Source organism: Vibrio barjaei (genome assembly GCF_001639065.2).
Classification (GTDB): domain Bacteria; phylum Pseudomonadota; class Gammaproteobacteria; order Enterobacterales; family Vibrionaceae; genus Vibrio; species Vibrio barjaei.
On record NZ_LQXO02000029.1, the window covers coordinates 57,672 to 104,257 of the forward strand.

General features: G+C 43.6%; 38 protein-coding genes, 1 pseudogene and 1 riboswitch (1 of these 40 only partly in view). Of the genes and pseudogenes, 19 read left to right on the forward strand and 20 right to left on the reverse strand.

Translation table 11 applies throughout. From position 1 onward, the window contains the following. Window positions 1-713, forward strand: partial view of a pyridoxal-phosphate dependent enzyme gene (locus AWH66_RS14190; protein WP_063604464.1) — the 3' portion only. It extends 211 nt beyond the left edge of the window; 713 of the gene's 924 nt are visible here — the last part of the coding sequence; the start codon falls outside the window, past its left edge; it ends in the stop codon at window positions 711-713. 83 nt (window positions 714-796) lie between these two features. On the opposite strand, the gene AWH66_RS14195 is transcribed toward AWH66_RS14190, so the two are convergent. Beyond that, complete coding sequence (locus AWH66_RS14195; protein WP_063604402.1) at window positions 797-1,576, reverse strand: tetratricopeptide repeat protein; 780 nt, start codon at window positions 1,574-1,576, stop codon at window positions 797-799. Window positions 1,577-1,878: 302 nt separating this feature from the next. Here AWH66_RS14195 and AWH66_RS14200 point away from each other — a divergent pair, with 302 nt between their 5' ends. The 3 genes from AWH66_RS14200 (at window position 1,879) to AWH66_RS14210 (ending at window position 4,835) form a co-directional block, all read left to right on the forward strand. Next, entirely contained in the window at window positions 1,879-2,322 is a 444-nt protein-coding gene (locus AWH66_RS14200; RefSeq protein WP_031495097.1) for a dCMP deaminase family protein, read from the forward strand. A 148-nt stretch (window positions 2,323-2,470) separates the two neighbouring features. Continuing rightward, window positions 2,471-3,805, forward strand: coding sequence for a DUF4397 domain-containing protein (locus AWH66_RS14205; protein WP_063604400.1), 1,335 nt, complete (start codon window positions 2,471-2,473; stop codon window positions 3,803-3,805). Window positions 3,806-3,947: 142 nt separating this feature from the next. Beyond that, entirely contained in the window at window positions 3,948-4,835 is an 888-nt protein-coding gene (locus AWH66_RS14210; protein WP_143081515.1) for a TonB-dependent receptor, read from the forward strand. Between the two features lie 180 nt (window positions 4,836-5,015). On the opposite strand, the gene AWH66_RS14215 is transcribed toward AWH66_RS14210, so the two are convergent. The 3 genes from AWH66_RS14215 to AWH66_RS14225 form a co-directional block, all read right to left on the reverse strand. Then, window positions 5,016-7,325, reverse strand: a complete 2,310-nt coding sequence (locus tag AWH66_RS14215; RefSeq protein ID WP_240495622.1) for an efflux RND transporter permease subunit — start codon at window positions 7,323-7,325, stop codon at window positions 5,016-5,018. Window positions 7,326-7,578: 253 nt separating this feature from the next. Continuing rightward, window positions 7,579-8,274 (reverse strand): YccT family protein, encoded by a 696-nt coding sequence (locus tag AWH66_RS14220; RefSeq protein WP_240495623.1) that lies wholly within the window; start codon window positions 8,272-8,274, stop codon window positions 7,579-7,581. 172 nt (window positions 8,275-8,446) lie between these two features. Continuing rightward, a complete protein-coding gene (locus AWH66_RS14225) occupies window positions 8,447-9,502 on the reverse strand; it encodes a porin (RefSeq protein WP_063604397.1) in 1,056 nt (351 codons plus the stop codon). Window positions 9,503-10,036: 534 nt separating this feature from the next. Here AWH66_RS14225 and dinG point away from each other — a divergent pair. Genes dinG through rsmS form a run of 4 tightly spaced genes read left to right on the forward strand, consistent with a single transcriptional unit; the run spans window position 10,037 to window position 13,601 of the window. Next, the gene (gene dinG / locus AWH66_RS14230; RefSeq protein ID WP_063604395.1) at window positions 10,037-12,112 is read left to right on the forward strand and encodes an ATP-dependent DNA helicase DinG; all 2,076 of its coding nucleotides are present in this window, start codon (window positions 10,037-10,039) and stop codon (window positions 12,110-12,112) included. A 14-nt stretch (window positions 12,113-12,126) separates the two neighbouring features. Next, entirely contained in the window at window positions 12,127-12,900 is a 774-nt protein-coding gene (locus AWH66_RS14235; RefSeq protein WP_006074961.1) for a sulfite exporter TauE/SafE family protein, read from the forward strand. 27 nt (window positions 12,901-12,927) lie between these two features. Continuing rightward, entirely contained in the window at window positions 12,928-13,443 is a 516-nt protein-coding gene (gene priC / locus AWH66_RS25440) for a primosomal replication protein PriC (protein ID WP_083400039.1), read from the forward strand. Then, window positions 13,443-13,601, forward strand: a complete 159-nt coding sequence (rsmS, locus tag AWH66_RS14240; RefSeq protein WP_083400040.1) for a pleiotropic regulatory protein RsmS — start codon at window positions 13,443-13,445, stop codon at window positions 13,599-13,601. The genes priC and rsmS overlap by 1 nt, the downstream gene beginning before the upstream one ends. A 71-nt stretch (window positions 13,602-13,672) precedes the next feature. On the opposite strand, the gene mukB is transcribed toward rsmS, so the two are convergent. Genes mukB through cmoM form a run of 4 tightly spaced genes read right to left on the reverse strand, consistent with a single transcriptional unit; the run spans window position 13,673 to window position 20,973 of the window. After that, a complete protein-coding gene (gene mukB / locus AWH66_RS14245) occupies window positions 13,673-18,121 on the reverse strand; it encodes a chromosome partition protein MukB (RefSeq protein ID WP_063604393.1) in 4,449 nt (1,482 codons plus the stop codon). Continuing rightward, on the reverse strand, window positions 18,118-18,861 hold the full coding sequence (gene mukE / locus AWH66_RS14250; protein WP_063604392.1) for a chromosome partition protein MukE: 744 nt from the start codon (window positions 18,859-18,861) through the stop codon (window positions 18,118-18,120). Before mukE ends, mukB begins: the two co-directional genes overlap by 4 nt. Next, window positions 18,842-20,179, reverse strand: a complete 1,338-nt coding sequence (mukF, locus tag AWH66_RS14255; protein WP_063604391.1) for a chromosome partition protein MukF — start codon at window positions 20,177-20,179, stop codon at window positions 18,842-18,844. The genes mukE and mukF overlap by 20 nt, the downstream gene beginning before the upstream one ends. An 11-nt stretch (window positions 20,180-20,190) precedes the next feature. Beyond that, window positions 20,191-20,973 carry a tRNA uridine 5-oxyacetic acid(34) methyltransferase CmoM gene (gene cmoM / locus AWH66_RS14260; protein WP_063604460.1) on the reverse strand — a complete coding sequence of 261 codons (783 nt, stop codon included), beginning with the start codon at window positions 20,971-20,973 and terminating at the stop codon, window positions 20,191-20,193. Between the two features lie 114 nt (window positions 20,974-21,087). Here cmoM and elyC point away from each other — a divergent pair, with 114 nt between their 5' ends. Then, window positions 21,088-21,981 carry an envelope biogenesis factor ElyC gene (elyC, locus tag AWH66_RS14265; protein ID WP_063604389.1) on the forward strand — a complete coding sequence of 298 codons (894 nt, stop codon included), beginning with the start codon at window positions 21,088-21,090 and terminating at the stop codon, window positions 21,979-21,981. A 50-nt stretch (window positions 21,982-22,031) separates the two neighbouring features. Here elyC and AWH66_RS14270 read toward each other — a convergent pair whose 3' ends face one another. Continuing rightward, window positions 22,032-24,605: an Ig-like domain-containing protein gene (locus AWH66_RS14270; protein ID WP_083400041.1), complete on the reverse strand. Its 2,574-nt coding sequence runs from the start codon at window positions 24,603-24,605 to the stop codon at window positions 22,032-22,034. Between the two features lie 256 nt (window positions 24,606-24,861). Then, the gene (torR, locus tag AWH66_RS14275; RefSeq protein ID WP_063604388.1) at window positions 24,862-25,572 is read right to left on the reverse strand and encodes a two-component system response regulator TorR; all 711 of its coding nucleotides are present in this window, start codon (window positions 25,570-25,572) and stop codon (window positions 24,862-24,864) included. Between the two features lie 281 nt (window positions 25,573-25,853). Between torR and torD the strand changes: the two genes are divergently transcribed. The 5 genes from torD (at window position 25,854) to AWH66_RS14300 (ending at window position 29,925) form a co-directional block, all read left to right on the forward strand. Beyond that, complete coding sequence (gene torD, locus AWH66_RS14280) at window positions 25,854-26,507, forward strand: molecular chaperone TorD (RefSeq protein WP_006074952.1); 654 nt, start codon at window positions 25,854-25,856, stop codon at window positions 26,505-26,507. Between the two features lie 302 nt (window positions 26,508-26,809). Beyond that, window positions 26,810-27,814 (forward strand): HTH-type transcriptional repressor PurR, encoded by a 1,005-nt coding sequence (purR, locus tag AWH66_RS14285; protein ID WP_063604387.1) that lies wholly within the window; start codon window positions 26,810-26,812, stop codon window positions 27,812-27,814. A gap of 179 nt (window positions 27,815-27,993) precedes the next feature. Further along, a riboswitch (cyclic di-GMP riboswitch) is annotated at window positions 27,994-28,081 on the forward strand. Window positions 28,082-28,196: 115 nt separating this feature from the next. Continuing rightward, a complete protein-coding gene (locus AWH66_RS14290; protein ID WP_006074950.1) occupies window positions 28,197-28,787 on the forward strand; it encodes a TfoX/Sxy family DNA transformation protein in 591 nt (196 codons plus the stop codon). 119 nt (window positions 28,788-28,906) lie between these two features. Beyond that, on the forward strand, window positions 28,907-29,590 hold the full coding sequence (locus AWH66_RS14295) for a TVP38/TMEM64 family protein (RefSeq protein WP_063604385.1): 684 nt from the start codon (window positions 28,907-28,909) through the stop codon (window positions 29,588-29,590). Next, complete coding sequence (locus AWH66_RS14300) at window positions 29,590-29,925, forward strand: putative signal transducing protein (protein WP_062457068.1); 336 nt, start codon at window positions 29,590-29,592, stop codon at window positions 29,923-29,925. The genes AWH66_RS14295 and AWH66_RS14300 overlap by 1 nt, the downstream gene beginning before the upstream one ends. Here AWH66_RS14300 and AWH66_RS14305 read toward each other — a convergent pair. The 4 genes from AWH66_RS14305 to topA form a co-directional block, all read right to left on the reverse strand. Then, window positions 29,903-30,703 carry an alpha/beta fold hydrolase gene (locus AWH66_RS14305; RefSeq protein WP_063604384.1) on the reverse strand — a complete coding sequence of 267 codons (801 nt, stop codon included), beginning with the start codon at window positions 30,701-30,703 and terminating at the stop codon, window positions 29,903-29,905. The two genes, AWH66_RS14300 and AWH66_RS14305, sit on opposite strands and share 23 nt — an antisense overlap. Before the next feature lie 161 nt (window positions 30,704-30,864). After that, the gene (gene glgA, locus AWH66_RS14310; RefSeq protein WP_063604382.1) at window positions 30,865-32,328 is read right to left on the reverse strand and encodes a glycogen synthase GlgA; all 1,464 of its coding nucleotides are present in this window, start codon (window positions 32,326-32,328) and stop codon (window positions 30,865-30,867) included. Window position 32,329: 1 nt separating this feature from the next. Then, a complete protein-coding gene (gene glgC / locus AWH66_RS14315; protein WP_063604381.1) occupies window positions 32,330-33,547 on the reverse strand; it encodes a glucose-1-phosphate adenylyltransferase in 1,218 nt (405 codons plus the stop codon). Between the two features lie 538 nt (window positions 33,548-34,085). After that, window positions 34,086-36,713 (reverse strand): type I DNA topoisomerase, encoded by a 2,628-nt coding sequence (gene topA, locus AWH66_RS14320; RefSeq protein WP_063604380.1) that lies wholly within the window; start codon window positions 36,711-36,713, stop codon window positions 34,086-34,088. 332 nt (window positions 36,714-37,045) lie between these two features. Between topA and AWH66_RS14325 the strand changes: the two genes are divergently transcribed. After that, on the forward strand, window positions 37,046-37,294 hold the full coding sequence (locus AWH66_RS14325) for a YciN family protein (protein ID WP_063604379.1): 249 nt from the start codon (window positions 37,046-37,048) through the stop codon (window positions 37,292-37,294). Window positions 37,295-37,335: 41 nt separating this feature from the next. Here AWH66_RS14325 and aroA read toward each other — a convergent pair whose 3' ends face one another. Further along, the gene (aroA, locus tag AWH66_RS14330; protein ID WP_063604377.1) at window positions 37,336-38,616 is read right to left on the reverse strand and encodes a 3-phosphoshikimate 1-carboxyvinyltransferase; all 1,281 of its coding nucleotides are present in this window, start codon (window positions 38,614-38,616) and stop codon (window positions 37,336-37,338) included. A gap of 227 nt (window positions 38,617-38,843) precedes the next feature. On the opposite strand from aroA, the gene aat reads away from it, so the two are divergent. The 3 genes from aat (at window position 38,844) to infA (ending at window position 40,566) form a co-directional block, all read left to right on the forward strand. Then, complete coding sequence (gene aat / locus AWH66_RS14335; protein ID WP_063604376.1) at window positions 38,844-39,569, forward strand: leucyl/phenylalanyl-tRNA--protein transferase; 726 nt, start codon at window positions 38,844-38,846, stop codon at window positions 39,567-39,569. Continuing rightward, window positions 39,569-40,267: an arginyltransferase gene (locus tag AWH66_RS14340; protein WP_063604374.1), complete on the forward strand. Its 699-nt coding sequence runs from the start codon at window positions 39,569-39,571 to the stop codon at window positions 40,265-40,267. The genes aat and AWH66_RS14340 overlap by 1 nt, the downstream gene beginning before the upstream one ends. A gap of 80 nt (window positions 40,268-40,347) precedes the next feature. Continuing rightward, window positions 40,348-40,566 (forward strand): translation initiation factor IF-1, encoded by a 219-nt coding sequence (gene infA / locus AWH66_RS14345; RefSeq protein WP_006075347.1) that lies wholly within the window; start codon window positions 40,348-40,350, stop codon window positions 40,564-40,566. 85 nt (window positions 40,567-40,651) lie between these two features. Here infA and clpA read toward each other — a convergent pair whose 3' ends face one another. Beyond that, window positions 40,652-42,934 carry an ATP-dependent Clp protease ATP-binding subunit ClpA gene (gene clpA, locus AWH66_RS14350; RefSeq protein ID WP_006075346.1) on the reverse strand — a complete coding sequence of 761 codons (2,283 nt, stop codon included), beginning with the start codon at window positions 42,932-42,934 and terminating at the stop codon, window positions 40,652-40,654. A gap of 41 nt (window positions 42,935-42,975) precedes the next feature. Further along, entirely contained in the window at window positions 42,976-43,296 is a 321-nt protein-coding gene (gene clpS, locus AWH66_RS14355; protein WP_031494481.1) for an ATP-dependent Clp protease adapter ClpS, read from the reverse strand. A 562-nt stretch (window positions 43,297-43,858) separates the two neighbouring features. Here clpS and cspD point away from each other — a divergent pair. Beyond that, on the forward strand, window positions 43,859-44,080 hold the full coding sequence (gene cspD / locus AWH66_RS14360) for a cold shock domain-containing protein CspD (RefSeq protein ID WP_042476908.1): 222 nt from the start codon (window positions 43,859-43,861) through the stop codon (window positions 44,078-44,080). 168 nt (window positions 44,081-44,248) lie between these two features. Here cspD and AWH66_RS14365 read toward each other — a convergent pair whose 3' ends face one another. The 3 genes and pseudogenes from AWH66_RS14365 to AWH66_RS14375 form a co-directional block, all read right to left on the reverse strand. Then, complete coding sequence (locus AWH66_RS14365; RefSeq protein ID WP_063604372.1) at window positions 44,249-45,754, reverse strand: FKBP-type peptidyl-prolyl cis-trans isomerase; 1,506 nt, start codon at window positions 45,752-45,754, stop codon at window positions 44,249-44,251. Between the two features lie 262 nt (window positions 45,755-46,016). Further along, window positions 46,017-46,223 carry a hypothetical protein gene (locus AWH66_RS14370; RefSeq protein WP_063604371.1) on the reverse strand — a complete coding sequence of 69 codons (207 nt, stop codon included), beginning with the start codon at window positions 46,221-46,223 and terminating at the stop codon, window positions 46,017-46,019. A 97-nt stretch (window positions 46,224-46,320) separates the two neighbouring features. Further along, window positions 46,321-46,586: pseudogene (locus AWH66_RS14375) on the reverse strand (structural protein); the annotation flags it as partial.

A 46,586-nucleotide genomic window follows, 5' to 3' on the forward strand; every position in this document is an offset into this window, starting at 1 on the left:
AAATAAAAGGTATAAAGCTCAAGTATTTTGTTGACCACAAACCAGCTTGGTTAGACCAAAACCCTAATGGTAACTACAGGGCAGCTAAAGAGCTTGGTGCTGAGATTATCTCCCTCAAGGAGCAGTTAGGTCCAAACGCACCGCATCCTCATGCCTATATTCAAGCTAACTTCGCTAGTTCTACTGACAGCTATATCGTGCCCGAAGGGGGACGCTTTCAATCAGCCCGCCAAGGTATCGTGCAGTTAGCTGAGGAAATTCTGAGTTGGTCGAGGTTTGAAAAAAATAAAAAGATTAAAGTGGCACTACCTTCAGGAACAGGAACGACAGCGCTGTACTTAGCGCAAGTTCTAGCACCTCAGGGTATTGAAGTTCTTACTTGCCCTTGTGTGGGCGGAAAACATTACTTAATGCAACAGTTTGACGAGCTTGGTGACTTTTCTTATTACCCAACCATTCTTGAGCTCGAAAACAAACATCACTTTGGCAAGCTCTATCTGAAGGATTATGAGATCTGGCGGTTACTACAAGATGAAACCCACATAGAGTTTGACCTACTTTACGACCCAATGATGTGGCGTTGCCTACTACCTTGGTTAAGTGATAACCCAGATGCCTCTCTATTGTACATTCACCAAGGTGGTCTATTGGGTAATGAGACCATGCTACCCCGCTATCGCAGAAAATACGATGCACCAAAAGATGAGTGGTAGCTCAGCCACGATGCGGTGCAGCACGAAACAAAAAAAGAGGAACTATGGCTCCTCTTTTTTGTTTCTATGAAGGCTCCACTCTATCACTGATGAGAAGAGTACGACTCTAAATAAAGCTCTGCTTTTTGTTGAGCTTGCTGTAACTCGTCTGAGTTTAACTTGTGCGCTAAGTCATCACGGAGCTTCTCCGCCGTTGCATAACCATTCGTGGATGCAACAGATGCCCAAGCATAAGCTTCTACATTATTAAGCTCTACGCCCTCTCCCAATGAATACTTATAAGCTAAATTTCGCTGCCCATAAGCGTATCCATTTTCAGCCGCTTTTCGATACCACTTTACTGCTTCAAGATCATCACGCTCAACACCTAGTCCTTTGGCATACATTACGCCCAGACTGTTCTGCGCTACATCAAAGTTACGTTCAGCAGCCAGACGATAATACTCTACTGCCTTACTATTGCTCTTAGGAACACCGCGTCCCCACTTGTACATACCAGCGAGATAATATTGAGCTTGAACACTGCCTTTTTGAGACGCCTTTTCGAACCATGACGCCGCCTCTTTGGCATCATAATTTACACCATGACCGTTGTCATACATCATACCTAACTTGTACATAGCAGATTCACTGCCCTGTTCAGCCGCTTTGTGATACCACTCCACCGCTTTGGCATCATTTTCTTTGATACCATTGCCGTCAGCATAGCGATCACCCAACTCTATTTGAGCAAATAGATCACCTTGCTTGGCACCTTGCTCAACTTTTCTAACGCTTACTGTTGACCAATCTTTTACAAACGCAAGGCTTCCTGCACTAAAACACAGACCACATAGGGAAACCGCTAACAGTGTTTTTCGCATTGTTTATTCCTATCCTTAAAGACGTCGTCAAATTCTGCCATATGATTAATAATCTTCTGACTAATTAAAACAGAATTAGCGATACTCTGACAAAGAATTTCGTATTAGTCACAAAAATGTTGTGGGTTGAACGCAAACTAAGCATAAATATATCATTTGCCATTTAAAGTCCCGTCCTATTTGAAACCAACGAGGTTTCACCTTGCAATCGTTTACAAAAATCCCTCGTTTTACCCTAGTAAGTTTTGTACACTCAGATGAGATTTTGAAATTGGTCAAATTAGATAAAGAACGGAGTAGTTATGGTATCTAAATGGGCGAAACGATTCATTCAGATGGCGGAACTGGTTGGTTCCTGGAGTAAAGATCCATCAACGCAAGTTGGTGCCGTTATTACCAAAAATAATCGAATTGTTTCTGTGGGTTTTAATGGGTATCCCCATGGCATTTCAGATAGCGCTGAAGTCGATGAACGCGAAACAAAATATCTCAAAACTCTACATGCTGAAGAGAACGCTATTCTATTTGCAAAGCGAGATTTGGACGGTTGTGAGATCTGGGTTACCCATTTCCCTTGTCCTAATTGCGCTGCAAAGATAATTCAAACCGGTATTTCTGTTGTGCATTGTCCACAGCAAACGGAAGACTTCCTATCTCGTTGGGGTGAAAAGATCTCGCTGAGCCAAGATATGTTTGAGCAAGCAGGGGTTCATGTAGATTGGCTACCTTTAGAACAGCTAGACTAGAAATCATAGCAATCCGTGTGCTTATCCTTTAGTTTAGAGCCTGCCACCTTATTCTTAACTAAAGAGCTAATTACTCTACATGCAATGAACTAATAGTCTAAGAGAACCGTAAGCCAAATTGCGAATAATGAATGCAATGAGGCTTACCATGAACATCGTCAAACTTTCACTATTTGCTTCTGCAGCAACGTTCCTAGCTGGCTGTGGAAGCGACTCTCCCGACTCAACCCCTACTTCTCAACTTCGTGTGACTCATGCTAGTGCTGATGCGCCACAGGTTTCAATATTACTTGACGGAGCTATCGCCAGCGGACTTTCTGATGTAGATTATCAACAGGGCAGCGGTTTGATTACTGTGGATTCAGGGAATCACGACCTCATCGTTAGAGGTTTATTGGCAGGAGATGCCACCGCGGATGTGATTACTGCTAATGCTGTCAATTTTGCGCCAGACATGCAGTATGACGTTTTTGCAGTCAATAACGTCAGCTCAATCGAGCCTGTCATTTTATCACGTTCGGCCACTGGTCCAGACACTCAATCCATTCGATTGGATGTTTTACATGGTCATCCTGGAGTCGGTGGAGTCGATATTCACCTGACAACAGACCCAAGTATTAGTGCCAGCACCGTCGCCGTTTCTGACCTTGCTTTCAAAGAAGACGAATCTCAGCTACCAGTGACGTTACCTGCGGGTGATTATCGTATTAGAATTACGCTAGCCGGCCAGAGTACTGACGCAGATGTCGTGTACGACAGTGGAAACCTGACATTAGACGGTGGCAGCGATCTAATGGTCACCGCTGTTCCAAATGTCAGCGGAGGTATTGTATCACCTGTTAATTTGCTAGTCGCCGACGGTTCGGCTGTGAGCGTTTTGCGTAGTACAGGAGAAAAAGCAACTGTGCGAGTAGGTCATGCCGTTGCCGACCTTGGTGACGTGGACGTTCGAGCATCAGGTAACGTAGTAACTGGGCTAAATGTTATTGGTTTTGAGAAAATCAAGAGTCTCGATTTGGCCGCTTCATCATATGACTTAACCGTAACCCCTACAGGAGCTACTACACCCGAAGCAATTCAAGCTCCAGGAACATCATTTGCTGCAGGTTCGGAAACGACGATTTTTGCTGTGGGACGTTTTTCGGACCAATCAATTGAACCTGTTGTAATCGAAGATGATCTCCGAAGTGTGGCCTCTTACGCGAAACTGCGTGTATTACACGCCAATCCAGTTGCAGGCACTGTTGACATTCACGCCGCCGCCGCAGGCTCCGGGTTCTCTGCGAGCACTGTAGTTTTGGAAGGGGTTAATTTTAAAGATACCGCAGTATTAGAGGTCGAGGCTGGTACATATGACTTTGCAGTCGCTGCTGCTGGAACGACTAACATTCTCTTAACTGCTTCTGGAGTCTCACTAGCTAATGGTAACGTCGCGACAGCGTTCGCAACAGAAAACTCGATTGCACTCAATGTCGACAAATAACTAATAGTGCATTTCAGACCAAAGTCCGCTCTTATCATTTAGCGGACTTTTTGCTCAGCCTTACCATTAATTCTCTTCCCATATATGTTTTAGTCCTCTACAATCCGCGATCTTATAATTTGAGCCAATAGTAAGACCATCAATGACCAGTTTTCTTGTTTCCATTTTCCAACGCGCTGTAACTGCTTCTGCCTTAATTTCTGTAGGCATAAGTTCAGCTAGCGCCATCGAGCTACCTCTATTTAAGAAGGAAGCAGAAGAGCGTGGGTATACTTTACCCGAAGCGGTTGGACTTAGCTTGGGGTATATGAATGTGTCTCAAGGTATTAATGTCGACTCTATTGCTTTGACTGGTTTACCTAGCATTATTAAAGACCTGAATATCAACACACAGGGCGGCTACCAAGAAAGTGAAGTACTTACATTAAAGGCCGACGTTTGGATATTGCCGTTCCTTAACTTCTATGCGATTGGGGGCAAGTTGAATGGTTATTCGGAAACCACTATTACATCAGCCAACGGTACAATTGACTTAGGCTTTTTAGGCCAACACGAAGTTAGTATCGACGACATTAATGCACCATTTCGTCTAGACTTGGATGGTTATATGTACGGCACAGGTACGGTTATAGCCGGTGGCTATGAAAGTATCTTTGCACTCGTTGATGCTAGTTATACAAAAACAAAATTGACAGTAATCGATGGTGAAATTGATTCTATTGTGGTGTCGCCGCGAATTGGCTACGACTTTTCAAGAAATACGAACTTTCCAGTTAGAGCTTGGGTTGGCGCTCAGTATCAAAACATCGAACAAACTTTAACTGGAAACGTCAAAGATCTCCCTCTTGGTGGATTAGGAGACCTAGGCTTCATACAAAACGCCAAGTTTACGGTTAATCAAAGTCTCGCAAATAACTGGAACACCCTGTTAGGCGCTCAGTACGAGTTTACTCCAAATTGGGTTTTAGTTACTGAAATGGGTTTGGGGCAACGTAAGAGCTTCTTTGTTACTTTGGATGCGCGATTCTAACTACCGAGATTGCCAAAGTTAAATCTAAAGCATCGACTTAATTAGATAATAATGGAATTTACATCTAATTTGAGTTTATGTTCGCTTTGGGTAATTGACTACCTACGGAGGCTGGGTTCTTGTTACCACGGTACTGAGTGCACGCTTTGAGTAGATCCCTGCCTGCGCAGGGATGACCACCTATTGGCTTTGGCTATGTGCCGCTTTTTTCTTTGTTAGTTCTAGTAATACTGGTAGTAAAACCAAACTAAATACCAAGATGCAGCTAAGTGCGATGGTTAGCACTAAGCCAATAGAGTGCATTCCTCTATGTTCTGCGACGATTAGTGCTCCAAAAGTGGCGAGTGTCGTTAGGCAACTAATCAAGGACGCTTTAGGTGTAGAGGTTTTAAAGAAAGCCTCAATGTTTCTAACTGCTCTAAAACGCTTAACGATGTGAATACCATTATCGACCCCCAAGCCAAATATCAAAGGGATAACAATAATATTGGCCATGTTCATTGAAAGATTAAACCAATGCATCATGCCTAAAGTGGTAATTGAAGCTAAGCCAAGCGGAATAAAGATCAAAATAACATCACGCTTCTTGTCTACTGTCCAAATCAAAATGAGCGCAATACCAAATACCGACATCAAGATGGCGGCTTGAAACGCTTGGACAATAATACTTCCAACTTCTTGCTCTGCTACTGCACGCCCCGTTGCATTAGAAGCGATTTTTTTCACTTGAGAGATAAACTGTTCCAATTCATAAACATTTGTCATATCTCCCTTTGGAGTAACGGCAACCAGCCACTCGCCGTTATTACTAACGTAGCGTTGCTGTAGTGCTCTTGGTAAATCACTGACTAACGGAGCGACTAGCTTAGTTTCCGAGTTATTAACAAGCAATGAAAGGTTCTCAAACAGGTTCCTTGTCACTTTCTGGGTATCAATATCGGTAGGCAATTTCTCAGCGTCGACCCAATGTTTTGACAATGCAGACCGTCTAAATTCGGCATAATCCATTGGTTCGTCGGCTGACTGGGTATTGATCGCATTGTTTAGTTGTGAGTATCGCTGTTCGATTTTATTAGGTAGAAAATCACTCGCTATTGTTACATCTTGAACGCTCGTCTGACTCAATAGCCTTTTTTTCCACTGCTCAGCTTCTTGTTGATCCTTTGCTGTTGCATACAATTGATAACTTGAACCAAGGCCATATTGCTGAAGTGCATTTAAGCCCGCCACCGACTCAGAGTTAGGGTTTTTAAGAACCAATGTCGAGAAATCGAATTTAAACTGTGTTGCGCCATACCCCATAACAACCGCGAGAAGGCAGGAGGCGACCACTACCCGCTTTTTATTCTCATTTAGTTTTTGTCCAAACCATACAAATCGGTGAGTATCCACTTGATGCTTCACTGTTGGATACCCAAACAAAGTGAAGAACAACGGTATAACGATAAAGGTGGCGGCCAAACCTAAAATCATACCCAAAGCAGATATAATGCCCAACTCGCCTAAACCAGTGTAGCTAGTAGGATAAAAGCTTAGAAAGCCCAACGCTGAAGATAAGGCACACAGGGTAAGCGGCTTAATGGCGTGAGATGCCGCTGCTTTCAAACTTGTGACGTTACTATCACCTCTTGCTCTTAGTTCATGAATATGCAAACAGAGGTGAATGGAAAAGTCGACGGCTAAACCGATAAACATAACCATAAATACGATCGAAATCGTATTGTAAGACCCAACAACAAATAAACCTGCGGCAAATGTCCATACCAAACCAACTAGTACTGTTACGTAACAAGCAAGAATGACACGTAAAGAGCGAATGCCGATAGCTAGTATTAGAACCAAACCTAATAACGACGCAGATCCAGCAATAGCAATACTGTTGTTGGCATCGGCGATTTCATCAAAGTCCAAAGCTGCTTGGCCGGTGATTTGGACTTTGATGTCACTGGGTAAATTCTGAGATTCAATAATACGGTGAATTGTTTCAATTATCGCTCTATTGGGCTCTTTTGCAGCGTCGTCAGGTTGAGCTACTATGGTAATAGCAAACGCTTTAGGTATCGATATGTTAGCTTTTAATAATTGTTGCCAGTCTACTACCTTGCTATCAATTGCTGACAACAGAGGACCAAGGGACGCTTGCTCTTGCGTATCGAGGGAACCGAAATATTGCTTAATATTTTGTCCTCTCGCTGCTTGAACTGCAGGTTCAATTTCATCCTGTGCTGTTTTTAACAGATGTAGAAATTCTGTGTCCGACAAAAAGCCCAGCGAGTATTGTTGAAACCAAGAAAGCGAGCTTGGCGCGAAGACTTCTTTAAACAAAGCCTCTTTTGCTAAAGCATCCGACAAATCGTCAACATGTTGTTTTAACTGCGGGTCGGTATTACTAGTAATAAGCAACACGACATTCCCAGTATCAGGGAACGTGCGATCTAACGTTGCTAAATTCTCAACCCATTGCCCCTCTTGTTTTACCAGAGAAGACAAATCCGCGTTCATTTTAAAATGTTGTTGACCATACCAAGCACAAAGAGCGGTCAAAGAAAGGACAAGAAAAAGTGTTAGCTTAGGAAAGCGTAGAATATGAGAGATAAATCGGTTCACAGTAAGATTTGAGACAAACGTTAATTAAAGTAATGATAGCCCAAAATCGCTAAACATTGGTTAACTTCCTGTCAGACACTACTAATGAAAAAGGAGGCAAAAGCCTCCTTTTTGTAATATCCATCACATCAAATGATTATTCTTGATCAATCATCCACTTGCGGAATTCTTTACGTTCTTCTTTTGAGGCCTTAAGGTACCAAGCTTTCAGCTGCTCGACATTTTCTGCTTTTATCGGTTCAGATTTTACTGTGGTTTTCGGAACGTTATTATTTACAGCGGTAACATCCTTAGAAGTTGCTACCGCAGCTGCTGTCACTAAGGTTGCTGTAGCAGCTTGTTCCGCTTTAGTCATTTGACCATTATCGAAGACAATACCTCTTTCAGCGTTGTGTGCTGCAATCAGCTCATCCATTTTCATATAAGGTAAGAAACCGCTTTGTGCTTGAAGTTTCTCTTGAGAATAGGAAAGGGTACTGCCGTCTTGTGTTATGCGCCAGTCAGGTTGATCTGTTCTAAATGCGGCTTTTGCCTCTTGCTCACTTCTGGCTACTGGATGATTGATTTTTACTTCATCACCAGAGACATTGAATGTAAGAACATAAGGAGCAGAAGTATATACACTTGCACCGCCTCCTTTACCCACCTTTTTATCCATTCTAACGACGACTTGGTTTTCTCCGGGTACCAGCTCGTTTTCCCCGATTCTATTATCCGCTTCCTGACCATTAATGAAAAAAACTGAGACACCTTTCAACGGAATGAGTGTCGCTGCACTGACTGAAAATGAATAGCAAAGAGTAACTAACGCGACCACCATACTTTTTTTCACAGACCCTACTCCCTTACAAAATACAATTGGGCTACGGCATTTAGAATGCCACAGATTTTTGTACTAAAATAGCCATATTTAAGAATATTTGGCCATAAAATGTTGATTCCCCGCATAAAAAAGAGCCACCGTTAGGTGGCTCTTTCAATATATAAGACTTTAGTTTCAGCTATTAGAATTCAGCTTTAACACCAACTGCGAAACCTGTACCATTTTGCTTGATGTCTGGGGCAGCTGAAGTACCTACGTTCGAGTAACCATCGTTACCACCAACTTCAGCATAAACAGTCGCACCTGGAGCTACAAGATAACCAGCATTCACAAACCAGTTAGTTTGTGTATCCCATGTGCCGTTAGCAGTACCATCAGATAGGTCTTCATCATACTTAGATTGGCTCACACCTGCTGCGATGATAATTTGATTGATAGTGTAGTCCGCAGCAAACGCGTAAGTTTGACGTGTAAGTGACTCATCACCAGTAGGATCTAGCTTCATGTTGTAGTAACCTAGTTCTAGGTTTAGATTTTCAACACCAGCCCAACGACCTTCTACTGCGTAAAGAGTTTCTTTACCTTCAAGTTTAGTTTCTGAACCACCTAGACGTGCATCATCTCCAGAGAAATCTGCATTGCCGTAGAAACCTGTAAAGTCAAAATCAGCTACACGTACACCAACTTTACCATCGAACATGTAACCGTCTTTACCAAGACTTGCGTTGCCGTTTTTGTCTTGCTTATACGCTAAAGCACCATAAAACATGCCTTTATCAAGGTCGTAACGAACAGACTCGTCAGCTCCAAATGGAGAACCTTTAGAGAAGAAAGAGTTCACACCAAATTGGTAATCTGAGCCAATACCTGCATCATCTAGGACTGAGTCAAGACGACCAACGATCAAAGAACCAGCTGCTTGAGAATAAACACCTACGTAAGTGTTACCAGCTTCAACTGTTTTGCTTGTACCTTTAGTTACACTGTCGTTTGCGCCATCAAATTCCCAATATGCACCAAACTGAAGGTCATCGTTGATTGCGTAGCGAGTATCAAAACCAAAGTCTGCGTCTTGAATCTGCTGTTGGAATTCAGCGCCATCAGTCACATCTTTCAAGTAAACAACTTCAATGTCACCTTTTAGGTTAACAGTAACTTTGTTTTCGTTATAGATTTCGATACCTGCTTGCGCAGAACCCGCTGCTAGTACAGCTAGAGCTACTAGAGTTTTTTTCATGATAATCCACTGCCTTTTCTTAGATGGGAATTCCTTTTCGGTTCCCTTTTTTAATATATGTGACGTCTAAATCTTCCTTCAGAACGACAACCTTTTGTCCTTTGGTTGATTCAGCGTCTTTAAATCTCGAAACCAAGAATGCAAAAGTTATCAGACAATGTCAAACACTCTAAACAAAATAAATAAATATATGTAAAAGCATATAAATCAATGCATTACAGATTTATTAGTGATGTGTCGCAAATTTTTTGAACACCTTTCGATTGCAATACCAGTCTTGTTTTTAGGTAACATTCATAAATTTAATTCTACAAAATGGGTGAACAACACGCATTTAATAGAATTTTATTCGTTACAAATATGTTTTTTGGGGTTTTATATTTTTTACCATGTAAAAAATATAACCTAATGTGAAAGTTCACTTATTTTTTGTGACTTTGATCTAAATACCCACACTAGATGCGACTGTTTTTGAACATATTTTTCACTAGCTAAAGTGTGCTACACTCGCTCGTCGTCAATTTAGGGCTGTTTATGCTTACCAGTAAAATCCAACAATCCATTCGTCAGAGTTATCAAAACCTTCAAAACCAGCTAGAAAACTTTGTTCCGCGTCGAGCTCAGAATTATCTTGTTTCAGAAATCGCTAAAACACTATGCGGTCAATATCACAAATCCACTCGGATGATTGTTGCTGAAGCCGGCACTGGAATTGGTAAAAGTCTGTCTTATTTGATGGCGGCTATACCCGTTGCCGTTCAAAATAATCGTAAGGTGGTTATTTCTACTGCAACGGTTGCCTTGCAAGAGCAGCTTCTTGATAAGGATTTGCCACTGTTCCGACGTATCACCGACCAAAACTTCTCTTTTATTATTGCTAAGGGAAGACAACGCTATTGCTGCGCCGAGAAATTGGCCGTGGCAAGCGGTGCCGATGGCGGCCAAATGGCCATGTTTGAAAGTAAGCCTAAAAAATCTGATATAGAGCAGCTTCAACTCATGTACGAGAAACTAGCTCAGGGTAAGTGGGACGGCGATAGAGACTCCTGGCCTAAACCCATTGACGATGTCATTTGGCAAACCATCGTCAGCGAAAAGCACAGCTGTAATAACAGTTTACCTGCTCACCGAGGTTGCCCATTCGCTAAAGCACGCTCTGAACTAGATAAAAACGATGTCATTATTGCCAACCACAGTTTGGTGATGGCCGATGCAGATCTTGGAGGCGGTGTTATCTTACCGGACCCAGAAAACACTATCTTTATCTTCGATGAGGCTCATCACCTTCCGCACGTTGCGCGCGACCACGCATCAGCTGCCGCCACTTTAAAAGGTGCAGCTTCGTGGTTAGAAAGATTGAACCAGTCTGCTAGTAAGTTCTCTGGTTTGGCCGATGAGAAGCGGGTGGCTCGCTTTCGCAACGAACTACAGGATTCCATACAGCAGCTCATCCCTCTATTAAATGAGGTCAACTCTTATTGCTCTGGTCTTCCATTTGAAGAAGAGAGTTGTCGTTTCGAGAATGGCGAGCTACCCAGCTGGCTAGAAGAACAGTCTAAAGCACTAAAACAGTTTTCTCAGAAAGGCGCACAAGCATCAGCGAAAATTGCTGACCTCATTTCAGAAAGACTCAAAGATGGAGAGGTATCAGCCAAACTAGCCGAACCCGCTTTAGCCGAATTGGGTTTTTATATTCAGCGCTTTGATAATCTAGCCGCCGTTTGGCGGCTCATGGCCGAGCCTAAGAAAGAGAAAGGCGCACCATTGGCACGCTGGGTAGAAAAAAGCAAAGAGCGTGAGGGTGACTACGTTATCAGTGTCGCGCCTCTTGAGGTAGGCTGGCAATTAGATCAGCAATTATGGTCTCGATGTGTGGGCGCCGTCCTTGTATCAGCGACGATGCGTGCACTCAATTCCTTCGCTTTTTTCTGTAATCAAGCAGGTATCAGTCAGAAATCTGAGGACGGCGTTCAGTTTTTAGCGTTAGCTTCACCTTTTAATTATGCTGACCAGGCAGAGCTTATCGTGCCAAAAATGCGCAATGAGCCACAGGCCCCACAGTTCACTGAAGAGCTGACAGAAAAGCTGTTTGACTTTATTCAGGATGGCAAAAGTAACTTGGTGCTGTTCTCCTCTTATTGGCAAATGAATAAGGTCGCCGATGATGTTCGCTCAAAGTTTGCTCTAAAAGGCTGGCATCTGCAGGTTCAAGGTGAGAAATCACGCACTGAAATTCTAAATAAACATAAAACACTAACTCAATGTCAAAAAACCAGTGTGCTTTTCGGCACAGGAAGTTTCTCTGAGGGACTAGACTTGCCTGGAGAGCTGTTAGAGAACTTAATTATCACAAAAATACCTTTTGCGGTGCCGACTTCTCCCATCGAGCAAGCACACGCCGAATATATAGAAAGCAAAGGTGGCAATCCGTTTATTCAGATTACAGTTCCAGAGGCGAGTAAAAAACTGATACAATCTGCGGGCCGTTTGCTACGTAAAGAAAGAGACTGTGGAACTCTCTATATTCTCGATAGGCGAATCGTCACAAAAAGGTATGGCAAGTCTCTGCTCGATTCCCTACCCCCTTTTAAAAGAACAATAGAATACTAAGGTCTCAAATCTCGATGGAATTTATCGAACCTAGCATGTTGGTTATTTTGGCGCTTGTCGCCTTTGCCGCTGGCTTTATTGACGCGGTCGCAGGTGGTGGCGGAATGCTAACGGTACCTGCACTGCTATCGCTAGGACTTCCCCCACACATAGCACTTGGTACCAACAAGCTGGCAGCTACATTCGCTTCATCTACCGCGGCGTTTACGTACTATCGCAAAAGGTTATTTAGCCCTGAATGCTGGTATCGTGCTTTTATTGCGACCCTCATCGGTGCGACTATTGGTACTCTCGTTGTTGATATGATCAGTACCGAATGGTTAGAGAAGATCCTACCTCTTATTATTCTTGCCGCAGCGCTCTACACGGTTTTTCAAAAAGCACCTCAAGGCGATGAACAGAACAAGGTTCATGTGGGTTGTCCAAAGTTTAATCGAAAGCAGTACTTACAAGGACTGTCTTTAGGCTTTTACGATGGTGTTGCCGGTCCTGGTACTGGTGCATTCTGGACAGTCAGTTCAATGGCTTTATACAGGCTGAACATTTTATTCGCTTCCGGTCTCTCAAAAGCCATGAACTTCACCAGTAACTTTACCTCACTGATAACGTTCGCGGTATTAGGCCATATTAATTGGGTTTTGGGCTTAACCATGGGGCTGTGCTTAATGGCTGGTGCTTATATCGGTGCGCATTCCGCTATTCGATTTGGTGCCAAGTTCATTCGACCTATCTTTGTTACCGTCGTAAGCATTCTGGCCATCAAACTAGCGTATGATGCTTGGTTATAATTTGATAGAAGAGAAAGAGGAGCTGCAATGAAATTGCCTGAAGTTAAAGCTCGACTAAAGCAACTCCACCAAGATGCTCAAGCATTTGATTTTCAAAATCGTGGTCACAAAAAGCCACTGTTTGATAAACACCTTTTCTCCTCTTCCAACTTTCTGCTTCAACCTTGCGTTACAGAAACCGAGCGAACCTTAGACAAAATCATCACGCTGAGTAAGCAAGGTATTGGCGGCTCTTCTTCAGAAATTTGGGTGACAAAGTTCACCGAGCAACTTGAAGCGATTGAGCGAATCTTGCTCATTACTAATACACCCACTGATACTGCTTTAGAAAGCAAATCCCTCGAACAATTGAGGGCTGACCTTAAACAACATCAAGTTTGGGAACAAAAGTTGTGCACTCTTGTGAGGCAACAAGAACAGAGCCTGACAGATGGTCAAACGACCAAGCCACAACTTATCTCGACCGAACAACGTTTACAACGCTGCCGCAATGCTATGAATGCGATTCAGCACACCATCAATCAAAAGATGAGGTTTATATAATGTCTTCTGAATCTGGGCTCGATAATGCACCTGAAGAAATCAAACTTGCCGTTGATCTCATCTTTCTATTGGAAAGTAACGAAGTTGATCCTAAAGTTGCACTCAAGGCGCTAGAAATCGTAAAAAGCGATCTATTAAGAAAAGTGGAGAACTGTTAGGGCAAGATCTCTACTCAACTTGCATAAGCTAAAAAAAAAGCCTTCCAACAAGAAGGCTTTTTAGTTTTTCTTTACGCTGTTACTTGTTCAACTAACTTTTCAGCATCATCTAATCGTTTGTTCTCACCAAAACCGCGAAGACCGACAACATGAACATGCTCGTGATCTTTGAACACTTTACGCACCAGTTTATACGTCGTCCCTTTCTCTGGGCTGATGTTCTCCGGTGCGGCAATGAGTAACTGCATGTCTTGGCGGTCACAAAGTTCAAATAGTGTCGCGATGGATTTAGCATCAAGACGCGCGGCTTCATCTAGGAACAATAAACGACAAGGCAAAATATCTTTGCTACGCAAACGGCGCGATTCTTCTTCCCAGCTTTGCACTACCATTAACAGAATCGACTGACCAGTACCGATGGCTTCGCCTGTCGATAGTGCGCCCGATTCCGCCTGCAGCCAACCATCCGAACCACGGTTAACCTCAACACTGAGCTCAAGGTAGTTTCTATAATCCAGTAACTCTTCGCCCAATACTTGCGGAGAGCGTTGTCCCATATCGATATGTGGGTTAACACGCTGGAACAACTTAGCCATCGCTTCAGAGAAGGTATAACGCGTTGTCTCGAACAAGTCTTTGTGCTCACCAGTTAGAGCGACTAACAATTGCTCATGGCTTTCACGAATCTTGACATTAAGTCTTACGCCTTTCACCTGACCGAAATGAATATTCGATAGACCTTGGTTAAGCATACGAATTCGATTCTGCTCGCGCTGAATCGTTTTCTTGATGATGCTTGATACCGAGTCCGAACTAATAGCTAAGCGATTTTCGCGTTGCGTCAGTTCTTCAGTCAAGCGAGCCAGCTCTACTTCCATCTCTTCGATGGCTTCAACCGGATCATCGGTACGGATGATATCCTGACGGATACGTTCTCTTAGATGTTGGTATACAGCGATATAGAACAGGACTTTACGTTCTGGTTTGGAAGTATCTTCCGATTGACGCAGTGAATCACGCAAATCTTCGTTATCAGCGACTGCCAAACGCAGCGCACCCAATGACTTATCCGACATTGAACGCAATTCACCAGCACTCATGTAGGCGAGTTCACGTTTGTGTAATCGACGCTCTACGTCATTAGCTTTGGCTAGACGTAATACACTGCACCATCCCGCTTTTGCTGCTACCACATAGGTACGTAACTCGACGTACTCTTTCTGAACCTTTTTCAGACGTTTCGCCAAACCCTTCATTTCAAGTTCAGTGGACGTCATGGTTTTCTCGTATTCACTCTTACGAGTACGAGATGTTTGCAATGCTAACTGAAGCTCATTACGACGCTGCTCTGCACGTTCCAATGCGGATTCATCAGGGACAATACCGTATTCCTGAAGCTCTGCTCTAAACTCTTGAACCGTTTCCAGTTTAGCTTGATGGGAACTCTTAAGAGACGCCAGTACTTGGTTGTATTGGTTGGCTTGCTCCTGAACTTGCTTTAAGCCTTCGCGCAAACGAGCACGCGTTGATTCAGCTTGCACTAACTTCGCTTTAAGTTGCTCACTAAGTTCACTACTTTGATTCAACATATTTATGGAATCAGCATAAGCAAAGTAAGGACGACGCTCAGCCAAATCGGCAACGGCAAAGATCTGCGCTTTTAATACTTGCAGATTTTTGTCCGCAGATTGGTATTGCTCCGTTAACGCTTCAAACTGCTCTGGGTCACTATCCAACGCATTGACTACACTAGACAGTTTTTCTAGTGTAGAGCCGTGCTGATTAACATACGCGTTCGCTGAGGTTAGCTGTTCCATTTGCGATTGCAGTTCTGCAAATCGCTCAATCAATGTCTCATCAAACAAAACATTTGATGAAATCGCCAATCGATCGAGTAAACCGACCGATTGCTTTGTCGCCACCAGCTGCGAGTTGATCTGCTGTTCACGTTGTTTGTGGTCACTTAGTTCACGAGTTACAGCACTTCGTTGCTCACGCAGACGCGCTAGCTGTACTTCAGGGTCGGATTCAAATGCTAGCTGCATATGCTGTGCAGCGAAAGCATTGAATGCTTGGTAAAGACGTTGCAGCTTTTGTGCATCAAACGCCGCTTTCGCGTGCTTTTCAACGGTCTCTTCACGTTGTTCACGCAGCAGCTCCAAACGCTGTTCACGCGCCGCTCGGCCAAATAGAGGGATCTTCGGAAAACGCGAGTAACGTAACTGTCTTTCATTAAGCTGTACGCACACCGCACCATCTAATTCGTCAGCATCAAATGAACTATCATCAAATGCATCGATGTCGCCTTCGATGATGTACAAATCTTCTGGACAATCATCAAGCTCTACCAGCTTTTCTTTAATTCCATCAAGGTTTGACACTACAATCGCGTGACGAGCTGGACCATACATTGCGCTAAAGTACGGCGCATCATCAATAGTAATGTCATCGTAAATCTCAGAGAGAAGCACGCCACCCAGTGTATCTGCCAAACATTTTAAGCGTGGATCATTTGAACCACCCGGAGACGCAAGACGTTCAATTTCAAGATCAAGTTCTTCGCGACGTTTCGCTAATGAGTCGCGTTCAAATGAGGTTTTACGTTCGTTATCATTCACTTCCTGCATTGAGCTGATAACATCCGCTCGATCTGTCAGTTCCAGACCACTTTGCTCTCTTAACTCTTCTAGCGCGTTGTATGACTTAATCCATTGAGGAGCATAACGCTCAAGTTTACTAATTTCAGAAGCCAGTTCCTGTTCGCGCTGCTTCGCGTCACTTGATGATTCACGTAACTGCTCAAGTCGTTGCTCGCCTTCTAGCACTTTTTCGCGCTGACGCTCTACTTCTATCTCAATATCCATTTCATTGGCTATTGTGACGCCAACACTATGGAGATCGTTAACCAGTTGCTGAGCTTGCACTTGGCGTTCAATGTTCTTTTCAGTATCACGGAACTGTGCTCGTAGCTGGGATTCATTGCCAAGCAGTTGACGCTGTTCATCCACTTGCTTTAACGCTGCTCTTGCCGCGCTTGCTGCTTTATTCCGAGGCACATCGCCTGCGACTTGCTGGACCAGTTCTAATGCAAGCTCAAACTGCTTCGCCGCAGCAGAAGACATATCCAGCTTATGCTTAAATTCCAGCAATTGAGTAGTACGTTCTGCTTCTTCGGTTTTCAGCTGAGTTAGTTTAGACGCAGCGCCATCTTGCTCCAGAGCGTCATCATCAAGCAACTCGCGCGCCTTCTCTAATGCTTGGACCGCCTGTTGATATTGCAGCGCGCGCGTCTGTTGTACATCCAGGGCTTGTTGGTAATCTGCTAGCTGCGTTTTTAAGCTATCCACTTCTTCTTCAGCGAATGTCGCTTGCTCTTCTGCGCCTAACTTACGCTCTGTGGCCTCTTCGACTACCATCATTTGCTCTTCAAGGCGCTCGTTGAGCTCCTCAAGATCTTCTTGATAACGTTCGATCTTCTCTTGTTGGCGTAAAGCATTTTGAACCAACAGTAAGTGGTCTTGCGCTCCTTGATAGTCTTGTTCGAGACCAGATTCGCTTTCGAGAAGCATGGACAGTTCTTGCTGAACTTTATTTAGCAATTCATTCTGTGCAATCAAGGTTTGTCTTGAGCCAAACAACTCATTGCGCATCGCCATTGTAGTTTCAAGCTTATTACGGCGCTCATTCGCATGGCGCATATAATCTGCAGCAACATAGTTCGTTGATTCAGTAATAAGGTGCTTGAACAGATCACGGTCGGCTTGCGTCGTTTTGATGGCTTCTAGGGTTAAACGGTTTTCGCGCAGTGCCGATTCCATATCTTGGAATGCTTTTTTCACACCACCATTTTGAGGCAATAGATAGTCACGAAGCGAGCGAGTAATGGCGCTTGAAATACCACCATAAAGCGAGGCTTCAATCAGACGATAAAACTTCGAGCGGTCGCTGCTATTACGCAATTTCTTTGGCAAGACACCAAACTCAAACATTTGTGCATGATAATCAACAATAGAATTAAACGTTTTAAAGTGAACGCTTTCCATACCGCTGACCGCATCTTTCACTTCATTAATTTGGCGGACACGAGCGTGGTTGTCAGACACTGCTTCTATTAGGATATCGGTCGGCTTAACGCTGCTTGGCAAACCTTGAATAATAAACGGTTTGATATCGACTTTTTTATCTCGTCCAGCAACTTGCTGCAATTTAACCACGAACAAGACTCGTTGATTACGTGAGTTCACAACGTCGAGTGCCGAGTAACATGTGCCTGGTTGCAACTTACCGTATAGGCCTTTATCTCTCGATGCCTGAGAACTGCCGGCTTCTGTCGTATTTCTAAAGTGAAGCAAGCTTTGGTCGGGGATCAGAGCCGTGATGAATGACGCCATTGTAGTAGATTTGCCCGCACCGTTACCTCCAGATAACGTGGTCACTAGGCTATCAATGTCAAAAGTACGCGCGAAAAAGCCGTTCCAGTTGACCATCGTCATTGATTGATACTTACCTCTTTCAATCATACGTCAGCCTCCTGATCATGTTGCTGAATATCCAATTGTTCGGTTAACTCTGTCTCTTTCACTTCTTCGCTAGGAATTAAGCTACCTTGTGATGGTGCTTGAGTATGCGCTACCGCTTCACCATCGCGAATCAGTCTCAATTGAGCATCACGCATATCGTCACCAACCCTAACGTCGGCACCAAAGCGGAACACCGCCTCACTGATGCGGAACTTACCAGTATCGCCAATAGAGATCGTCATACCTAGGCGGCGTAGACGTCGTAAAGACGTACGTACTTTTTCAAACAGCTTTTCTTTATCGAGATCCGATCCTGTTGCGCGATTAGTGACGAGCCGCATCAGTTTCTTTTCATCAGCGAGTGCCAATAACTCGTCATACAGTTCTTGATTGGTAAAGATGCCTTCATGAGCTAGACGCTCTGGGCTCAAATACAAAAAGCACAGTACTTTGCCCACCAGCATATCTAATTCTGACAACACACTTCGACCGATTAACGTGGTCGAACGAGGGCGTAAATAGAAGAATCCTTCAGGCGCTTTCACCAATTCCGTGTTATAGCGCTGATAGAAACTCGCCAGTTCCACATCAAAATCACACAAAAGAGCGTGATTATCCAAGTCTTCTGAGGAGATGTGTTTGCCCGCACGAAGTGCACTATCTAGTGCAGGAAAAAGCGGATTTGTTATCGCTTTTGCCAGTTTTTCTGACATGTATTCGTCAATATTTGTCGATGACATTTGCTTGTACCTTTGCGCCAAAATCGTTGATAGCTTGCCAATCTGGTTGAATGGCGGAGTAATCGGATTGTGAGTAACCCAACCGAACTGCTTGGTCCACAACGATTCTTGCTAGATCGAAATGATGAGTGTGTGGGTGTGCAGCAAGATAGTCTCGAAGCACTATGCCTAAATCAATTGGAGCGCCCTGCTCTTTATGCACTTTCAGCATGTCTCCAATACGCTCGGCAAGTTCATCATTTACTTGTTCAAATTCTTCATATTCCACTTCAAGTGGCACAGCCCCCGTCACTTCGTCATTACGAAGCACCAAAGCTTCATCACGAAGGTCGGTGAGTTTTTCTGCGTCGGCATAGGTTAAATACCATGGCGCGTCAAAGTAGTCGGTCACGGACTGACGAAGTCTTTGGCTGAATGCTCGGTTTTGATCCATATCGATCGCAGTACGGATAAATTTATGCACGTGACGATCGTAACCAATCCATAAATCGATCGCTTGCTGACCCCAGCTGATGATTCGATCTAACTTCATTTGTAAGCCAAAGAGCGCCTCTCCCACAAACTCAAGCTCATCATCGCCATAGACAATCTCTTGAATATCAAGTATTTGAGTTTGTAGTTCATCCCCTGCTGCTTGCAGAGTATCTTGAAGCTCACGAAGGTTAGCAGAGGTTTCAGACAACAAAGCTTCGCAATTGTTGATGGCTTCTCGCCAGTCTTTATTAAGTAGCTCTGCAATTTGCGATTTGACCGACTGCTGCTGCTCATCCATAACTCGTTGGTTCAAATCAATCTGGTCGAAGATTTCACCCACTGAGTATTTCAGAACACCAAACACGTTCTTACGCCAGTGACCAACCGTCCCGCCTTCTTGAGCCGCGAGAATGGCTTTCGCCATTTCATCCGCCACCATAGAAAGCTGGATAGACAGTCTGAGTTTTGAGAACTCACGATGCCTGACGTAGTAATCCGTAATGCCAATCGCTAGTGGACTGAGACGGTAGATGCTTGCGCCATCGTTTATCTCACTGGTAAAACGACTTAGCAGCCTCTGTTTAACTAATTCATTAATCGCATTATTGGCACGAAACGCGGTCGCTTCGCCCGTTTGCTCGAACTGTTGGGTGACGATCTTGAACGCGTCATGCAGTTCGCCTTCCCCAAGTTCTTCATCAAATCTTTCATTACCCAATACCGTAATGGATATGAGAAATGCCAACCGTTCTGTGGAAAGATTCAATGCAAAATCATGCTGCTTGACCCAACCGACGAGTTCATCAATCGGTCGGTCATCCGCAATCAGAGTGTTATCACTCATGGTCTTTCCTGTTATTGTTTTTTCCTCGCCGATACATGTATGTATCGGCCCATGGAGAGATAGGGTTCTTGGCGACACAGCTGCTGCTCTATTTTTAGAACATCTTCAGCAGTGTAGTCTCCCATGTATTGCATATTGCCAATGTAATCACTGAATGAACGAATGCCGGATTTGCCACATATTTCAAATCCCGCATCCTCTATCCATTGATAAACTTCCTCTGGCTTCAGCCCTTTTTGTGGCTGAAGCTTAAATCTTTTTCTATGTGGCATGCCTTCAAGTACATGAGGAATATTGCCACATATGACGTTCTTAAATACCAATCCATGATGATTGTAAAACATGACAGAAGCGATGCCACCTGGTTTTACTTGCTGCAAAACCGCTTCTAGCGTGGGCTTAGGTTCAGCTAACCATTCCATAACAGCATGAAACAACACCAGATCTACTGGTTGATTCATATGCTCTGCAATACGCTGTACTGGACTATGTATCCAGCGATATTGCGAGAGTAGCCCGTTTTTTTCAACATCTGCCTTGGCCAACTTGAGCATTTCAGAAGAGAGGTCACATAATGTGATCTTGTGTCCTCTCTCAGCAATTCGTTGCGAAACTTGCCCTAATCCACCACCAGCATCTAAAACTTCTAGTTTTTTTCTTGTATCATCCAGCGCTGCGAGAGCTTGGGTTAAGTCTTCCCAAACAATAGTTTGGCGAATTTCACCCTTCTCTGAGCCGTAAATATTTTTTGCAAATTTGTGGGCGATATCGTCGAAATTTCGGTCTTGCATCACGGTGTATTGAGTTAAGATAACCAGTTGTACAGCTATTCTGTCATATAAGTGACAGGAATAAAGGGGCAACTCCCTTTTTTAGCGTTAAGTGGTGTTTTTTCGGACTATTATTCTATGTTTGAGCTGAAAAAGGTTGTGTCCTCATTACTAATGCCTCTACCTGCCATGTTAATTCTTGGTTTCTTGGGCTTAGTTCTCATCATGTTTACGGCACGCCGTAAACTAGGCAGCCTGATTATTCTCGTGTCTCTGTGTGGGACTTTTCTTATTTCATTCCAACCCTTATCTAGTCGCCTGTTGATGCCACTTGAGCGCCAATACAGTGCGTTCTTGCCAATTAATGAAACCATCGACTATGTGATGGTCCTTGGTGGTGGACATGTGGTCGACGACCAAATTCCACCCACTTCAGAACTGAGCCGAGCTTCATTAATGCGCTTAAGTGAAGGTATCCGGATTCTTAGAATGTATCCAGGCGCTAAATTGATTCTATCTGGTTATGATGGTGGCACTGGTGTCAGTCATGCTAGAACCATGGCCAAAGTTGCCCTTGCTTTAGGTATTGCCAAACCAGATATCATTTTACTGGAAACAGCGAAAGATACATGGGAAGAAGCCCGACAAGCCGCTGGATTCGTTCAGAATAAGAAACTTGTTTTGGTGACATCTGCTAGTCATATGAAGCGTGCTATGCATGAATTTGAAGCTGCTGGCTTGACCCCATACCCAGCACCGACTAACTTCTTAGCGCAAAAAGACATTGAGCAAGCATGGCAGAAATATACGCCATCATCTCGTTACTTGGAGCAGACTGAGCGATACTGGCACGAGACCATGGGATTAATATGGCAAGACCTTCGTGATTGGGTGGCCAACGAAGGTAACCAAGAGTTTTTACCTTCCGTCTCTGAGTTAGAATCTTCTGAGGGCGTAGATAAGATCACTGAGCAGGACATTGAAGCTCAGCTTGCTCCTGAAGAACCACAAGAGGCAGCGAACGCTCAATAACATTAAGGCACTATAAAAGACGCCTCACCGCAGAGTGAGGCGTCTTTTTATCAATTATTCAACTGCTCCAATTTCGCTTTCACTGGTTTTGAGAAGTTGAACCCATCATGTTGATCCCAGTTAATTGACCACGTCATAACCCCTCCGAAGTTTGGAGATTGATTGTTCGGAATCACGTTATCACATCGACTCTTTGTCACCATACAATCTAGTGCGGCTTCTATATTGGCGATAGGAGCTTGTCCAGAATTTGCTGAACTAGGTCCCGATGGAAGACCTATAGCAACTTGATCATCTCTTAGAGGCATAAAGCGACTACCATCAGCAAGTTCAAACCCTTCAATAAGCATTTTCGACGCTGCGACCATCATATCAATTGATCCTTCTGGCGCTGCTCCAGTTGTGTAGGGGTTCGCTAATCCACCATTGTTATAGAGCTGAACATGTAACAGATCCAGCATGTCACGGACCTGATCTATCACCGGAATATACGCCCCCCAGATTCCAGAATACGCCACCATTCCCCCTTGAACATAAGGATGCTCCGGCGCCATGGTCAAATACATATCTCCAACCATATTGGCTTCAATGGCACGTAGCGCTCTTGGCAAACGCGCTTGGATTTGACTACCGTGAACTAGGTTAGAGCCGCTTTCCAAATCTATATCGAGGCCATCAAAGCCCCACTCCTCTATAATGGCACTCAGACTGGACACAAAAGCGGCTTCATCAGAGTCAGTATTGAGAGTGATAGTACCTTCCGCTCCCCCCAAAGACAGAACGAAAATCTTACCTTCTGTCTGCAGTGCTTTGATATCCTGTTTGAATTGTACTGGATCGATAGGCTCACAGTCGGAGCGAATATCACCATTGTAAAGATTAAAGTGAACCGTGCCATTGCTGTTACGATCGTTATCAGCAAAAGCGATATCGATGATATCCCAGTCTTTAGACATTTGGTTAAGTGGAATCGGACAACCAGAGCCATTGACAAAATTATGCCAATAGCCAATCAGTTTGTGCTTAGGTTGAACCACAGATTTAGCTGTCACCATAATACTGTCAGACGCTACGCTATTTCCTTGAGCATCGTTGGCAACGACATTAAGTTGATAGGTTCCCACAGAGGGCGGAATCCAAGAAAATACGTAGGGTGCAACATTGTCTATTGCTGTGCTTTGACCGTTTACAAACAGCTCGACTTGCGTCACATCGCTCTGCAACGAGTTTGCTTGAGCTTGCACCGTGACAGGCTTATCGACAGCCACCACACTTCCTGAAACAGGTTCCATTACCGATGTGACAATGACGTTATCACTGACATTTACGGTTTGTCTCACACTGGTTTGCAGCCCATCATTATCTGTCGCCAAAAGTTCTAGGTCGACTACGTTGAGCAAGTTGGCATTCCATGCCCATTGATATGGAGGTTGGATTAATTCCCCTAGACTCACGCCAGCAACAAACGCTTCTACCGATACGACCGTTCCATCCTCGTCGCTTGAACTGGCTAAGATAGAGACGTCGCTTCCCAATAGAACGATTTCTCCCGGTTGCGGACTATCAAATGAAACTTGAGGGGCCGATGAGCATGCGCCTAAATTCGTCCACGCATCTTGCCAATGCTGACCAACGCCAGGTTCATACGCCCAACTAGCATTTGAAGAACACCAACCGGCAACATCACATTGGAATAATTCATTGTTATGAGTCACTAAAGTGCCTTGGTTATAATTTGACCCAACCACATAGGACAATGCGCTTGAGCAGCGACCTGCTGCTGATACTGGCGCCACTGAAATAGAAATTTGTTGTGACTCAGACTTCGCACCTTGATCATCGCTAGCAATAGCGACTGCGATATAGTCACCAGCTTGAGCGGGCTGCCATTGGTGCTCCCAGGGCGCGGCATTAATATCAGCTACCATTTTACCGTTAACGTTGAATACCACCCCACTTACCACACCATCAACGTCAGAAGCCTGTGCTGACAACAATACATTTTCACCCAGAGCAATGTTCGTTGTATTGGCAGATAGGGTTACTTGTGGAGGCTGGTTCTCGACGTTACTCACTGCAAAAGTACGAGTAACTGCAGTTACTGCACCTTGTTCATCCTCCGCTATGACATCGAGCTGATAGTTACCCGCTTGTGCCAACCAAGAGACGGAATAAGGTGACGTTGTGACTGTGCCTAGCAACTCCCCTTGTAGCAAGAATCTTACTTCTTGAATTTGGCCATCACTATCACTGGCACTGGCTTCAAAAGCGACCAAATTACCCGAGGTCAAACTGGCCCCTTCTATGGGAGACAGCACATTCAAACTAGGGGGCAGGTTTGTCCCACCTTGTCCATTACATTGGCCAAGCAAGCTCCATTCTTGCCATTCTCCAGAGTTCTCTGACGGACTAACATTCTGACTCCACCAAGTCGCTTGGTAAGCCATCGATTGTTGAACCACTTTTTGACCGCCACTATACGCCGTCTCAGCCTGCCAAATTGGCAGACCTTCACACTGGTAAGTTTGAGCAAAGCTAGGAAAAGCGTAAAGCAGCAGCGGTATACTAAGACAACTTTGCCACGTTTTTAATCTGATATACCGAGCAGAACTGATCGCGTCCATATAACCATCCTTGTGTTGAACTTTGACAATTTTAACTGCCTCTATCGAGTTACCGTGTAGAGGTTCAGTTACAAGCTAGTTCAAACCAAGGGGTTCAATTTGGTCGTACGAGAAATTCGTCAATCAGTTCGAGGCAGTTAACAGAATAGACAACAAGTTGCATTCAATACATCGAATAAAGTTAACCTTAGTCCCAATAAAAAACCCCAGAGCACCAACACGGTAGTCTGGGGTTAACGATACGGAAAACAGTGAATTAATCACCTGCAAACATATACCCTTCACCGTGGACAGTAATGAAAATCTGTGGGTTCTTAGGATCCAACTCCATCTTCGCACGCATGCGACGAATTAAAACATCAATAGTGCGATCATTTGGCGCATCAACTCTGTGGCTGATCATATTAAGTATCCGCTCGCGGCTAAGTACCTGATTAGGGTATGCCGATAGCGCTACTAAGAGTTCGTACTCTGCCTTGGTGAGTTTTACGGGCTCCCCATTGTTACTTAGCGAACGGCGCTGCTTGTCAAACACCCACTCACCAAAGTAAATCAAGTTCTCATTCTGCACCGACTCTTCAATAACAGGTTGTTTTCTGGCCAGAGAAATACGCCATAGCAAATTTTTGACACGGACTAAAAGCTCCCTCAATTCGAAAGGTTTCGTCACATAATCATCTGCACCCATTTCCAAACCAACGATACGGTCAATACTATCTGTGCGGCCCGTCACCAGAATGATGCCAATATCTGACTGACTTCTTAATTCACGCGTTAGCATCAGTCCATCTTCTTTCGGCAAGTTGATGTCTAACATCACCAAGTCGATGCTAGATTCCTGTAGAATCTGACGCATTTGTTCACCGCTCTCCGCTTCACTGACTAAGTAACCTTCACTTTCGAAGTAACCAGCAAGTTTGCTGCGCGTAACGACATCATCTTCCACTACTAGAACGTGATATTTCATGTCTTTCTATCTCAATCTTTCAATGACAGAGTCATTCTATTCATAATTAGTCACAATTCTAGCCTACATTGACGCGAATTGAAGAAAACTTGCTTTTTCTTGATTCAAAACAAATAGAAATCCTAACTTCGAATATGCAACAGGGATTTATCCAAAAACCTTGTTCCACACCAACCTGTTTTCACAATCTTTCATTTTCCATCCTTTTTTTTTCACATCAATGATTACTGTTGTTCATCTTTATTAGCTAAAATAGAGATAACACTTTTGGAGATAAGAAAATGCAAGAAATCAAAGCATTTAACGAACAACGTGCTGAATTATACTGGTGGCTTTCGAGCCTCTTTGCTAGAGAGCTAACCACAGAAGAACTCGAGAAATATCAAAGCCCAGATATACGCGCTTTCCTTACTGGACTGGGTGAAAACCCAACGCTATCAGCTCCTATCGCCTCTATGGTCGACGCACTAAACAGACTGCAAGTAAGAGAAGATGCCCAACTAGAGTTGTCTGCTGACTTTTGTGATCTGTTTTTGAAAACAGATAAGCATGGGGCACTACCTTATGCTTCTTTATATATTGGTGAGTCAGGTCTATTAAACGACAAACCAGCCCAAGTGATGTCAGAGTTGCTTGCGGAGCACAATATTGCGGTAACTGAAAACTTAAACGAACCAGCGGATCATTTGGCTATTGAGCTCGATTTTCTCGGGAACCTCATTATTCGTTCCAACGAATTAGAGTCAGAAGCTCACATGAATGAGGCGATGGAGCAGCAAGCAGAGTTTATTGAGCAACACCTGCTAACTTGGGTACCACAATTCGTGACTAAATGTCAGCAGCACGATGAGTTCGGTTTTTACGCTGCGGTATCCACTGTACTTCAAGCACTCATCAAGCTAGATCTTGATTACTTAAAAGGTGATCAAGCCTAAGATTTTGAGGCGCATGTACTGTTTATCACTCACCGTTACAGACAAAAGTGCGCCTTATCTATAAATTTGTTGTATAAGTGATTGCTTGTATCAATGGGGAAGACTACAATCCGCCGTTTAAATGCAAAAGCCGCTTTGGTATTCAACAAGCACAATAATAATCTGTCGAACTGTTGAACCAAACCGCTGAAAAGCGGTTTTTTCATTCAGAATGCACTACTTATTAGGAACCCATATATTGGCTTCCAGAATTCGAAGCGGTATTGGCTATTAATAGCACTCCGCGATAAAAGGATATAGCTATGGCAACAATCAAAGATGTCGCCCGTCTGGCTGGCGTTTCAACGACCACCGTTTCTCACGTAATTAATAAAACTCGTTTTGTAGCAGAAGCCACACAAGAAAAAGTGATGGCAGCGGTAGATGAACTTAACTATGCACCAAGCGCGGTTGCTCGTAGTTTGAAATGTAACTCGACCAAAACGATTGGAATGCTCGTTACTCAATCTACAAACTTGTTCTTCTCGGAAGTCATCGACGGTGTTGAAAGTTACTGCTATCGCCAAGGCTATACTTTAATCCTATGTAACACAGGTGGTGTCTACGAGAAACAGCGCGACTATATTCGCATGCTCGCAGAAAAGCGTGTTGATGGCATTTTGGTTATGTGCTCCGACTTAACTGAAGAGCTACTAGAAATGCTAGACCGTCATTCAGATATTCCGAAAGTGATTATGGACTGGGGCCCAGAAAGCTCTCAAGCCGACAAGATCATTGATAACTCGGAAGAAGGCGGCTATCTCGCAACTAAATATCTCATCGATAACGGTCATACTGATATTGCATGCTTGAGCGGCCACCTAGAGAAAGCCGTTTGCCAAGAGCGTATTGTCGGCTATAAGCGTGCTCTAGCGGAAGCGGGTATCGAAATGAAAGATGATCGAATCCTAGAAGGTAACTTCGAATGTGATACGGCCGTGATTGCCGCTAACCGTATTGCAGCAATGGAAGTTCGTCCAACTGCCGTATTCTGCTTCAACGACACCATGGCATTCGGTTTAATGAGTCGCCTGCAACAATTAGGTGTAAAAGTTCCAGAAGATATTTCCGTTATCGGTTATGACAATATCGAATTGGCTGAGTATTTCTCTCCACCACTGACAACAGTGCACCAACCGAAGCGCCGTGTAGGTAAGAATGCGTTTGAGATTCTTCTAGAACGAATCAAAGATAAAGGTCACGAAAAACGCATTTTCGAAATGCACCCTGAGATTGTAGAACGTAATTCTGTCAAAAAACTCACATAATCCTGAAAAAAGTGCCTTTCTAGGCACTTTTTTTTGATCCTCACCCAATAAACTGAACGCTTTATTGTTTGTTTCGACATACTCTCCCGCACAAATCCCAATCAATTATCTGAAGCAATATCACACTTTTACCATACAACCATCATAGATGTGAGTCATTTTCATTTATTCTAAATATGTCACGCACAGGGCAAACCACTTGAAAGGGTGGGACGCAAAGCCACCGGCCTAAACCAAATTTATTTGATAGGTAGCGGGGTTACCGATGGCAAAGGTATTAGCATTCTTTTGGTTTACCGCTAACAGAAGGCTGACACCCGTTTGCTATACTCTCGGACCTGATTTTGGTGACACAATCAATAACACCGAGAAAAGAATAAGCATGGACAATCCTATACTAAAAAACTCGATGCAATTGTTCGCTCAGCTTGGAAGAGTTAAGTCTCGTTCTATGTTTGGTGGATTTGGTATCTTTATTGACGATACCATGTTTGCATTAGCAGTGAATAACAAATTACATATCAGAACTAACCGTCAGACGATCGCTAAATTTAAGCAACTTGGCTACAAGCCATACGTTTATAAAAAGCGTGGGTTCCCCGTTGTCACTAAGTATTTCGCACTCCCTGAGGACTGTTGGCAAGATCAGGATGTTATCTTGACTCATGCTCGCTCTGCTCTAGAGTTTGCTAAAACAGAAAAAGTGCAACAATCGGAAACGAAACCCAATCGACTCAAAGATTTACCTAATTTAAGACTGGCTACTGAGCGTATGCTTAAGAAAGCGGGAATTGAATCGGTATATGATCTGCAAGAGCAAGGTTCTGTGGAGGCTTTTAAAGCAATCCAACGAACTCACTCAAATACTGTAGGTCTTGAGTTACTTTGGGCGCTAGAGGGTGCCATTAATGGCACGCACTGGTCCGTGATTCCGCAAAATAAAAGAGAAGAATTGGCCAGTCTTATAAACTAGCCCTTATCGCTCTATACAAAAAATCAGCCTAACGGCTGATTTTTTTAGTTTATGATGAAAGTAAATCTATCCACGCCATGTCTACTAAACTAATACAGAGTCGTCACAAGGACAGCATCATGAGCAAAAAGCTAATACTCGGAATCGCACTTCTCGCCGTCATTATCATTCTAGGTGTTAATTTTGGACAATATTTAACACTGGAAAATGCTCAGGCTCAGCAAGCTGCACTCAGCGAATATATCAGTCAGAATTTTGTTACCGCCGCATTAGTGTACTTTTTTGCCTATATCGCCATTACCGCATTCTCAATTCCGGGAGCTGCAGTCGTTACGTTACTAGGTGCCGCTTTATTTGGTTTTTGGACCAGTCTTCTTCTTGTCTCTTTTGCTAGTACCATCGGTGCAACCATTGCATTCTTGAGTAGTCGCTTTTTATTGCGTGACTGGGTTCAAAGCAAGTTCGGCTCAAAGTTAGAAACTATCAATAAAGGTGTAGAAAAAGACGGTGCTTTTTATCTGTTCTCGCTAAGATTGATTCCGGTATTTCCGTTCTTCTTAATCAACCTATTAATGGGCTTAACGCCAATTAAAGTGTCAAAGTACTATTTAGTGAGCCAGTTAGGCATGTTGCCTGGAACTGCGGTTTACTTAAATGCCGGCACACAGCTCGCCAGTATTAACAGTTTGTCAGGTATCGTTTCCCCAGCAGTTGTAGCCTCATTTGCCTTGTTGGGACTATTTCCACTGATTGCTAAGTGGATTATGGCGCGAATTTCTCGCTCACCACAGGTACAAGAATAATGAAGGTTTTTATTGGTAATAGTCCGGCGGAAGCACATATCGTTCAACAACAGTTGGAAAATGAAGGAATCCTTTGTGAAGTTAGAGGTGAAGGGGTTTACACGCTTCGAGGTGAAGTGCCATTTGATGAAAATACTTTGCCTTATGTCTGGCTAATCGATAACAAACAACACGTTAAAGCGAGAGCTATCATCGCTGAGTGGCAAGAACAGTTAAAAGCAGATTCGGAAAAAAGGGATTGGGTGTGTCCAAGGTGTCATGAAGTGAATGAAGCGCAGTTTGGCGCCTGTTGGAGTTGCCAAGCGTTAGCACCTACTGAGGTGTCACCGACTTAATAAAAGCAATTGAGTGACGATTGAACTCTTCGGGGTTCTCGACGTTACAAACATGACCACAATCTTTAATCTCTAATAGTTGGCTGGACTTATGTTCAGCCACCATTTCTTTCACCGGCTTGATGAACATGTAGTCTTTCTCACCCATTAGGTACAGGGTCGGAATCGGTAGTTCCCTCTCCTTGAAGTAACGATTCAGCGGGTTGACTTCAGTAGTTAGTCGATACCAACGCTTAAATTCATTTTGGCACAGTTTCTTCGCTTCCCTGACAAACAGGTGACGAGACTCTTTCTGTCCACGTTGAGGCATTACAATGTACGCAAATAAACTATAGAGCCACATATAAGGGATAATGTGCTTACTCATGTTGCCGAGCTTCACCAGTATTTGCGAGCGTGTGTTAAAGCGCGTTACTGCTCCTCCCAAAACCATCGAGCGCACTCTTGGCATTGCCAGTTCAGCAATATTGCGCACTATGATGGTACCAAGAGACATGCCGACAAAATGGGCCGATTGTATTTTAAGGTGGTCCAATACACGAACGATATCCATTGTTACCGTTTTGAATGTGTACTTGTTGGCCATGATATCCTTTAAGAACTGATTCGATTTACCATGCCCACGCAAATCAATGAACAGTAAGTTGAAATGCTCACGATAAGCTCGTATCTGCTTAAACCATATAGATGAACTGCCCCCTGCTCCATGCACAAATACCACCCATTCATCACTTGTAGGATGGGTATACGTTTTATGAAATAGTAGGCTTTCGGACATAGTTCTCGGATTGGTTAGTAGTACGAAAATAAAGTTATCACAACTCTACACGTCTCAGGAGAAAATTGCGCGGAAATTTAGAAAAAATGATTTCCAATTGTGTCAAAAAATGCCAATAAGTGCATATAAAAGAGCGGCATTACGCCGCTCTTCCAATGATATTAGCAATGTGAGGCTTCAAGGGCCAAATTATACATTTTGATGTATTCCTTGGCAGATTCTATCCAACTAAAGTCTTTGCGCATTGCTCGAAGTTGCATCTCACGCATATCTTCTGGGTGTTGCAAATAGAACAGAAGCGCTCGCTGTAAGACAATCAACAGCGCGTCATGGCAAGGTTCATCAAACCCAAAGCCCGTTGCCTGCTGCGGATTGTCATCAAAGTCGATTACCGTATCTTTTAACCCACCAACTTTACGTACAATAGGCAAGGTACCATAAGCCATACTGTAGATTTGGTTCAGACCACATGCTTCAAATTCAGAAGGCATTAGGAAAAAGTCTGAGCCTGCCTCCACTAAATGGGCAAATCGGTTGCTATACGCCTCTACAAACGCCAACTTATCAGAGAACTGCTCAGCAATATCGTTAAGGTGGGAAGCGATTTGTGGCTCACCAGTTCCGATAATGACAACCTGAACATCGTTTTTCAGAAACTTATCCAATATTGGCAATATGTAATGAAAGCCTTTTTGGTGAGTCAATCGACATACCATACCAACCATTGGAACATTGCGCTCTGGCAGTGATAGCTCATTTTGCAATGCCTGCTTAGCTGCGAGCTTACCATTTAGCATACTCTCTAATTCGTCGTCGTAATTGACCGGTAGAAAGTCATCAAGCTTAGGGTTCCACTCTGAGTAGTCACAGCCATTAACGATGCCATGAAGATCTTTGGAACGATGAACAAAATCGTCTACCAAACCATGCGAACCTAAAGGTGTCACTAGCTCAGCGGCATAGTTAGGGCTTACTGCGTTGATTTTATCTGCAAAAGCGATGCCTGCACGAAGTGTACTTACCCAACCGTCACCATACTGTAGAAATTCCATTCCAGAGAGATGAAGTTCCGGAATAATTTCCAGCTGACTGTAGGAAAAGATGCCTTTGAAAATAGCATTGTGAACCGTTAGTACTGACTTCATTCCAGCAAAACGCTCGTCATCAGCGTAGCGTGTTTTAAGCAGGAATGGGATCAACCCAGTATGCCAGTCGTTGGCATGAACGATAGAAGGTCGAATACCGAGTTTCGGTAACACATCCAAACTCGCTGCCGCAAAGAAACCAAATCGTTCGCCATTGTCAGCATAAGCTCGATTGTGCTCAGCATACAATTCTGGCCTATCGAAGTATCGATCACATTCGATCACGAACACATCAACGCCGTCGAGTTGCGTTTTCTTAACTTGGTATGGGGTATGTGGCCAGTGCTCTAACTCCGTAGCTAGAACAAACTCATACTGTTCTTTGTTAGGCAGTGACTGGTAACCGGGTAAAGTAATGGCTACGTTCTTACCCAGTTCTTGCAGAGCTTTAGGCAGAGCCTTGGCAACGTCTGCCAAGCCTCCACTTTTTACAAGTCCTTGCGCTTCTGAAACTGGAAACCATACATCTATGTTTCGCATTTTAGAATCCAACTTTCATCCCTTTCTTGATGACTACAACGCCACCTGGGGAGACATGGAAACGCTTCGCGTCCAACTCAAGATCTTCACCAATCACGGTCCCAGGGGCAATTTCTACATTCTTATCAATGATCGCGCGCTTGATTGTACAACCAGCACCAATCTTAACGTCACCTAGGATAACAGATTCACTCACTACAGAACCAGCTGCAATGTTACTTCTAAAGCCTAAAACAGAGCGATAGATTGATGAGCCACGGACATAACTACCACCAGCGATCAAGCTGTCAGTAATTTTGATTTTTTGATGCTCAGCGTCCACGAACGTTGCTGGCGGTAACGGTGGATAATAAGTGTGAAGCGGCCATTTACGGTTGTATAGCGAGAACTGAGCGTCTTCTTGAAGTAGGTCCATATGAGCCGCCCAGTACGAGTCGATCGTACCTACGTCACGCCAGTAAGTAGTGTCTTTCTCACCACTGATTTTGTTGGTAGAGAAATCATAAACGTAGACATCACCTTCAGGGAACATTTTAGGAATGATATCTTTACCAAAATCATGGCTAGACTCCGTATTCTCGGCATCTATACGTAGCTCATTGCAAAGACTTTCTGCTTCGAAGATATAGTTACCCATAGACACTAACGCCATATCAGGGTGACCAGGGATTGATTTTGGATTTTGTGGCTTTTCTTCAAAGCCAATCATTTTGCCATCTTCATCAACTTCAATCACACCAAATTCTGACGCTTCCGCTAATGGCATACGAAGTGCCGAAACGGTTAGCTTCGCTTCTTTGCGTTTGTGAAAGTCGAGCATCTGACGAATGTCCATTTTATAGATATGGTCAGAACCAAAGATACATACGTGCTCAGGATTGGCCAACTCAATAAAACGAACGTTTTGATAAATCGCATCCGCAGTACCTTCATACCAACGTTTACCATCACGCATTTGTGCAGGAATAGGGTCAATGAATCGATCGGTGATTCCCGTTAGATTCCAACCCTTACGCATATGTTGATAGAGCGATTGAGACTTAAATTGAGTGAGGACATAAATTCGCATTAAGTCAGCATTGATAAAGTTGTTCAGAGCGAAGTCAATCAGACGATAGCTCCCTCCAAATGGTACCGCAGGTTTGCTACGTGATTCGGTTAAAGGACGTAGGCGAGAGCCTTCTCCACCAGCAAGAATCATTCCCAATACACCAGCCATTGATATCTCCGTTTTATTACAGCTTTTTTCCATTTATTGTCGAGTCGTTAAATTATACTTGGGGGGACCCGACTTCTTTATTAACGGATGACAATGTCGATAATTTCATCGACCATTCAAACGTTGAATCTTGTATATAAAATAGTTTTGAGGCCAAGTTGTTTAATTATTAGCCTTGAGCCAACCATTATTTTAATATGGTTTTTATCTAAATTATCGTTTTGAAATAAGATTACAATGCATCATGACGCATTATTTAGCATTAAACACAGTTGCATCAAAACTTATGCCTTTGGTCACAGAATGGCATACCGACATCACCTTATCAACACATATTGTTAACATGCAATTCACCTTAAACACACTTTGGTGAAAACTGCCTGAAAAACAATAAGCTAAACTGCTATGACCAGTCCAATGGATATATAAAGATAATGAATGTGCTAAATATATACAGTCATTTACAAAATGAAGGATTTAATAGTGAGGATAAAAAAACAGCACTCAAATGAGTGCTGTTAATTAGAAAGTTCAGAGATTATTTTTTAGGCTTTTTACGCTTATCGGTAATTTCCCATTTACCATCAACATATAACCCCGTCCAACCCGATGGTTTACCGTCGACTTCAGAACGAACATAATTCTCTTTAGTCTTACGACTGAAACGAACTACCGTCGGTCTACCATCTGGATCTTCTGTTGGTGCATCCGCAAGATAGTGGAACTTCGGCGATAAACGTTCTTTGTATTTCGCAAGCTCACTCACAAGCGGTGCGCGAGTCTCACGAGATTTAGGGAAGTTGCTCGCAGCCATAAATAGGCCTGATGCACCATCACGCAGTACAAAGTATGCATCCGAGTTTTCACAAGGAAGCTCTGGGAAATGAACAGGGTCTTCCTTAGGAGGCGCTATTTCACCATTTTTAAGGATCTTACGGGTGTTTTTACAGGTCTCACTGGTGCAATCCATGTACTTACCAAAACGGCCATTCTTAAGTACCATTTCAGAGCCACACTTGTCACACTCGACCGTCGGGCCATCATAACCTTTAACTTTAAACTCGCCCTGTTCAACCACATGACCTTCACAATTTGGGTTATTACCACAAACATGAAGCTTACGCTTATCATCAATCAGATAAGCGTCCATTGCTGTTTCACATATCGGACAACGTTTCTTAGCGCGTAGAGCCGCCGTTTCAACGTCTTCTTCAAGAACGTTAATTATGCCTTCTTCATCACCCAAGTTAATTGTCGTTTTACAACGCTCTTTAGGTGGTAGAGCATAGCCAGAGCAGCCCAAGAATACGCCAGTTGACGCAGTACGAATACCCATAGGGCGTGAACATGTAGGACACTCAATTTCTGTCATAACGATATGATTTGGCTTCATACCACCATGTTCTTCGTCTTGCTCAGCTTTGCCTAAATCAGTAGTGAACTCTTCGAAGAATTCGTTCAATACGTTTTTCCAGCTTGCGTCACCTTCAGCGATTTGATCGAGCTTCTGCTCCATACGAGCAGTAAAGTCGTAGTTCATCAAATCGGTAAAGCTGTCACCAAGACGATCAGTCACTATCTCACCCATCTTCTCAGCATAGAAACGACGTTGGTCAACTTTTACATAACCACGATCTTGAATCGTTGAGATGATCGATGCATAAGTTGAAGGACGACCAATTCCACGTTTCTCAAGCTCTTTAACTAAAGCCGCTTCGGTGTAACGTGCAGGTGGCTTGGTAAAATGTTGCTTAGGATCTAACGCAACAAGGTCAAGCTTATCACCCAGCTGCACTGCAGGAAGGATTGCGTCTTCGTTTTTGCCCATTGGACGCTGAACACGAGTCCAACCATCAAACTTAAGAATGCGGCCCTTCGCTTTCAACGTATACTCGTCGGCTTTCACGCTGATGGTTGTTGAATCGTACTTCGCTGGTGTCATTTGACAAGCAACGAACTGATTCCAGATAAGTGCATATAGCTTATGAGCGTCGGCTTCCATACCTGAAAGATCATCAACTTTCACGTTAACATCGGAAGGGCGAATCGCTTCGTGCGCTTCCTGAGCACCTTCTTTGCTTCCGTAGAAGTTCGGTTTTTCAGGAAGATATGCGCCACCAAATTCGCTATCAATATAGCCACGGACTGCATCAACGGCTTCTGCACTCAAGTTGGTAGAGTCGGTACGCATATAGGTAATATAGCCCGCTTCATACAATCTCTGAGCCAACATCATGGTCTTTTTAACACCATAACCTAGGCGCGTACTTGCCGCCTGTTGCAGTGTAGAAGTGATATAAGGTGCTGATGGCTTACTTTGAGTTGGACGGTCTTCACGCTTACAAACTTCGTACGTCGCCTTGTCCAATACAGAAACAGCCGCTTGCGCTTCTGTTTCATTAGATGGTTTGAACGCCTTACCCGCTTTTTGAGCGACTAGCAGACGGAAATCTGTTTTATCCGAGGTTTTGGTATCCGCATGAATATCCCAAAATTCTTCTGGGATAAACGCATTAATTTCACGCTCGCGCTCTACTAGAAGCTTAACCGCAACTGACTGTACTCGACCTGCAGATAAGCCTCGTGCAACCTTCTTCCAAAGAAGCGGAGACACCATAAAGCCAACAACACGATCTAAGAAACGTCGTGCTTGCTGTGCATTCACGCCATCCATATTCAGTTCGCCAGGATCTTGGAATGCCTGTTGGATCGCGTTTTTGGTAATTTCGTTAAATACTACTCGTTTATATCGCTCTTCATCGCCACCGATGATCTCACGAAGGTGCCATGCGATAGCCTCTCCTTCGCGGTCCAAATCGGTTGCGAGATAAACATGGTCAGCGTCTTTCGCAAGCTTTTGTAGCTCGGCAACCACTTTTTCTTTGCCAGGCAATACTTGATAATTTGCTGCCCAATCATCATATGGGTTAATACCCATTTTTTTAATTAGCGCTTTGCGGTCTTTTTCTTTTTTAATGCGTGCTTTTTCTTCAGCACTTAAGCCTTTTGTAGAGACAGCTGCTGCTTTTTTACCAGTACTTTGCCCTGCAGTTGGTAAGTCACGCACGTGACCTACACTCGACTTCACTATAAAGTCTTTACCGAGGTATTTGTTAATGGTTTTAGCCTTAGCGGGTGACTCCACTATAACCAGTGACTTTCCCATAATGACACTAACGTCCTATATCACATTGCGACATTTAATCGCACGATGTTCGAAATTTATGCTTCTTTTTACTATTGAGCGAGAACAAAAGAAGATCAACCAGTTTTTTTGCAATTAGATTCTGATTGCTCGACAAATGTCCGATCAAATAGAACTCATCGCTTGAAAAATGGCGCAATATTAAACGCCATTTAAGATTGTTGCCTAGCAACATTCACCAAAATTTGTTGCTTATCACAAATTGCTGCTAACTATAGCCGAGATATTTGTCCTTGCAAAATGTGTTGGCACTCATACACTACGCGGTAATGTTTTATATAGAGGACATCAATATGTCACAGAAAACCGCTATCACAGAGTTTGATTTGTTGCTCATCGCCAACCAAATCATTCAGGAACATGATGATTTCATTGAAGGAATGCGTGCAGACAGCGTCGAAGAAAAAGACGGTGTCCTAGTTTTCAAAGGTAACTACTTCCTCGATGATAAAGGGCTACCAACCGAGAAAACAACGGCTGTATTTAATATGTTTAAATACCTTGCACACCACCTTTCGAAAGAGTTTACTCTACAGAGCTAACTAATAACGCCCCTCTTCTTGGGGCGTTATTGTTCGCTATTTTACTGGCTTAGATCTGCCAATTTCTCAAAGTAGCTCGGGAACGTTTTGGACGTACACTTAGGGTCATTAATCGTCACAGGCGTATCGCTCAACGCAACTAAAGAGAAACACATCGCCATTCGGTGATCGTCGTATGTGTCAATGGCAGCATGTTTGAGGGCATCCGTTGGCTCGACGATAATATAGTCTTCACCTTCTTCTACTGTTGCCCCAACTTTTCTCAATTCGGTCGCCATAGCCGCAAGACGATCGGTTTCTTTGACTCGCCAGTTGTATACGTTACGAATAGCCGTTGTGCCCTTTGCAAAGAGTGCCGTCGTAGCAATAGTCATGGCAGCATCAGGGATATGATTATAGTCCATATCAATACCCACTAATTCACCTTTACGACACAGAATGTAGTCATCACCCCATTCAATCTCTGCGCCCATTTTTTCTAGCGCGTCGGCAAATCGAATATCACCCTGAATACTGTTCTTACCAATACCCGTCACCTTTATCTCACCGCCCTTGATGGCTGCAGCAGCAAGGAAGTAAGAGGCTGAAGACGCATCCCCTTCTACCAAAAACTGGCCTGGAGATTGGTATTGTTGACCGCATTTGATAACAAACTGTTGATAGTCACGGTTTTCAACTTTGACACCAAACTGCTCCATAATGTGCAAAGTAATATCAATATATGGTTTTGATACCAATTCACCGACAATTTCGATGGTGACATCGGCTTTCGCCAATGGTGCAGACATAAGGAATGCGGTTAAAAACTGACTGGAAATGGAACCATCAATTTTGACCACTCCGCCTGTCAAACCGGTACCAACGATCTTTAGAGGCGGATAGTTTTCTGCCTCTAGATATTCGACATCCGCACCAGCTTGCTTAAGCGCATCAACCAAGTGACCAATTGGTCTTTCCTTCATCCTTGGTTCGCCAGTAAGAACATATTCGCCTTCACCAAGGCAAAGCGCAGCCGCTAGAGGGCGCATCGCGGTACCCGCATTGCCAAGGAATAGTTCTTTTGGTTCGGTGACACTGAATGGTTGACCTAAACCTTTAACGATGCATTGAGTTTTGTCTTCGGATAACTGATACTCGACACCCAAACTGGTGAGAGCGTTAAGCATATGACGAATATCATCACTATCTAGAAGATTGGTGAGTGTGGTCGTACCTTCTGCCAGCGCAGCAAGCAAAAGAGCACGATTCGAGACACTTTTTGAACCTGGAAGGTTAACCGTTCCGGATACTTTTTGGATGGGTTGGAGTGTTAAGCTTTCCATTAGTTGAATCTAATCCTTTGTAGACACTTCAGTCCTTGTAATGAAGCGTCTTAAATAATTCTTGGTAGTTGCAGCGTAACTAAAATACAAGGTAAACACCAGAGCTAATACACCTCTAGGTGGTCAATATCTCGACACTTTGTACTAGCCAACTAGTACTAATGAAAACTAATAAATGAGTCGGTATTGCTTATAATTAATAGAAAGGAACGCGACATTACAGCACTATGACGATCTACTTGACAGAACTAGACAGCAATGACTTTACATTTCCCTCTCCTTTCGAAGCACTTGATGAACCCAATGGCTTACTAGCGTTTGGCGGGGATCTCAACCCACAGCGACTACTGTCTGCCTATCAACATGGCGTTTTCCCTTGGTTTGGCCCAAATGAACCACTGCTATGGTGGAGCCCAGCTCCAAGAGCCGTGTTTGATCCCTCACTTTTTCGTCCGTCAAAAAGCCTGCGTAAGTTTCAGCGCAAAGCAGATTATCGAATCACAATGAATGCATGTACATCGCAAGTCATTGAATATTGTGCAAGTACACGACCTATGGAAGAAACGTGGCTAAATGAAGATATGCGCTCTGCGTATGGAGAGTTGGCAAAAAAAGGCCACTGTCATTCCGTCGAAGTTTGGAGCGATAACGCCCTAGTTGGTGGGCTTTACGGACTTTCCATTGGCCAAGTCTTTTGTGGCGAATCGATGTTTTCTCTGGAAACCAATGCTTCCAAGGTTGCTCTCTGGTACTTTTGTCATCACTTTAAAAACCATGGAGGCAAGCTCATCGACTGCCAAGTTATGAACCCCCATTTGGACTCATTAGGAGCACAAGAACTGACCCGCGAACAGTTTATTGCGGCTTTGCATAATTTACGCGAACAAACCGTACAAGATTCCTGTTTTTCCCAACAAGAGCTATCATTTCCTATACAACAGGAGATGAGTTGATGAACATGGCTGTCCAACAGATCCGAATTGGTCTGAGTCGCAAACAAGATTGTAGCTACTTACCTGCTCAACAAGAGCGAGTGGCCATTGTTTTGGAAAAAGAACTGCATGAAGCCAATCAGTACGAAATGTTATTAGCGAATGGTTTTAGAAGAAGTGGTGACGCCATCTATAAGCCTCAATGTGACCACTGCAGTGCCTGCCATGCGCTGAGAGTAGCGATCGCCGACTTTAAGCTATCTAAGAGCCAGAAACGTCTGCTAGCCAAAACCAAATCATTTCGCTGGGAGATAAGACCAACGTTAGATGAAGAGTGGTTTGATCTTTACTCTCGATATATTGAGAAACGTCATTCAACAGGCAGTATGTATCCACCAAGACAACAAGAGTTTTTTGAGTTTGCACAGTGTTCGTGGATGACCATGCACTATCTGCACATCTTTGACGATGAGAAGCTGATAGGTATCGCTATCACCGATATTCTGTCTGATAGCGCCAGTGCTTTTTACACCTTCTTCGATCCTGACTACGCGTTATCTCTCGGCACGTACGCTGTTTTGTGTCAAATCGAATACTGCCAGCGATATAACAAACAATGGCTCTATTTGGGCTACCAAATCGATGATTGTTCAGCAATGAACTACAAAACACGGTTCCAACGTCATCAAAGGCTAGTAAATCAGCGATGGCGAGGGTAGAATACACCGCAACTTTACTTATTAAGATTTTAACGGCACAATGCCTGCCGTTAAAACGCCGCATTTCGAAAGAGGATTAAATGGCTAAAGAAGACGTAATTGAGATGCAAGGTACAGTCCTTGATACTCTACCAAACACAATGTTCCGTGTTGAACTAGAAAACGGTCACGTAGTTACTGCACACATCTCTGGTAAGATGCGTAAAAACTACATCCGTATCCTTACTGGTGACAAAGTAACTGTAGAGATGACTCCATACGACCTAACTAAAGGCCGCATCGTCTTCCGTGCTCGTTAATCTCAACGTTTAATCGAACACAAAAAAACGGAGCTTAGGCTCCGTTTTTTGTTATCGACTAACTAACGAGTCAGATGAAGAAGCGCTAGTGATGCGCTTCTGCTTCTTCCTTAGCGCCTACATACTCAAACGCTAAATCATCGTCTTTAAGGGACACTTTCACTGTTCCGCCATCAACCAATGAGCCAAACAAGAGTTCATTTGCCAGCGGTTTCTTAAGCTTATCTTGGATAACACGACCCATCGGTCTTGCACCCATTGTCTTGTCGTAACCCTTAATCGCAAGCCAATCGCGGGCATCATCAGACACTTCTAACGAAACGCCTCGAGAATCCAACTGCGCTTGAAGCTCGACAATAAACTTATCAACCACTTGATGTATAACCGTATCATCCAGGCTGTTGAACCAGATAATACCATCAAGGCGGTTACGGAACTCCGGAGTGAACACGCGCTTAATGGCACCCATAGCATCTGGCTTGTGATCTTGCTGAATCAGACCAATAGATTTCTTCTCAGTCTCAGCAACACCAGCGTTACTGGTCATAACAAGGATAACATTACGGAAGTCCGCTTTGCGACCGTTGTTGTCCGTTAGCGTACCGTTATCCATGACTTGCAGTAGCAAGTTAAAGATATCAGGGTGTGCCTTCTCAATCTCATCCAGTAATACTACAGAATGAGGATGCTTGATGACTGCATCAGTCAGCAAACCACCTTGATCATAGCCCACATAGCCTGGAGGAGCGCCGATCAAACGACTTACTGAGTGACGTTCACCGTACTCAGACATGTCGAAACGAAGCAGTTCGATACCTAATAGTTTAGATAATTGAACGGTTACTTCCGTTTTACCAACGCCAGTTGGACCAGCGAACAAGAATGACCCAACAGGTCTATCATCGTTACCCAATCCAGCGCGAGTCATCTTGATTGCTTCACAAAGCACGTCAATGGCTTTGTCTTGACCAAAGACCAACATCTTCATCTTGTCATCAAGGTTTTGAAGAATATCCTTGTCTGAAGAAGATACAGACTTCTCTGGAATACGCGCCATCTTGGCAACCATCGCTTCGATATCTGCCACACCAACCGTTTTCTTACGACGGCTTACTGGAACCAAACGACTGCGAGCGCCCGCCTCATCGATAACGTCAATTGCCTTATCAGGTAAATGGCGCTCATTGATGTACTTCGCTGATAATTCAACGGCAGCACGCAACGCTTTATTAGTGTAACGAACCTCATGGTGCTCTTCATATTTAGGCTTAAGACCCATCAAGATCTTAGTCGTATCATCTAAAGAAGGTTCCACTACATCGATTTTCTGGAATCGACGAGATAGTGCACGCTCTTTATCAAAGATATTACTGTACTCTTGGTAAGTTGTAGAGCCAATACAGCGTAATTTGCCGCTGCTTAGAAGAGGTTTAATAAGGTTTGCTGCGTCTACTTGCCCACCAGAAGCCGCACCCGCACCGATTATGGTGTGGATCTCATCGATGAATAGAATGGCGTCATCTTCTTTTTCCAGTTGCTTCAGAATCGCCTTGAAGCGTTTCTCGAAGTCACCACGATATTTAGTGCCAGCAAGTAGCGAGCCAATATCTAGAGAGTAGATAACACTGTTTTGGATAACATCTGGTACTTGGCCTTCAACGATTCTCCAAGCTAAACCTTCAGCGATAGCGGTCTTACCAACACCAGCCTCCCCCACCAACAGCGGGTTGTTCTTACGGCGACGACATAGCACTTGAATCGTACGCTCAAGTTCTTTATCACGCCCAATAAGAGGGTCTATGTTGCCCGCTTTCGCGACTTGGTTCAGATTCGTTGCAAAGCTTTCAAGACGATCTTCACCGTTGGCTTCTTCAATATTCTCACTACCACCACCAAGCGAGCCACTCGATGGTTCGTCACCCGTTGGTCCGATGTTTTTGGTAATACCGTGAGAAATGAAATTAACGATATCTAAACGGCTAATGTCATTTTTCTTAAGAAGATAAGCAGCATGTGACTCTTGTTCACTGAAAATCGCTACTAAGACGTTAGCACCTGTTACTTCACTGCGCCCAGAAGACTGTACATGGAATACGGCGCGTTGAAGAACACGTTGGAAACTTAAAGTAGGCTGTGTTTCTCGCGTGTCGTCGGCATCAGGGATAAGAGGAGTTGTTTGGTCAATGAAAATGTCGAGCTCATTACGCAGATTCTCTAGATTTGCGTTACAAGCAGTTAGTGCCTCTTTAGCCGAGTCATTTTCCAACAAAGCTAAAAGGAGATGCTCTACGGTCATGAATTCATGTCTTTTGTCACGTGCACGAGCAAATGCGCCGTTAAGACTCGATTCTAATTCTTTGTTAAGCATAAGTACCTCCTAAGGAATGACAAACGTCATTCATGCGAAAATTAGGCTTTTTCCATGGTACACAAAAGTGGGTGTTCATTTTCCCTTGAATACATGGTCACTTGAGCAACTTTCGTTTCCGCGACTTCAGATGTGTAGGTGCCACAGACAGCTTTACCTTCATAGTGCACCGCTAACATCACTTGAGTCGCTTTGTCTTCGTTGAGTGAAAAAAAGCGTTCCAAGATTTCTACTACAAAGTCCATCGGCGTATAGTCATCGTTGTTTAGGACAACGTTATACATTGCCGGCGGCTCAACCTTAGTTTTTTCTTTCTCCAGTAAGTCTGAGTCTGGAGTCACCCATTCAAAATTTTTACTCATGGCCAAATGTTGAGAGTTTTCTTTTAATTTCAAAACACTGTGCTGAATTTCAATGCTCAAAGCGTCGCTAGAAACATCTGAGACCCAACACTCAAAAAACATCTCTATTAAGAGACTAATGCACCAATTGTATCGCTGCAAACAAAACAATGCTATTAGTGTGTGTCACATATGAGCCAAGTTGAAAAAACTTTCGCCTCCCTCATAAATAGAATACATGAAGCTCATGCAAACAGAAGATAGATTTTACACTTTTGTTAAAACCAAAGCGCATATGTATAGAATATGTAGTTATTTATACGACTTTCCTATTGACTCCGCTCAATGTTTGACTACAGTGGTTAATTAGTGACTAAAATTTAACAAGTTTTGCATCGGTATTCTCCACAGAGTAAGAATACCCTTACAGCAAAACCCACGTTCAAAACGGATGGATGTGGGATGAAGCCACGACTTAGGTTGTGGTTGGTTAGTTTGAATCACAGCAAAGAAGAAGCAAACACAATTGGTCAGTGTCTTCAAAGCGACTTCAGTAACAAAAAATGCATGAGGGATGTATAGCATGGCTACAGGTACAGTAAAATGGTTTAACAACGCCAAAGGATTTGGGTTTATTTGTCCAGAAGGCGAGGATGGTGACATTTTCGCACACTACTCCACCATTAAGATGGATGGCTACCGTACTCTGAAAGCGGGTCAACAAGTGAATTACGAAGTAGAAGAAGGGCCAAAGGGCTATCACGCTAGCTCAGTTACGCCTGTCGAAGGTGACTTAGCGAAGTAGTTTTACAAAACAACCACCCATTACAGAAGACACGACCTATTAAAAAAACCACCTTTCGGTGGTTTTTTAATGCATATCAAACCCAAAATTAACACTTATCTTTCAATCACTTGAATACAAAAAACCTAAAATGTTAGACGTTTACGTCCACATACTGTCCACGTATTTTTAATCCACCTCTATTGGACTCTCGACTTTAGTAAGAGTGATTTCAAAAAAGACCTCTTTGTTCTGTAAGTTTTGAGCATGATAATCCTTTGGAAAAGTTAAGTTTGCTCTCACAGTATCTCCTTCTTTAGCTCCTATCAAAGCCGTTTCAAACCCTTCTATCATTTGCCCCTGACCAACTACCAGTGGGAACTCTTTAGCTTGACCGCCTTCAAACGGTTCTCCATCTAAATATCCGATAAAGTCAACTGTTACTCTATCCCCAATTTCGACTGGCTTATCCGTTGTCGAAGCCCTAAATGGAGAAGGTTGACTGACAATGTTATTGAGTGAGTTAGAGGAACTGCTCAATTTGTCATTACTTCGTCTGTTATTTAACAACCTGATACCGAATAACCGATGCGAAATATCAAAACCAGCACGCGCCCGAATATTCATTGATACTAACGATTGTGGACTAATCCAAATTGGCTCATAAGTATCATACTCTGGCGATTCCATTTCCACGCTGACGTTTCCAGAATCATCCACGAACAAATATCCGATAAATTCGTCAATTAGTGAGTAAACAAGCGCCCTATTTGATTCATTCAGGACTTTCCCTACAGTCTCATAATTGCGGTTTATTATTGCATTGCCCAATAACCAACCTAACTGTTCACCATTACAATCCACAAACTTTTGGGAAAATCGCGCTAACCTATAAACCAAATCAAATTTATGTTTGAAACCGACTCGGTCATACCCGGCGCTTGGTACACTTCCGAATACCATACCTACACCACACCCAGAAATACCAATTTCTTGCATAGGCATTCGCATATTCCCCATTTCAAAATACATAGAGTGGTCACTCTTGATTTGAAACTTGGTATCAAGGTAAGACATATCTAGTCGGTCAACACGAATAGGTTTCCCTCCCTCAATATTTAAAACAAGCGACCTCATTCTTGGCTTAGGAATAAACTCTATCGAGGTACCCTCGCTTTTTATGTCATGGTCATCAACCAAAGCCGTAAACTGATTTCGGTTTAGGAAAGCTGTAGGCTTCCCATTGGAGTCAGAGAAAATGGCGTTTACAAGTATTGGCTCTCCCTCTTCCTCAGGTTTCTCAAACCAAAGAATCGGTTTATCTCGCAACAAAAGTGCTACTTGGGTGGATTCTATGTAGCTATTACCAAGAAGAACCTTTTCAATGTCCGCAGGTTCAATCAGTTCTTTGACAAAACCGTGCTCCAAGGCAAAGGGCTTTGCTTTTGCTTCCCAAACCGCTTTTTTAGATTTTCTTCGCCCTGTTACTTTATGATGGCACGCTCCGCATAATAACGTCATACACTTTGGGTCATGTTCTTTGGCATTGTTGTATTCAGGCTCTATATGTTCATAGTCACAAAACATTGAACCACACATTACACAGCCATAGCCGGAATCTTTGCGAATCTGTTTTCTAATAGCTTGAGGAATAGTTCTGGACAAACCATGCTTGTTTGTCTTGGATTTCGACATACCACTACCTTCTATATTCCACTGTTAATCTCACCTTACCATAGTCATTCAGTGGAATATAAAAGTAAATATATTTAGAAACTTAAGTTCACTTACTAGCTTTCAATTCTTGACACTCTAGCTTCCAAGCTTGTCACTTTTCTAACTAGCTTATTCAAGAGTATTCGCGTGTTTTTTATGTTCTGCCAAAGCATTGCAAGCAATAGAACTTCTGTAGGCTTTAACCCTAACTCAGAGAATAAATGGAGTATTGAAAGATCCATTACTTAAGTTCCGAAAATTCGTCGCGAATCGCTTCCCATAGTCCAAGTAAAATCGGTGCTGCCACACCAATCAAACCACCCATCTGCACACCTTCAGGCGTCACGCTTGCCGTCAGCAGCTCAGGGTGACCCGTTGCCAATGCGATACCTGCGCCCACAAGCGCAAGCCCTTTCTTAGTTGATGGTTGTTTTAAATCTATTTTCATGAGGTTAGCTCCTAGCCGTTGATGCGCTTCCAGATATAAGCGCTGATAAGCGCGGTCAGTATTCCAACCGCGAGACGTTGCATTACTTCTTGTTTGGTCATGCGAGTTGCACCCCTTTGGCGGCATCACTCATTGAGTAATAGCGCCCCACTTCCATGATTGACATGGCATGAACCAAGCGCGTCATTAAGGCGTCGTCATAGAGGTTCAAAGGTGCGTTTTTATTCACTCCGACCTGACCCGATACAAACTGAACGTAGTTATCGGTATCGTTGTTATCACTTTTAGGCGCCCAGCGATGGATAATGCCCGAGAGCGTATTGAGCCCGTAAAGATTCTGATAGTTTCGGATAAGCTTGGTTG

Excerpts from the sequence above, each read along its gene's own strand:
- AWH66_RS14195 (WP_063604402.1), bottom strand. The coding sequence starts at position 1,576 with ATGCGAAAAACACTGTTAGCGGTTTCCCTATGTGGTCTGTGTTTTAGT.
- AWH66_RS14200 (WP_031495097.1), top strand. The coding sequence starts at position 1,879 with ATGGTATCTAAATGGGCGAAACGATTCATTCAGATGGCGGAACTGGTT.
- AWH66_RS14205 (WP_063604400.1), top strand. The coding sequence starts at position 2,471 with ATGAACATCGTCAAACTTTCACTATTTGCTTCTGCAGCAACGTTCCTA.
- AWH66_RS14210 (WP_143081515.1), top strand. The coding sequence starts at position 3,948 with ATGACCAGTTTTCTTGTTTCCATTTTCCAACGCGCTGTAACTGCTTCT.
- AWH66_RS14225 (WP_063604397.1), bottom strand. The coding sequence starts at position 9,502 with ATGAAAAAAACTCTAGTAGCTCTAGCTGTACTAGCAGCGGGTTCTGCG.
- dinG (WP_063604395.1), top strand. The coding sequence starts at position 10,037 with ATGCTTACCAGTAAAATCCAACAATCCATTCGTCAGAGTTATCAAAAC.
- AWH66_RS14235 (WP_006074961.1), top strand. The coding sequence starts at position 12,127 with ATGGAATTTATCGAACCTAGCATGTTGGTTATTTTGGCGCTTGTCGCC.
- priC (WP_083400039.1), top strand. The coding sequence starts at position 12,928 with ATGAAATTGCCTGAAGTTAAAGCTCGACTAAAGCAACTCCACCAAGAT.
- rsmS (WP_083400040.1), top strand. The coding sequence starts at position 13,443 with ATGTCTTCTGAATCTGGGCTCGATAATGCACCTGAAGAAATCAAACTT.
- mukB (WP_063604393.1), bottom strand. The coding sequence starts at position 18,121 with ATGATTGAAAGAGGTAAGTATCAATCAATGACGATGGTCAACTGGAAC.
- mukE (WP_063604392.1), bottom strand. The coding sequence starts at position 18,861 with ATGTCATCGACAAATATTGACGAATACATGTCAGAAAAACTGGCAAAA.
- mukF (WP_063604391.1), bottom strand. The coding sequence starts at position 20,179 with ATGAGTGATAACACTCTGATTGCGGATGACCGACCGATTGATGAACTC.
- elyC (WP_063604389.1), top strand. The coding sequence starts at position 21,088 with ATGTTTGAGCTGAAAAAGGTTGTGTCCTCATTACTAATGCCTCTACCT.
- AWH66_RS14270 (WP_083400041.1), bottom strand. The coding sequence starts at position 24,605 with ATGGACGCGATCAGTTCTGCTCGGTATATCAGATTAAAAACGTGGCAA.
- torR (WP_063604388.1), bottom strand. The coding sequence starts at position 25,572 with ATGAAATATCACGTTCTAGTAGTGGAAGATGATGTCGTTACGCGCAGC.
- torD (WP_006074952.1), top strand. The coding sequence starts at position 25,854 with ATGCAAGAAATCAAAGCATTTAACGAACAACGTGCTGAATTATACTGG.
- purR (WP_063604387.1), top strand. The coding sequence starts at position 26,810 with ATGGCAACAATCAAAGATGTCGCCCGTCTGGCTGGCGTTTCAACGACC.
- AWH66_RS14290 (WP_006074950.1), top strand. The coding sequence starts at position 28,197 with ATGGACAATCCTATACTAAAAAACTCGATGCAATTGTTCGCTCAGCTT.
- AWH66_RS14295 (WP_063604385.1), top strand. The coding sequence starts at position 28,907 with ATGAGCAAAAAGCTAATACTCGGAATCGCACTTCTCGCCGTCATTATC.
- AWH66_RS14300 (WP_062457068.1), top strand. The coding sequence starts at position 29,590 with ATGAAGGTTTTTATTGGTAATAGTCCGGCGGAAGCACATATCGTTCAA.
- AWH66_RS14305 (WP_063604384.1), bottom strand. The coding sequence starts at position 30,703 with ATGTCCGAAAGCCTACTATTTCATAAAACGTATACCCATCCTACAAGT.
- glgA (WP_063604382.1), bottom strand. The coding sequence starts at position 32,328 with ATGCGAAACATAGATGTATGGTTTCCAGTTTCAGAAGCGCAAGGACTT.
- glgC (WP_063604381.1), bottom strand. The coding sequence starts at position 33,547 with ATGGCTGGTGTATTGGGAATGATTCTTGCTGGTGGAGAAGGCTCTCGC.
- topA (WP_063604380.1), bottom strand. The coding sequence starts at position 36,713 with ATGGGAAAGTCACTGGTTATAGTGGAGTCACCCGCTAAGGCTAAAACC.
- AWH66_RS14325 (WP_063604379.1), top strand. The coding sequence starts at position 37,046 with ATGTCACAGAAAACCGCTATCACAGAGTTTGATTTGTTGCTCATCGCC.
- aroA (WP_063604377.1), bottom strand. The coding sequence starts at position 38,616 with ATGGAAAGCTTAACACTCCAACCCATCCAAAAAGTATCCGGAACGGTT.
- aat (WP_063604376.1), top strand. The coding sequence starts at position 38,844 with ATGACGATCTACTTGACAGAACTAGACAGCAATGACTTTACATTTCCC.
- AWH66_RS14340 (WP_063604374.1), top strand. The coding sequence starts at position 39,569 with ATGAACATGGCTGTCCAACAGATCCGAATTGGTCTGAGTCGCAAACAA.
- infA (WP_006075347.1), top strand. The coding sequence starts at position 40,348 with ATGGCTAAAGAAGACGTAATTGAGATGCAAGGTACAGTCCTTGATACT.
- clpA (WP_006075346.1), bottom strand. The coding sequence starts at position 42,934 with ATGCTTAACAAAGAATTAGAATCGAGTCTTAACGGCGCATTTGCTCGT.
- clpS (WP_031494481.1), bottom strand. The coding sequence starts at position 43,296 with ATGAGTAAAAATTTTGAATGGGTGACTCCAGACTCAGACTTACTGGAG.
- cspD (WP_042476908.1), top strand. The coding sequence starts at position 43,859 with ATGGCTACAGGTACAGTAAAATGGTTTAACAACGCCAAAGGATTTGGG.
- AWH66_RS14365 (WP_063604372.1), bottom strand. The coding sequence starts at position 45,754 with ATGTCGAAATCCAAGACAAACAAGCATGGTTTGTCCAGAACTATTCCT.
- AWH66_RS14370 (WP_063604371.1), bottom strand. The coding sequence starts at position 46,223 with ATGAAAATAGATTTAAAACAACCATCAACTAAGAAAGGGCTTGCGCTT.